Origin of the sequence: Chitinophaga vietnamensis (assembly GCF_902167635.1) — a bacterium.
GTDB lineage: Bacteria > Bacteroidota > Bacteroidia > Chitinophagales > Chitinophagaceae > Chitinophaga > Chitinophaga vietnamensis.
Genome location: NZ_CABHMS010000009.1, coordinates 1 through 57,671, shown reverse-complemented (window position 1 = coordinate 57,671; position 57,671 = coordinate 1). Strand labels below are relative to the sequence as shown.

Here is a 57,671-nt window from a genome sequence, read left to right as displayed (position 1 = left end):
CTGGCCCCCAGCCAGTACGGCACCAAGGGCCTTGTGGGCGACAAACTCGTGGAAATGGAAGAAAAATACGACCTGAACAAAGAAGGAATGGACGAAGACGGTTTCGGCGAAGAAGGAGAAGAAGATACCATGGGCAACGACGGTGCAGAAGAATTTGGTGCAGAGGAAGAGAGCGGATTTTAGACCATGCAGAAAACAGTGATCATCATAGCAGGGCCTACAGCCTCCGGTAAAACGGCTATGGCTATACGAATAGCGAAACTGTTCAATACCTCCGTTATATCTGCCGACTCCCGGCAATGTTATAAAGAAATCAGCATAGGCACTGCAAAGCCATCTCAGGAAGAGCTGGCGGCAGTGCCTCACTATTTTATCAACTCCCATTCCATCCGCGAAGAAGTGAACGCAGGGCTATACGAAAAACTCGCCCTGCAGTATGCGGAGGAGATCTTCCAACACAACGATATCGCCGTGATGTGCGGCGGCACCGGCCTTTACATCAAAGCCTTCGCAGAAGGCATCGACGATATGCCCGCCATCCCGCCCGGCATCCGCGAAGCGCTCAATATCAAATACGCCGCCTACGGCCTCTCCTGGCTGCAACAACAAGTGCAGCTCCTCGATCCGGCCTTCTACGCCATCGCAGAAACGCAGAACCCCGCACGCCTGCTCCGCGCACTGGAAGTGCTGGAAGCCACCGGCAGGTCCATCACGGCCTTCCGCACATCCACACAACGCCAGCGCGATTTCCGCATCATCAAAACCGCCATCACACTGCCCAAAGAGCTGCTGCATCAAAACATCCACCACCGTGTAGATCTCATGATGGAAGCCGGCCTCGTGGAAGAAGTGAAAGCCGTATTGCCCCATCGCCAACACAACGCATTACGCACCGTAGGCTACCAGGAAATATTCGATTACCTCGATGGCAAACTCTCCCTGCAACAAGCCATAGAAGATATTAAAACGCATACCCGCCAATACGCAAAACGCCAGCTCACCTGGTTCCGTAAAGACGCTTCATTCGCCTGGTTCGATTCCCGCGAAGCAAACGAAATGGAACTGTACTTACAGGATGCAGTAAGTGTAGATTGAGTTTCACGCAAAGGTGCATAAGCAGCAAAGAACGCAAAGCATATCTCTGCGTTCTTTGCTGCTTATGCACCTTTGCGTGAAAAAAAATATCACTGGTATCCCGGATTCTGCGGGAAGGTAGCAGGATTGTTCATGATATCGATCTCCTGTTGCGGAATCGGATATAACAGCCTGAATGCAGGCAGCGTCACTTTTTTATTTGCCAATATCTCCGATACAGCGCGATTGGTACGCACCAGGTCAAACCAGCGATCGCACTCAAAGGGCAATTCCAGACGGCGCTGTTTGTATACTTCCGCCCGGAAGCTGGACTGGTCGGGCAAATCGGCCGCTGTCAGTGCCGGCAGCCCCGCTCTCGTTCTTACATTGTTCAGGTACAGGAAGGCATTGCCGCCGGCGCTATAGCCTTGCTCATTCAGCGTTTCCGCCTGCAACAGCAACACTTCTGCAAAACGTAATACCGGGAAATCGTTGCCGGCATTGTTATTCACCGGCTGGTCCAGGAACTTGCGCGGCATGATGTTGGCATTGCCCGCCGGCTTCACAGGGTCCACCAACGTTTTACGCTGGTCATTGTCGCTATAGGCTTTGGTCAGCGTAGTATCAATGGTGATCACCTGCGAATTGGCATACCAGAAGCCATGATCCTGATTCGCAATGCCTTTGGCATAACGCACGGCAAATAATATTTCCGCGTGATATTTGTTGGTGGTGCTGAAAACATCCGCCACATTGGGCAGCAGGGAAAATACTTTGGAGTCGATCACATCCTGCAATACGCTTTGCGCTGCGGCATATTTTTTTTCATAGAGATATACCTTCCCCAGCAAACCCTTGGCAGCGCCGGATGTAACGCGACCCAGGTCTGAAGCGGGATAGGCGGCAGGCAGGTTGGCGGCTGCAAAAATGAGATCGTCTTCTATCTGTTTATACACGGCGGCTACATCATCGCGTTTCAGATTGACGGCGCTCACCGGGTCCACTACATTGGTGAGCAAAGGCACTGCGCCCCACAAACGCACCAGGTTGAAATAGTCCAGCGCGCGGATAAACCGTGCTTCTCCTTTGATGCGGTTTTTCAAAGCATCATCCATCTTGATCCCATCAATCGCGGTGATCACCGTATTACAACGGAAGATGCCATTGTAGATGCCGGTCCAGCTGGTATAAAAATTACTGTTGCCGGGATTGTCGGAGTAACGGTTGATCTGGTAGTTCTGTCCTGCATTGGACGAAGGATCCTGATCAGTGAAATTATCGGCACGGGCTTCCATCAGTATCTCGAAAGTAGCGCCATACTGGCTGCCCAGCGCCAATGATTCGTAACAGCCATTCACGGCGGTAATGGCATCATTGGGTGTTTTGAAAAAAGAACCCGGCGAAATCGACGAGGGTGGCGTCAGATCAAGGAACTCCTTGTTGCAGGACGCAAAAATGAGCAGCAGCACCGGAAGATATAACACATATTTTTTCATATTACTTGGATTGCTGGATTAGAAAGTAAGATTAAGTCCGAGAGAATAAGTGCGCGCCAGAGGATAAGAGCCATAGTCTTCACCGGCAGTCAGCGCATTATCAGTCCGGTTGCTGATTTCCGGGTTGAACAGCGAATACTTCGTGAAGGTGAAAGGATTCTGCACCGCGCCATACACGCGCGCAGCGCTCATATGCAGCCGCGTCATCAATGCGGACGGAAAATTATAACCGATGGCGATGTTGCGCACGCGCACAAAGGAGCCATCTTCCACATGCCAGGAAGAAGTAATACCATTGCCGCCCGTAGCCAGCCTGTTGGCCCGGTTGATATAGCCCGCACCGATATTGTCGGGAGACACAAAATGATCTTTCACAAAAGCAAGGTTGTTGAAATTGCCTTCCACATTAGCGATATAACGGCGGAAGAGGTTCAATATCTTGTTACCCTGACTACCTTGTATCGAGAAGCTCAGATCAAGCTGTTTGTATCTCACGGTATTGCTGAAACCAAAAATATACTTCGGCTGGAAACTGCCGATGATGGCCCGGTCGCTGGCATCTATCTTTCCATCTCCATTAATATCCCTGAACTTGAGATCGCCCACATAAGTAGGATTGCTGGTTTTGGCGGAAGCATCCAGGTCCGCTTTATCTTTATAAATACCATCGTTGATGTAGAGATAATAAGAACCGATGGGCTCCCCGATCCTGGTGATGAAGTAGGCATTACCGGTACCGCCGGTAGCGATGATCGGCGCACCGGAAGGACCGAGCTTTGTTACTTTGTTCTTGTTGAAAGCAATGTTGGCATTGCCTTCTATCGCCCAATCCCTGCTGATCTTCTTGTTCCACGACAAGGCCATTTCCACGCCGCGGTTATTCAAGGCGCCAACGTTCTGCAAATAGGTGCTGAAGCCGGAAGCGCCTGGCACCGGGAGGTTCAGCAGCAATTTGGTAGTGTTGGAATTATAAAAGTCAAGCGTGAGTTGCAGCACATCATCAAAGAAACCTGCTTCAAGGCCAGCGTCAAAGCTGGATGTATTTTCCCAGGTAAGGCCGGGATTGGCGGGAGATGTGATGGATACGCCATTTACCAATACCTGGTTACCAAGAATGTAATTGCTGTTGGTATTGCTCAACTGCGCCAGCGATCCGTAGTTCGGTATCTGGAAGTTGCCTGTCAAACCATAGCTGGTCCTGAGTTTCAGGGAACTGAGAAACATTTTTTTATTGAAGAAAGGCTCGTTGGATACCTGCCAGGCACCAGAGATGGCGGGGAAAGATGCCCATTTTTTGTTGATGCCAAAACGGGAAGACCCATCGCGTCTTACGGAGCCCGTCAGGAAATATTTGTCGGCATAACTATACTGCACACGCGCCAGGTATGAGTTGAGGCTCCATTGTTCTTGCGATGAAGCCCCGGCGCTGATCTGCCCTGCATTGAGCGTGGTTACAATATCGGTCGGGAAATTTGTGGCCGTTAAAGTATTGTGCTCCTGGTTTTCTTTCTGCACGGTAAAACCTGCCAGGGCATCTACTTTATGCTTGCCGAATACTTTCGCATAGCTCACTGTATGTTCTATCAGCCAGTTGGTATATTGATCGGTATTGGAGAAGCCGGTAGCCACGGAAGGCAGTGTGCCGGCGGGCAAGGGCAGGGTGGAAGGACGGTAATAATCTCTCCTGAAAGTATTAATATCTGTACCGGCTGCAATCTTGTATTTCAACCCGGGAAGAAATTCATACTCCATATAAGCGTTAGCCATCAGGCGGAAATTTTTGATCCGGTCTTTGATCAAAGTGGCTACAGCAACGGGGTTCAGCTGGTTGGTCTGGCCATAGCCCCACACATTCACCGAGTCGGCGAAAGTGCCGTCAGGATTGTATACCGGGAAGATCGGCGCATAGCCCAGCGATAAAGCGATCACGCCGGAGTTGGGCGCAAACCAGGGCCCTTCGGCATTCACCACACGGTTGTCGGTGAAGGATGGATTCATATTTACGCCAAAACGAAACTTCTTGCTGCCGCCATCGATCCGGAAACGGCTGGAATAACGCTTGTAGTTATTGTTGATCACGATACCATCCTGGTTAAGATAGTTACCGGAAAAGTAGTACGACAAACTCTCTGTCCCGCCGGAGATACTCAGCGTGTGGCTTTGCATGGGCGCTGATCTGAAAATTTCTTTCTGCCAGTCAGTATTTGTCAGTCCTGGCTTGCCTTCGAGGTAAGGTAATACCTGCGGAGGCACCCAGGTAGAGGGATTGCGCGGCCTCACGCTATTGGGGTCAGTGGGCTTGCCGGTGGGCACGGCGTCGAGATAGGCGTTGTTATGGCCATCATACACCAGTTTCGCATAGTCGTAAGCGTTAAGCACATCCACATGTTTGTTTACTTGCTGAATGCCGTAGTTCACATCATAATTCACAGTCATCCTGCCGGCGACGCCGCGCTTGGTGCGGATCAGCACTACGCCGGTAGATCCTCTGGAACCGTAGATGGCGGCGGATGCCGCATCTTTCAGCACATCAATAGAGGCGATATCATTTACATTGATGGCCGCCAGGGGGTTAAACGGTTGCTGGTAGCTGTTTACGCCGGGAGAGGCATTGCGGGTGTCATTGGTCACCGGGATGCCATCGATCACAAACAGCGGGTTGTTGCCTGCACTGATAGAGCCCACGCCACGTACGCGGATGGATACATTGCCGCCAGGTGCGCCATTGGTCTGCATCACCTGTATGCCCGCCATCTTGCCCGCCAGCGCCTGATCGAAAGAGGTAACGGCCTGCTGCCTCAGATCAGTGGAACGCACGGAAGCAACGGCGCCTGTCAGTTCCTTCTTGGTACGGGTGCCGTAACCCACTACCACCAGCTCATTCAGGCCGCGACTGGCCTCTTTCATTCTTACCAGCAAGAGGTTGCCTTCTCCTTCTTTCACCCGGAAACCATTGATGGTATTGTTCTCATAACCGATGAAGGTGAAAGTGAAATCGTATTCAGCGCCGGCTTTCAGTCCCAACAGCTGGAAAACGCCTTGTTCATTGGTGGTGGCATTATACTTTTCCTTGCCGTTATGCTGTCTAACGGTAACGGATACACCGATCAGCGGCTCGCCGCCTTCGCTCATAACGCTTCCCTTTACCAGCACGGGTTTAACGGCTTCCTGTGCTAAACTGTGCACCGCAAACAATAACAGTAAAAGAATGCGGGCGTACCCTTTTAAAAGTTTGATCATCTGATAGATATTTAAACAGTTTGGTGAATAGCCGGTCCTTCACATGTACCCGGTACATATGTGGGCCGTGACAGCGCCGGCGATGAATGATATTTATTACCTGCTAATGACGATACTGTCGCCCGCAGCCCGCATAGTGAGCTGATTCATGGCGCATATAGCCGAAAGGATATTTTTAAGTGAATCATTTTTCAGCACCGTGCCGGTGAAGTACAGTTCACTGACATCAGTAGCGTTATAATGAATGCGTTTGCCGAAATGCGCTTCCAGCTGGTGTAATACGCCGTCCATCGCTTCGTTGTTGAAGGATAGCACGACTATGTTGACAGCTGGCTTGCTGCCCGCAGCTGCGCTTACAGCAGTGCTGTTGGCGCTTCGCACGGCATAGGTATGCGTAAGTGTATTCACCGTGCATTGTTCACCGGGTTGCAGGTACACATCCCGGGCTTCGCCGGTATGCACGCGCACCTTGCCGGATGCCAGGCTGATGGCCACTTTGCCGGATTGCTGTGCATCCACAATAAAGCGGGTGCCGAGCGCAATAGTAGTGGTGGCGCCGGCAGCTACGGTGAAAGGCTGTTGCTCGTTGGCCTGCACGCTGAAATCGGCTTTGCCTGTCAGCGTCATATTGCGCGGCGTTTGCCAGGAGAGCGTACTGCCGGGGGCCAGCCGCACCACGGAGCTGTCGGAAAGGGTGATCACTTTTATTTTATCGCCCTGGTTGCTGATGCGATTCGTTGCTTGCGCTATGGTGGCCGCTTTCCGGCGATCCATACGTTGCAGGATCATCAGGGTGGTCACACCGGCGATGAGTAGCACGGCTGCTGCTACAGCAATACGTAGGAGTCCTGACCATATAGGCCGCAACTGTTGTGGCGCACCGATGCTGGCATGCAAGCGTTGGAGCATGGCAGCCGTTTGTTCCGGCGTAAGCACTTGCTCACGGGTGGCAAGGGCCTCGTCGAAGGCTGCACGCAGCTCCTGCCGCAGGGGAGCGTCTTGCTCCTGGCGTATCATCTCTTCCAGCCGTTCAATATCGGCGGCGGCGGCATTGCCAGCCCTTATCTGCGCTAATAATAAATTGATCTGTTCCATGCTTTCATCTATAAAAACTGAAAGACGAGGTAAAAGAGGGGGCAGGCGGTGTTACTAAATTATTAAGCCGCTTACTTTTGCAGGTAGATGGTGAGCAACAAGAGGCTGGAAACCGATGCAGTGGCCTGTTGAGAGGCAATGTAAGCCCTGATGAAATGAGTGGCTGCCTGCAGATATTCTTTAGCAGTATATGGAGAGATGCCTAAAACAGCCGCTGCTTCGGCAGTTGTTTTACCTTCCTGGCGGCACAGGCGGAAGATCATTTTTTTCCGGGGAGATAATTTTTCGATGGCATCATTGATGAGATGCAATTGCAACTCTTCAAGCGATGGCTGGTTTTCTTCTGTAAAGGCGGGTAGCGCTGGATGTTCCGCCAGCAGCCGCTTTTCGCGGGCGCTGTTCTTCAGGTACTGGATGGATTTATTATAGCTCACCACAAACAGCCAGCCGCCTGCATCGGCCATCAGGCCTGGTTTATGGCGGTTGTTCCATAAGGCCAGGAACACCTCTTGCAGAATATCTTCTGCCGCCTCCTGTTGTAACACCAGTTTGTATATATTCTTGAATACCGCATGATGGTACTGGTGATAGATAGCGTCAAATGCAGCAATATCAGCACTATTGAACAGCGTAACCATGTGGATCTACTTGTGTTTCGCGATAACCAAAGTTAATGAAGATAGGCAAAATTAATAAAGATAAAAACGTGACTATGTTATATAATAATTACGGATTACGAATTAATAATTACGGCCCACTGTGTACACACAGTGGGCCGTAATTATTAATTCGTAATCCGTAATTATTAAAACTTCAGTCCCATGGTCAACATGATATTGCTTCTGGTGAAGTCCATGGTAGCCGGAGGAGGCGTAAGGGCCGCCTGCTGCGTGGTGTAAGGATGGTATCTGTCTTTACCTTGCGCATAGCTGTAGGTAAGATCAACGTACAGCCCTTTGTTACGGAAGCCCAGGCCGCCGCTGTAGATCTTGCGGGAGGCATCTACGGTGCTGTTGTTGATATCGCGGTTATAGGCATCGCTGGTGTATGGGTTGCCATAGTAAGCAAAACCCGCTCTGGCAGCCAGGAAGGTGGCGAACTTGATTTCAGCGCCCACTTTCAGGTTGGAGACGCCCTGGTATAAATTGCTCACATTACTGTTGAGCGTTCTCTCAAAATTTTTATCATCGCTGATCCGGAATTTACTGGAGCCCTGGTTCACGTATTCATAATCGGCCGTGATAAAGCCTTGTACGGCTTTCGGATCTTTGATATTGCCGATGAAGTAAGAAGCGCCGCCCATGAAGCGCCAGGGCGTGGTGATGTTGAAATCATATTCCGCATTACCGCCTACATCGCTGGAGCGAACGGTGATATCCTGGTTAGGCGGGTTGAAATAATTTTCTGTATTAGCTGTCAGGTCTGCTGAATAGCTGTCGTGCAGGGAGTAATAAACTGGCGTATGTATCGCGCCGCCTACTCTGAGGCGATCCGTGAATTTATAGAGTACGCCTACTTTTGCGCCGATACCCAAACCGGTGCGTTTCAGGTAGAGGTTATAATCGAGATAGCTGAAATAGTTGTTCTTGTTGCCGGTGGCATCATCTTCCGAGATGGAAGTGGTTTCTTTATAGTTCACGCTCGGCAGGGAGATGGCTGCGCCGATGTAGAGGCGGTCGCCATAGTTGCCGCCGATAGCGAAATTATATTCATTAAGGCCGCCTTCTGTGGTCACGGTACCGCGTTGTTGTATGGTGATCGGGCCGCCGAAAGTACGGTCTGGCGTGGCCAGGCTGATGAGGTTAAGGCTGCCGGCGGTGGTCATGGTATCGATCACGCCGGTGCCGAAAGCGAGGCCGCCATCCAGCGGCATGCGGGTTTTGATATAATCTATCGTTTGTCCGCTCATCGCGTCCAGCCAGCTGTCGGTGATGGAGCTTTTGGTATTGTGACCTGCAAAGGCGAATTTATTATTGTAATTCGCCAGGCGGTTCATGCCCAGTGAAAAGGTGATATTGTTCCAGGAACTCGGCCCGCTGCCTTTGTTGGTGGCGAAGATCACGCCTACGTTAGGCAACTGGAAGTTCGTGCGGCTGCCGCTATTATCCAGGCTGCTGTTGCCGAGATAGGACGACTTGTTATTCGAAATGCCTACGCCGGCGGAGATCAGGAATTCGCCAGTCTTGAACATGGCAATACCGGCCGGGTTGGTGTATGCGGAGGAATAGTCACCTCCCAATCCTACAGATGCGCCTCCGAGAGCCTGTGTTCTCGCGGTTCCGCTGGGCTGTTGGTTAGACAGTAACAAGGCATCTGAGCTGCTCTGCGCCATCGCTGAAACGGAAAATAACAGACCTCCTAAAAGAGGATAAATTCTTTTAATCATATCAAGTATCTTAAAAAGATGAGAAGTGCCTGCAAGGTATGAAGTGCGGGCTACATGGTGTTCTCGTGGCTAAAACGTTTGCTGGTACGTAATTCGTATGAGGGTTAAAAAATAAGCGTAGTTTTTTAGGCTACGCTTATCTTGTAAAGATCTTTTATTAACGGCCACCTCTCGAAGGATGGGAGTATCCGCCGCCGCCACCGCCGCCGCTATTGATGCGGGAGCCGCCGGAGCTGGGAGGAGGAGAATAGCTCGGCGCCGGGTTGGATGGTCTGGAATATTCTACCCTGGAAGGACGGGAATAACCGCCGTTGTTGTTGCCGCCGTTCCATCCGCCGCCATTGGCAGGTCTGGAGATCATGGGCCTTTCAGAGCTGGAAGGTGCAAATATTCTGCGTGGCCTGTCGTTGCCGGATGCCGGGTTCACATAACCGCCATTGTTACCGCCGATCGGTTGTACGCCGCCGCGTGAAGGACGAACATAACCGCCGCCGCCGGTACCGCTGCCACCGCCGGTGTTGCCACTGTTGATGATTCGGTCATTATTTCTTCTCACCGGACCATACACAGTTGGACGGCTGTACCAACCGCCGCCGCCCCAGTAGCCGCCATGGCCCCAGTATCCGCCGGGATAGTAGCTGTAGTAAGGATTGTAGTAGTAGGGGTTATAGTAGCCGTAATAAGGCCAGCCCCAGCCGCCACCGTAGTAGCCCCAGGGGCTACCGTACCAGCCGCCGCCCCAGCCAAAGCCAAGACCCAGGCTGAAGGAAGAACCCCAGTAAGGGCTGTAACCCCAGCCAATGCTGCTGTACGGGCTCATGCCATAATAACTGTTGATATATACGTTGGGAGAATTATAACCATCCCAGTAATCGCCGGAATATTTGCTGGTGCTGCTGAAGCGGTCCAGTCTGCGCGCATAATCGCCCTGGTCCTCATCCTGGTACGTTACGTAAGTGCCGCCATCTTCATCAGCTGCTGCAGTACTGGTGTAGTAGGAGTTATCATCCTGGCGGGAATTGCCATTGGAGCCATCATTCCTCGCATAGGCATTTTGCTGCTGACGTGGAGAATAATACACATCATCCGGTGTGGAAGCGGTCTTATACGCACTGGAGCAGGCTCCTAATGCGAGCAGGCCGGCTAATGTGCATGTATATAGTATAGGCTTCATTTGAAATATATTTTTTGCGTGATCTGTATGGTAAATTTACTGTATTTTAACGGATTTCATTGCTACAAAGTTACAATAGTAAAGTTCAACCATTTATTTTAAACGAACTATTTGCACCTTTATGATTTTCATGTAGGTTTGTAGCATTTTCTTTTTAAATATCAGGGCAAAAATTAAGCCAATAACTAATATAAGCTGGTTAGAATACGATTAATTTTTGCTGGATAAATTAAGGGCTTAATAGCTGGAAAACAGTAATATATAAATCTGATAATTTTTTATGAGTAAAAAGATCACCGCCCGTTCGGAAGATTATGCAAAATGGTATAATGACCTGGTGCTGAAAGGCGGCCTGGCAGATTACTCTGCCGTAAGAGGATGTATGGTCATCAAACCTTATGGCTTCGCCCTCTGGGAAGCCATGCGCGACGTACTGGACCGCAAATTCAAAGACACCGGCCACCAGAACGCTTACTTCCCGCTGTTCATCCCCAAAAGCTTCCTCAGTAAAGAAGCCGCCCACGTGGAAGGCTTCGCCAAGGAATGCGCAGTAGTAACCCACTACCGCCTCAAAAATGATCCGGATGGCCATGGCGTGATCGTAGACCCCGAAGCCAAACTGGAAGAAGAACTCATCGTTCGCCCTACTTCTGAAACCATCATCTGGAATACTTATAAAGACTGGATACAATCGTACCGCGATCTTCCCGTTCTCGTGAACCAATGGGCCAACGTAGTACGCTGGGAAATGCGCACCCGCCTGTTCCTCCGCACCGCCGAATTCCTCTGGCAGGAAGGCCACACCGCCCATGCCACCGCCGAGGAAGCCATCGCCGAAACAGAACAGATGCTCGATGTATACGCCGACTTCGCCGAACAATACATGGCCGTGCCCGTGATCAAAGGCGTGAAATCGCCCAGCGAAAGATTCGCCGGCGCCGTAGAAACCTATTGCGTGGAAGCACTCATGCAGGACGGGAAAGCCCTGCAGGCCGGCACTTCCCACTTCCTCGGACAGAACTTCGCCAAAGCATTCGATGTGCAGTTCTCCAACAAGGAAAACAAACTCGATTACGTATGGGCTACCTCCTGGGGCGTATCCACCCGCCTCATCGGCGCGCTCATCATGGTGCACAGCGATGACGAGGGACTGGTACTGCCACCCCGTATCGCGCCGCTGCAAGTAGTGATCGTGCCCATCTACAAAGGCGCCGATCAGAAAACTGCCATCGATGAAAAAGTGAAAGGCATCGTAGAAGAACTGAAGCGTTTAGGCGTCAGCGTTAGATATGACGATTCCGATAATAACCGCCCGGGATGGAAATTTGCCGAATATGAAATGAAAGGCGTACCCGTTCGCATCGCTATCGGCGCAAGAGATATCGAAAACAACGTTGCCGAAGTAGCCCGCCGCGATACGAAAGAGAAAATGAGCCTCTCGCTCGATGGCCTCCCTGCCCGTATCCAGCAGCTCCTCGACGAGATCCAGCAAAACCTCTTCACCAAAGCAAAAACTTTCCGCGATGCCAACATCACGAAAGCAGACAGCTTCGACGAGTTCGTGAAAATACTGGATGAGAAAGGCGGCTTCGTATCTGCCCACTGGGATGGTACCGCCGAAACCGAAGAACAGATCAAGGAACGCACCAAAGCAACGATCCGCTGCATCCCGCTGAACAATCCGCAGGAAGCCGGCACTTGTATCCTCAGTGGTAAGCCCTCCACACAAAGAGTGCTCTTTGCCCGCGCCTACTAATATTTGTAATTGCTGTATCTCCCGCAATGGCAGGGGATACAGCAATTATTAACCATTAAATCTACCTGATGCCTTTTATCCGTCACATACTGCTATGGATGCTGGCCATCCTTTCCGTAAGTACGGCAACATTGGCCCAGGGCCTGATGATCCGCAATTACAACGTAAAGGACGGACTGGCAAATGCCACAGTATATACTGCTGTTCAGGATAAAGATGGTTTCATCTGGTTCGCCACCCCCACCGGCGTCAGCAAGTTTGATGGTAAACGCTTCCGCAACTACTCCAAAAAAGATGGTCTCACCGATAACGATGTCGTAAAACTCGCCGCCGATTCAAAAGGGCGCGTATGGTTTCTCACCCTCAGCGGCAAGCCATCTTTCTACTATCACTCCGTGATACATAATGAAGACAACGACTCCTCGCTGACCTTCAACAACCGTAGCCATTACATGCAGTATGCCTTTGAAGATTCCGCACATGCTGTGTGGTTCCTCAATTCCAACAACCGCGTGCTGTTTTACAATGGCCGCAAAATGGAATACGGCAAACTGGGCGATGCCAATACCGACCCGCTTTTCATGCTGCGCAATGCCCATATATTCCGGTCGCTCATGAACGCTTTCCAGGTGGAAAGTCTGCACGATATCAATAACCCCGATCAGAAAATATTTCCCGTATCGCCCTATCCAATAACAGACGGAGATTTTAAAGCGCATATCCGCAGTAATCCTATCGTACTGCTGCGCAACACGCTCTATTCTTTCTCCGCAAAAGAAGCGGTATGCTTTTTCAACGGTGCAGAATGGGGCATCCGGGAAGATATCAGCAATGTTTGTATCGACAATGATAACCTCTGGATCGGCACCCAGCGCGCATTGTACTACCTCAAAGGTTTTTTCAGGGGAGAGAAGAAAGTGACGCGCCTGCTGGAAAATCATTACATCACTTCTTTGTTGAAAGACCGCGATGGCAATATCTGGATCTCCACCTTCGGAGATGGCGTCTACTATATTCCGTATAAAAATTTCTATTTCAGTTATCTCGATAACACCAATGGTCTTTATTCTCACTCGATCTTCAGTATCTACAAAGATAAACGCACGGATCTCCTGCTGATCGGGCAAAACGCCGGCATCCTCAATACCATCGATGCACATGGCAGTATCCGGCAATTCATGCTAGACACTACCACCGGCCGTAACAGCCTGCTCTCCATCTTGCCGTATAAAGATAATAATGTACTGATCGGTACAGATAATGGCCTCTTTCAATTCAATACAACTTCCCAAAAGGCCACCCGCCTCAAAGCGGTGAAGATGCTGAAAGATGTGGATGTGTCGCCTTCCGGCAAGATCCGCATTGCCGCCAAGAACCAGGTGATTGCGCTGGACGATTATTCCATCAACGATCTTGATATGCTCGTTACTTCTGTGGCTTGTATCAATGATTCGTCGTACTATGTAGGCACCAACAACGGCCTGTATTTCTGTTCCGACCGAAACCGGCAACTGTTGCGGCCCGGCAACGATACACACCTGCGCCAGAGCATCAAAGACCTGAAATGGATTGATGGCTACCTCTGGATCGGTACTTCCGACCAGGGCATTTATGTGATGCATCATGATTCAGTGGTGAAGCACCTTGCCTCTGTAAATAATCTCGCCAGCGATATCTGTCAGCAATTATATTATGATGGGGCAGGGCATCTGTATGTGGCCACCAATCACGGTGTTTCCGTGATCGATGTGAAAACGCAGACCATTATCCGCAATATCACTTCCAACGATGGCCTCTCTTCAGATGATATCCGTGGCGTGTTCAATGACGACGGATTATTGTATATCGCCACTTCCAACGGGCTGTGTTATTTCAGGGGAGACAATATCCCGGTGGATTCGGTGCCGCCGGTGATCTACCTCAGTAATATCCGCTATGGCGACAGTACCTTCCTGCCAGATCAGAATTTTGTGCACCTGTTCCGCCGCAAAGCCTCGTTTGAAGCGGAGTTCGGCACAATCGTATTCGACTTGCCGGACCTGGTAGAGTACCAGTACAATTTCTCCGGCGACTCTACTACCGGTTGGGTAACTACGATGTCTAATATCATTCCATTCCCCGACCTGCAACCTGGCGCTTACAAGCTGATGGTGAGGGCCCGCAAATACAAGAGTGACTGGAGCCAGCCGCTGGGCATCAATATTAATATCCTGCCGCAATGGTACCAGCAGTGGTGGGCGAGAGGCATTGTGCTGGTATTGGGGCTGCTGCTCATCCTCGTGATCCTGCGCTATATCGTGCGTCGTATCAAACAGGCAGAGAAGCGCAAAACAGAGTACAACCGCCGCATCGCAGAGCTGGAAGCCAAAGCATTGACCAACCAGATGAACCCGCATTTCATCTTTAACTCGTTGAATTCTGTTCAGCATCTTATCCTGGAAAAAGAAGAGAAACAGGCGTTGAACTTCCTGGCCGACTTTGCCACACTGATGCGGCAGATGCTCAATAACTCCCGCAAATCATATATATCATTGGAAGAAGAGATCGCTTTCCTGACCCGTTACCTCGAACTGGAAAAGATTCGCTTCGCACATTCTTTCACGTATCATTTTATTCTGGAAGATGCGTTGAAGGACTATACGATCTATATTCCGCCCATGATCATACAGCCCATTGTAGAGAACGCGATCAAACACGGACTGGCGCCAAAGAACAGCAGCGGCTACCTGGAGATCAGGCTGGAAATGGAAGGGGACCTGTTATATTGCTCTGTGGACGACGACGGGATTGGTTGGGATAAGTCGAACAGCATCAAAAGTTCAAGGCTCATCAAGCATGAATCCACTGCACTGAGCGTGATTAAGGAGCGTTTGCAGATTATAAAATCTTTTAATGGAAATGTTGGAAAGTTAGAAATTATTGATAAATTTAAATCTGGTTTCGGCAATAAGGAAGGTACCTTAGTTGAAATTCTGATTCCCATTGTTAAGATGTTATGAGTAATATTAAAGCTGCCATTGTAGACGATGAAGTCCGCAACATTCATATTTTGCGCAATATCCTCGAAAACTATTGTAAAGATGTAACGGTAGTTGGCGAGGCGCAAAACATTCATGAAGCGGCAGAAATGATCAAGAACAACCCCATTGATGTACTGTTCCTCGATATTGAGATGCCCCCTCATAATGGGTTCCAGTTACTCGAAATGTTCCCTGTTCTGAATTTCGAAGTTATTTTTATCACTGCATTTCAGGAGTATGCGTTGCAGGCCATCAAGTTTGCTGCATTGGATTATCTGCTGAAGCCCATCAAGGTGAGCGAGGTGGAAGATGCGCTGGAGAAAGTGAAGAAAAGCAAGAAGGGCCGCCTGAACGAACTGGCCTCTATCCTGAAAGATTATGTCAAAAATAATGATAACGCTTTTTCCAAGATCGTGATCCCGGTGAACGATGGTTACAATGTGATCGATCTGAAGGATATTATCTATTGCGAAGCTTTCGACAGCTATACAAAAATCCAGCTGATCAACAATGTTTCTCACCTGATCTCCAAATCATTGAAGGAGTACGAGGAAATGCTGTCTGACAAAGGCTTTTACCGCGTGCACAAATCTTTCCTCATCAATATTCATCATATCGTCAAGATCATCAAAGGGCTGGGAACGGCTGTGGTGATGAGCGATCAGAAAAATATTCCTATTTCATCGCGAAAGAAAGATGAATTTTTCACTCAACTAAAAGGAGTAATCAACCTGTAGAAATTTTGGGATGGGAGAATTTAGGAATGGGAGAATTTATTTGAAACACTATCTCTAATAAATTCTCCCATTCACAAATCCTCCCGTCCCAAAATATTTAGAAGCTTTCGCTGGAGGTTCCGGCTACATTGATGTTGTAGTAGTATACGTTGCTGCCTCTCTCGGGATATAAGCCAATCAGTTGTACGCTTTTTTGTTTGTCGAGCACGGTGGCCAGTTCTTCGGGGCTGGTAACGCTGGTGCTGCCTGCCTTTAGGATCAGGAATCCTGGCGCCATGCCTGTTTGTTTTTTGATGATACCATTGCTGATATTGCTGACCCACACACCGCCACGCACGCCGAGGCGGCGGGCATCGTCTTTATCGAGGGAGGAGAGATCGGCGCCCAAACGGTCCAGGGTGGTCACTTTCACCACATCGGTATTACCTTGTATGTTGCGCAGCACTACGTTGTTAGCGGTCATTTCTTTGTTGTCGCGCAGGAAAGTGATGCTGATCTTGTCGCCGGGTTTGTAACGGGCTACCTGTTCAGTCATTTGTGAGGGGCCTGCGATGGCAATGCCATTGATCTTGACGATCACATCGCCGGAGCGGATGCCGGCAGCTTTGGCGGAGCCGTTGTCGGTAACTTCATTTACCTGTACGCCAACCACATCCCTTTTCACGCCGATTTCTTTGAGTTGATCATCGGAAAGAGAGGCGATCATGGCGCTGGGCACGTAGGTGATACCGAGGTAGGCGCGTTGTACGCTGCCATATTTCAGGAGATCGTTGACTACTTTTTTGATAAGGTTTACCGGGATCGCGTAGGAATAACCTGCGTAAGAGCCGGTGGGTGAGGCGATGGCGGAGTTGATGCCGATCAGTTCACCGTTGGTATTAACGAGGGCGCCGCCGCTGTTGCCCTGGTTCACGGCAGCATCGGTCTGGATAAATGATTCGATGGCGCTGTTCCTTTTGCCGCCGCTTTTGTTGATGCCGATGGAGCGGGATTTAGCGCTCACGATACCGGCGGTAACGGTGGCGTCGAGGTTCAGGGGATAGCCTACGGCGAGTACCCACTGGCCTATCTCTACATTGTCGGAATTGCCGTAAAGTAAGTAGGGAAGGCCTTTAGCGTCGATCTTGATTACGGCGAGGTCGGTGCTGGGATCGGCGCCGATGAGTTTGGCCTTGTAGGTTTTGCCGCTGTTGCTCAGGGATACGTTGATATCGTCGGCATCATCGATCACGTGGTTGTTGGTCACGATGTAGCCATCATCAGAGATCAGTACGCCGGAGCCGGAGGCCATCTGGCCGGGGATGTAGTATTTACGGCCATCTCCGCCGCCATTGAATTCGTCGCCAAAAAATTCGTCGCCGAAAAGGTCCTGCAAGATGCTGCGTTTGCGTTGCAGGTTATTGCCATTGGTGATCTGGCGTGGATTGATCTTTGTTTTGATGTGCACCACTCCGGGAACGGCCGCTTTGGCGGCATTGGTGAAATCGGAGGGCGGGGTGGCTGCGCTGTGGCCTTCAGTGCCGGGCATAAAGCGCGCATAGTTTACGGGGATGTCGTTAGAGCCGTTCTGGAAAAGTCCTGCCTGTCTTTGCTGAAAATATTTGCCGTACACAAATATGGCGGCAGCGGCAGTTACAAAACTGATGAGTACAGTTGCAACAATTTGCTTGAATTTCATATTATAGTGTGTTTAGCGTTGTGGTTCAACTAAAAATATAACGTCGGGATGTCAACAATTTACATGCCTCCGATACAAATTTAATCGCGGCGCGATATCAAACGTATAGTCTGCTGTTCACTTTAACAGATTTTTAGATCAATCGTTAATCAAAGCCAAAACAGGTGCGCATTTGCACTGACAATATAACAACAAAATAAGACAAATTGTTAGCGATAAAAAACGATCATGGCGGATTGTCAGATGCGCCATGATCATCTTTTTATTTAAGACCCAGCATGAACGCCATTGTATCTACGCCATCGGCGTAGTCGTTGAGCGATGGCTGCTGTGCATAACCAAAAGGCGTGAAATCCTGTCCTACCAGGCATTGCAGCACTTCGTTGCCGGAAAGTTCTTTTTCCAGGGCCTTGATATCGGTGTAGTAACTGTAATGCAATACGCTGAGCGGGGAGAAGAGGGAATCATCTTCATGTAACAGCACTGTGCCATTGGTGAGGTAAGGGCTGTTGTTGAGCAGCAGCAGCGCCAGGTTATAATCGTAGTTGTTCTTGTATTTGTGATGGTCCATCAGCCAGGCGTATTTATTGAGCGCATCCAGCAGGGGCTGGAACTGGTAGCCCTGTGGTACAAATACTTTGGTGACGTTGCGGCATCCGAGGCCGAAGTACAGCATCACATCATCGGCAAGCGCTTCGAGCTGCTGCGGCGTTTCGGCGCCGGTGAGCACAGCGGCGGAGGTGCGGTTATGCCGGATGATATGCGGATATTTTGAAAAATAGTACTGGAAATAACGGGAAGAGTTATTGCTGCCCGTAGCGATATAGGCTTCGCAATCCTTCAGCATATCCTGTACGGTGGTTTGCGCTGCTGTAGCGGGATACCACTCGTTCATCTTTTCAAGGATATGTTTCATCAGGATCTCATCCTTACCGGAGAGTTTCAGCTTCACCTCGTGGCCGCTGATAAAGCCGCAGAGCCAGTCGTGGAAGCCTACCAGGGGAATATTACCTGCCGCTACGATGCCTACTTTGCGGGGCGTGACGGCATCCGCAGCTGCGGGATATTGTTGCAGCCAGGCCTCCAGGGCAGCGGGTTCCAGGAAATATTGGCAGATGTTATCCAGCGCCTTGTCAACAAATTCAGGAATAAACCATCCATTGGCGGTATATGCCCGCTGTTTCGCTGCTTCCAGTTCCGGACTCTTACTGGCCAGGTACTGGCCCAGGCGCACCAGCGCTGCTCTTTTTTCTGCTATGTTCATGAAACTATATAAATAATGACTAATTAAACCGGGAATATTTTATTTTTGTCCACAAAATTAATGGCTTACTACTTAAACAAAAAGTTTACTCTATGGCAATTAAGATAACAGACGAATGTATTAATTGTGGTGCCTGCGAACCCGAATGCCCTAATAATGCTATTTATGAAGGCGGCGTGGAATGGGCCATAGCGGATGGCACTACCGTAAAAGGTACTTATTCCCTGATGGATGGCTCTACGATCGATGCTGACCAGCGCAACGCGCCTATCAGCGTTGACACTTACTATATCGTTCCCAACAAATGCACCGAATGCCAGGGATTCCACGAGGAGCCGCAGTGTGCAGCCGTTTGCCCGGTTGATTGCTGCGTACCGGACGAAATGTACCAGGAAACAGTAGACGAGTTGCTCGGCAAAAAAGCCAAACTCCACATCTAATTAATATATTCTACAGGAAGCTTATGAACCGTTCCGGCCACCATACCGGAGCGGTTTTTTATACCGGCAACGCCGGTTGACAATTGACAAATAACCTTTAACTTTACCCGCTTATTACGAAAATATCTTATGAAGAAGAATATAGCTTTGGTGGCCGGCGGATATTCCGGAGAATATGTAATATCCGTGCAAAGTGCCGTTACGATTGAGAAAAATCTCGATAGCAGCAAATACGATGTTTACAAGATCATCGTCACAAAAGAAGGATGGCACTACACTGCTGCTGATGGCCAGGTGTATTCGATCGATAAGAATGATTTCTCCCTGCTGGTGGCGGGCAAGAAGATCACTTTTGATGCGGTATTCATCGGCATCCACGGCACGCCCGGTGAAGATGGCCGCCTGCAGGGCTATTTCGAGATGCTCGGCATCCCCTTCACCAGCTGTGGCATGGTCACCTCCGCGCTCACCTTCAACAAGAGCTATTGCAACAAGGTAGTGGCAGCGTTCAACATCGTGAACGTATCCAAATCTGTACATATCTTCCGTCATCTGCCCTACAATACCACTGATATATTACAACAACTGCGTTTACCCGTATTCGTTAAGCCCGCAGAAGGCGGCAGCAGCATCGGCATGTCAAAGGTGAAAACCGCCGAAGAGCTGCAACCCGCTATCGACAAGGCTTTCAAAGAAGACTCACAGGTACTCATCGAAGAATTTATCAAAGGCCGCGAGCTCACCATTGGCGTGTACCGCACGGGCAGCCAGCTACAGGTATTGCCGATCACCGAAGTGGTGAGCAGTAAAGAGTTTTTCGATTACGAGGCGAAATATACGCCAGGCGTTTCCAACGAGATTACGCCGGCGCCGGTATCTGCCGATATTACGAAGCTCGTGCAGGATACCGCTTCTGCCCTGTACGACAAACTCAATTGCCGAGGTATTGTACGCATCGATTTTATTTATGAAGAAGCCAGCGGTAAACTGTTTTTCCTGGAAGCCAACACCATGCCCGGACAATCAGAAAACAGCCTGGTGCCACAACAGGTGAGGGCCGCAGGTAAAACCTTGCAGGCGTTCTACGGCGAGCTGTTGGAGGAATGCATGAAATAATAATAATTCGTAATTTCCACCATAATTTTATTCACTCTATAACTGAACAATGTTTGATTTCATCACCAAACGCTCATTCGGATTTAACCTGTTGGCAGTAATCGCTTTTTTCTTTGTGCTGGCCTTGCTGTTCTTTTCTATGTTGGGCGTGATCACCAAGCACGGGCAAACGCTGACGGTGCCTGATGTTCATGGCAAGAATGTAAAAGAGGCCATTGCCACGCTTGAAAAGATGGGTTTTGAAGCGGATGTAAGAGATTCTATCTATATAGACAGTATCCCGCCGCTGGCCGTATGGGTACAAACGCCCGAAAAAGGCGCGCAGGTGAAAGTGGGAAGGACCATCTATCTGACCATTAACAAGGTAGTGGCGCCGATGGTAAAGATGCCCGACCTCGAGGGGCTTACTTTCCGCAGCGCTGAAATGATGCTGAAAAGCATGCGCCTCAACGTAGGCGATACCATCTATAAGCCGGATTTCGCTACCAACACGGTATTGCAACAGATACTCAATGGCAAGAAAGTGAAGCCGGGCACCCTGGTGCCGGAAGGCAGCAACGTTACACTGGTGTTGAGCAGCGGTACTGGCAGCATTGAAAACCCGGTGCCTAATTTTGTAGGACTTACCTACATGGAGGCCCGTGAAGCGCTCAGTGCGAGCAGTCTCAATGCCGGCACAGTGATCATCGATCCAAGTGTAAAAGATACGGCCAATGCCTATGTGATCAAGCAGCAGCCTGCACGTAAGAACGATATTGGTGAGTTCAACCTCGTGAGGGCCGGCGAAAGCGTGGACCTGTGGCTGTCGGCCACCAAACCGGTAAAAGACAGCACCGGCGCTGCCGCGCAGCCCGAGCAGCAATAGCCGGAATTGGTGTAAATTACAATGATAATCAGCAACACAAATTTTATTAACATGGAAAATATTACCGCGCAAGAACTGAAAGAGCGCCTGGATAAAGGAGAGACCCTCCATATTGTAGATGTAAGGGAACCGCATGAGCGTGCGGAATTCAATATCGGCGGTGTATTGGTACCACTGGGCCAGGTGCAGGCCATGCAGATCGACGAGATTGAAGCGTGGAAAGATGATGAGGTGATCGTTTACTGCCGCAGTGGTAACCGCAGCGGACAGGCCTGCATGCTCCTCGAAACCATGGGCTTCACCAACGTGAAGAACCTGGCTGGCGGCATGCTCAAATGGCGCGAACTGTATTAAATATTTAGGGATTTAGGGATTTATTGATTTACGGATTTATGGATTGGGGTTTTGTGCCCGGTGTTTTGTTGTTTAATCATAAATGTAGATCGGCCCATAGGGGCCGAAGCTCGGTAGGCCCGGGTGTAAACCCGGGTAAAAAAATGCCGGGCCATCAACAACAAAAACAAACAACAAAACACCGGGCCACAAAACCCCAATCAAAAAATCCGTAAATCAATAAATCCCTAAATTTTTATGATAGCGGTAGCTTCTATTTCAACGAGGTAGCGTGGATCGATTAGTTTGCTCACTTCCACCATAGAGGTGACGGGTTTGATGCTTCTGAAAAATTCGCCATGGGCGCGGCCATATTCTTCCCAGCGGGAGATGTCGGTGACGAACATGCGGGTGCGCACCACATCGTGGAGAGTAGCGCCGGCGCGTACCAGCGCAGCTTCTATCTTGGCCAGTGCAAATTTCGTTTGTTCATAGGCGTTACCTTCTGCCACTACTTTATCATTATCTACCGCTACTGTGCCGGCAATTTCAATGATATTACCCACACGCACGGCACGGGAATAGCCTACCTTGTCTTCCCAGGTAGCGCCGGAGCCATAGTTTGTTCGTGTCATAAGATGCGAAATTAGGAGGTGAGGTGAGCACCAAAATTACTAAAACTTTGTTACTCGGCAGCGCGGGTATTGTCTGGCGCGGTGGTGCGGAACTTCACCACCCGGCCTAGCAGGTCGAACCAGAAAGGGGCGCCCAAAGACATGGCCATGGCGGTCATGAACCAGCCGCCCAGCACCAGCCAGCCATTTTGTTGCAATGGATGCACCAGTCCGTAAGGGTGCTGCGGACTGAACTCCCTATGGATGCCCAGCACATTGCGGGCATCGCCGGCATCGTGGCGCAGCATGGCATATACGCCAATAAGCGAGGTATCGGCCACGAATACACGCAGCGAGGTATCGGCGCGGCGGAAGGCGCTGTCCTTATCTTTAAAATACATATTTTTTCGTGCAAGCGTGTCCGTTATACCCGCAAAGGCAGGCGCCTGGCTGCTTGCCAGCTGTACCATCTCCTGGCGTACCGTCTTGTCTTTCATCAATATCCTCGCAATAGCGATCGTATCTACATTAAAAATACCTGCCATGAACATCCCTATCACCAGCAGCCAGGTTTGTGTATGCTTACGGTACCAGCCGGTAGCGCGGGCCATGGTTTCGTTGAACCAGGCTTCCAGGTATATGCGGAATTGTTTCACATCATGACCGGCATCTTCGAAAAGGTTGCGCAGGTGCGAAAGCGTGTCTGGCGCGATGTGCAGCGGATTGTCTGCCAGACTGGCGGCAATGATGGCGGCATCATTTTCCTGTGGCGCTGCGCTGCCCCTTAACAGGTGCACCACCGTCTGCGAAAATACTTGCGGACTGATATAAGCCGGCCTTGCTGCCGCGCTGTTCTCTCCGAGGTAGCGGATAGAAGGGGAAGCATAAAATTTCTTCAGCAGGGGCGCATTGCGGAAGGGGGAGAAAAAATGCACCACGCTCCATCCCAGCTCATAAAAAAAGTTGAAGAAAGTGAACTTGCCGAAAAAGCCGAGATCATCGCGATGGTCATCATCTTCCAGCATGCGCCGCAAGCCTTTGGTGAGGATCCGCGCCCGCAGGTTGAATGCCCGCGCGATCATCTCTTGCAGAATAGACGCGAATAAACTGTATAATAGATAGATGAAGATCAGCCCCAGGGCAACATCGATAGCCAGGTTACTAAACATAAGGATAGTAGTTAAGTTGACACATACTAGTAAATGTAGATATTATTACGAAGATAACCAGTGGCTGCGCAATGTATCTGCTTTACTCAAACTCAAAGAAGCAACAACTGCCGCCCACCCAGGTATCAGTACTATTAAAGCCTACGCCAATCATCTTGCCTTTGCTGAGGCGGGAAAGGTTGTGTACCAATACCGGCCTTGCGGCGCCATCGGGCCAGGCGTACATCATCCTGATCTCACAGATGGCAGGCCCGCCGGGCGTTTCAATGGCAGGGGCATATTTTACTTTGTGTTGCAGTATCCAGTTTTCCGGATCTTTCACCTGGTCGATATCTTCCTGCTTCACATCTATAATTACGCCTTGTCCGGCAAATGAGAACAATGGTTTGAGCACATAATTTTCGAGGTCGGCGGGTATCACCGGTAACTCGTGAAGGAACCAGCTTTTCGGTGCATACTCGCTGTGGATGAGCGGCATCATGAATTTGCTGATGCGGTAAAACCAGTTGGGATGCGTGATCCATTCTACATCCAGTTCCTGGAAAAGGTTGATATGATCTCCTAAAGTATCTGCCTGTTTTTGAAGGTCATCGAAGATGATCCTGTTGTAAATGCGGCGCACAGGCGTTTTCACGCCGTCGCGCATATAGAAAAGCTGCTTGCCTTCCTGTATCAATTCGGTCAGACAAACGGTGCGTATGCCGATATATTTTTCCGTGCAATAGAAATCGATCTTCGTCTTTTGCTCTTCCGGCTTCACTTCCAGCAGTATCACCTCTTCGGGAGCAGCGTTGCCTACGATCATATCGTGGAGCAGCTGATAATAGCTTTGCTGGTCGAGGTTATTGAAGAAGTTATTGAGATGAGAAGGGATGTCAAAATGTATTTGATACTGTCGTGCCATTACTTCCTGGAAGGCGAACATGGTCGGAAAGCCCTGTAGTTCGATGAGTTGGGGCACGAGCGTACCATCATCTGTTTTGCAAACTGCAAAATCGATCACGATAAAATGTGGGTGATCATTTTCCTGCGGTACTTTCAATGCCGGCGGAATGGCTTCCTGGGTAAGGGTTTTGAAATCGGGCCGCAGGATCACATTCACGATCTCTTCGCAGGCTTGTACCAGTTTGGTGGTGAGGCTGGCGGGTACGAACACGGGCGTTTCCGCTACCCTGAAGGCAGGCGCCACGCCTGCATCTGCGGCCATGCCTTGCAGGAACTGCTGGTAGCGATGATCGGTGAATTGCTCGTTATAGGCTGTTCTGACGGTTCGGATCATAGTGTAAACATTAAAAGAACGAATTTTCGGCATCGTTGTGCGCCACTACCTGCACGCTCCGTTCGATGGCGGCGAGACGGTCAGACAGCGCGCCATAGATGGCATAGTCCAGGAATGCCGTCACAAAGCGGTCGTGCGTAAGCATGATCTTGTCGGGATCGGTCAGCTGCTCGATCATGCTGTTATATTTCTCGATGCCGTGGTTGTCTACCACCTGCTTTTTCTTTTCTTCCTGTAGCAAGTACATGTGCATACCGGCGGCATCGGCTTCCGGATGGAACTGTGTGCCGATAAAATGTTCATTGAAACGAATGGCCATGGTAGCGCGTTCCAGCGGTACGTGCGGCCGTTCTTTTTCCAATGCCAGTACTTTAGCGCCCATGGCTTGTAACTTATCGTCGTTCAGTTCGATCACTTGCCAGTTGCGGCTATCGACGATATAGAAGGGATCGGGCAGTGCGCCGAATATTTTCTCCTGTAGGCCGGCCGCGGTTTTGTGTACCGGGAAAACCCCGAAGGCAGGGGATTTGCGCTTGCATACCTTTCCGAGTCCGTAATATCTGCACATGATCTGGTAAGAGTGGCAGATGAAAAGCATGGGCTTCTTTTGTGCTTCGCTACGGTTCCATTGCAGGAGATCTTCTACCAGTTTGAAATAGGCTTTTTCCCAGTCGCTGCCTTCACTGTCTACCGGGCTGCCGGGGCCGCCGGTAGAGAGGTAGATATCATAAGAGGTGTCGGGAACCTGTTGTTGCAGGCGTACTTCAAATTCATCGAAATGCAGCTGGAGGCGGTGCATATCGGCATACTTCGTCAAAATCTCGCGGATACAGCGCATGCCTTCGTTCGGCACACCTTCGTACATATCCAGCACGGCTATTTTAATAGAACGCATACTGCAAAATTACGCGAAGTTTCTGGCAAAGGAGCGGGAACCTAACATCCTGCGAGGAATTGTTGCTGGATATAGTCTGTAACGGCCACCAGGTCGTGGGTTGTATCGTAACAGCGGAGCTGCTTATCCGCGCCGGTACCGTTTTCCAGGATGTGAACGGTGGCGTTAATGATATCGCGGCTGCCCAGGTCATCCACTACATCATCCACAAAATCGAGGAGTTCGAAGATGAGGGAGCGGGCGTTCACTTCCATCTCCTTACCAAAATCAATGAGGTTGCCATCGATGCCATAGCGGGAGGCGCGCCATTTGTTTTCATTGATGAGCGCGCGGTTATAGATGATGAAGTTGAGATTTTGCATGCGCAGCTTGTATATCTTGGCGCATACGGCCTGGAACAGGCCTGCTAGCGTAATGGTATCGTCTACCGTCAGCGGCACATCGCAGATGCGGAATTCTACCGTGTTGAAGAAAGGATGTACACGCAGGTCCCACCATACTTTTTTGGCATTGTCGATACAATTGGTTTTCACCAGCAGTTTAATATAGTTATCGTATTCTTCTATGCTGCTGAAAAAATCGGGGATGCCGGTGCGGGGGAATTTGTCGAACACCTTGGTACGAAAGGATTTGAAGCCGGTGTTGCGCCCTTCCCAGAAAGGGGAGTTGGTGCTGAGCGCAAAGATATGCGGCAGGAAATAACGTACGGAATTAGCGATGTGCAGGGCCATTTCGCGGTTTTCCATGCCTACATGCACGTGCATACCGAAGATAAGGTTCGACCTTGCGGCATCCTGCATTTCATTGACGATCTCGAAATATCGCGGGTGGTCGGTGATGAGTTGTTTTTCCCATTTGCTAAAGGGATGCGTGCCAGAGGCGCCAACGCTGAAACCCAGCTCGCCGGCGATCTGGTGGATGGTGCGGCGCAGCAGGCCTACATCTTCGCGGGCTTCATGTATGTTAGCGCACACGCGGGTGCCTACTTCCACTACTGCCTGGTGAAATTCGGCTTTCACCTGGTCGCGGATCACTTTGTGGGCCTGCTCCACGATCTTTTGCTCATGTGATCTGAGTTCCCGCGTTGCAGGATCTATGACCATATATTCTTCTTCTATGCCCAGCGTGAACGCGTTGTACATGGTATTGCTGTTAGTTTTTTATGGATACAAATGTAGCCCGGTAAAACGGTTTCATTTTTCTTTTTGTTGTTTTTTGGCGGTATTTTTTTGGGGAGAGACGGGTTTGATAAATTTTCCCCAGGTGAGATTATCTGCACCTGGCGCCTGTGCTTTGGCGCGCTTGATGGCGTACTGGGCGCTGGTTTCCACTACCCATTCAAAATGCTCTTCTCCAATGGAATGAAGGTCGGCATCGGGTGCAGGATTGCAGAAGTCGATGGCATAGGGCACTCCTCCGCGCACCGCTATTTCTACTGTATTGAAATCATAGCCCAGGTATTGGTTGAGGGTGATCACGGCCTGTGATATTTCTTTCAACAAGGACTTGCTGCTTTTAAAATCGGCGTTGTAACGCTGCTGGTGCGGGTTTCGCGGGTCATAAGGCATGATGCGCACATGTTTGCCGCCAATGCAGTAGCAGCGGTAGTATTGCGTGAAGTTGATCTCTTCCTGTAATAACATCACCAGTTGCCCGGTTTCTTTATGTTTTTGGAAAAATTCTTCCCGGTCTTCCAGTCTGTACACATCTCTCCATCCACCGCCATCATATGGTTTCATATAGGCGGGAAAGCCCACGTAGTCGAAGATAGTGTTCCAGTCGAACGGATATACAAGATTGCGGAAAGAGTTATCGGTGGTGTTGTTGGGTAGCTTGTTGGACGGCAGCAATACGGTGCGGGGCACATGTACGCCTGTTTGCTGGGCGAGTGCGTTGTTGAAAAATTTATCGTCGGCGCTCCACCAGAAAGGGTTGTTAATGACGGCGGCGCCGCTGATGGCGGCATTTTTCAGGTAGGCGCGGTAGAAGGGAGCATCCTGGGAGATACGGTCGATGATGACCGCATAGCCGCTATCGGCGCCCTGTATCACTTTATCTATCGATACAAATTCCGCGAAGATCCCCGGTGGATTGATCTTGTTCACACGGTCTACAAATGCCTGGGGGAAAGTGTTTTCCTGTCCGAAAAGGATGCCGATCTTTTTCATGTGCTTTATTGTATGAGTGACAGATAATGCGGCAGCATCTCGCGCCATACGGGCCAGTCGTGTACGGCGCCCTGGCGGATATCGAGCCAGTGGCTGATTTTTTTGGCGGTCAGCATGCGCGACAGCATTTCATTCTGTGGTCGGGTAACGTCTTCGCTGGCTACGCCGAGTATGATGCCCATGCGCCAGAGGTCTGCCTCGTTATTGCCGGAGATAAAATCTGCCGGGTTATTGAAATAGATGTTATCGTCGTAATAGCCGTCTACCCTTGGTTTGATATCGAACACGCCGCTGAGGCTGAACAGGTAGGATACACGTTCCGGGTGCCGGAAGGCAAAGTTGGCTGCATGGTACCCGCCGAAACTGCACCCGGCCGCAGCGATGCGCTGGTAGCCGGTTTCGGCGTTGATGCGCGGCAATATCTCTTCCATCAGCAGGCGGTCATAACAGGTATGGTTATACGCTCTTTGCGCCGGCGGGATATTTTTATTGTACCAGCTGAGTGCATCGATGCTGTCGGGACAGTAAACTTTCACATGGCCTTCGTCAATGAACCAGCGGATGGCTTCGATCAGGCCGAAGTCCTTGCTTTCAAAATACCTTCCCATGGACGTAGGGAACAGCAGCAGGGGATAGCCACTGTGGCCAAACACCAGCATCTCAAATTCCCGGTCCAGACTGGGGGAATGCCATTTGTAGAAGTTTTCAGTCATTAAATAAATTTACGGATTTATTTATTTAGATATTTTGGGATTTGATGGGAGGATTAAAATGCATAAATTCATAGATTGAAAGTCTGCCAATAATAAAATACCCAGATAATTAAATATTCAAATCCCCAAAAGATGGGTTTCGTTTATTCGAAGAAGTTAGGACGGGAAGTGCAGGTAGATATTTACCTGCCGGAATTACCGCCAGAAACATTATTGCTGGTCAACGACGGGCAGGACCTGCCGTTGCTGGATATCCCGACCTTGCTGAAGGCTACGCCGGTGATGGTGGCCGGCATACATGCCGGCAGTGCCAGGAGGCAGGAATATGGCGTAGCCGGCATCCCCGATTTTCAGGGCGATGGTAGTCTGGCCGCCGAATATACCGCATTCATATTGGAAGAGCTGCTGCCATGGCTGTATCAGCAGCATCCTGCTGTAGCGGGCCTCCCGCGTGGCTTTGCCGGCTTTTCGCTCGGTGGGCTGTCGGCCCTGGATATCGTATGGCGGCATCCGGATATCTTTACTTTTGCGGGCGTATGCTCCGGCGCGCTCTGGTGGCGCGACAAGCCTCTCGACGCCCATTACAGCGACCTGACCGACCGCATCATGCACCGTGTGATCCGTAAGGGACACTTTCATCCCGGCATGCAGTTTTTCTTTGAATGTGGAACCGATGACGAAACCGCCGATCGTAACAACAATGGCGTTATCGACAGCATCGATGATACCTTGGACCTGATTGAAGAATTGCAGATGCACGGTTACCAGCTGCAACAAGATATACATTACCTGGAAATACAAGGCGGGCGGCATCATCCGGATACCTGGAAACTGGCTGTGGAAGCGATGTTGCGGCTGCCGTTTTTTTCAGAGAGAAAATAAAAAGTTCCCTGGGGAATACCGGCACTCCTATAAGGACACGGAGTGCCGGCAAAATATCCACTATCTTGTTACAATCAGTTTGTTGGTATAATGCCTGTTTCCCGCTACCAGCGTATAAAAGTAGGTACCGCTGCTCAGTTGATCAGTATAAAAGACCGTGTTGTGTGTACCTGCCGGAAGGCTTTTATCTATCAGCATTTTTATCTGACGTCCATTCAAATCACTTACATACAATAACACTTTCTCTTCTTTATCCAGTTCAAAAGAAATCGTTGTCTGATTTTTTACGGGGTTGGGGCTGTTCCATAGTTTTCTTTCCTGGGCCTCTTTCGTTCTATAATCCATTGGTTCTACCGGGCGGTATGAATCTTTCGCATTCGCCAGCATAGCTAATACTTGCGGATTATACCTGGAACGATCTCCACAGAAAGCGGCGATCTGTGAAGCATTCTGTGCAGGAGGAATACCGGTAGGACATCCGGCAGGAAAAGTTGGACTATCCTGACCTGCTATACCAGGAACCGGCATAGGGAATATAATCTGGGATGCCTGGTAATAATAAGTATTAGGGTACTCGTAAGGTGGAATATCGAATGAATTGCCATCTTTTCTGTTGGTAGGTTGCAAGGTAAAGGTCAGGTTACCCGGATCTGCTGCCGAACGCGCCTGGTCTGTTTTATAAGTGCCTATGAACAGAATGTCCTGTGTATTGGGGCCTGCATCTTGTCTGCGGAAAATGGCTTTCACTTTCAGGTATATATCTGTTGGCATGATCAGCCTGCCATTGATATTGTTACTCATGACCACCGCAATGCTGGTATTATTAATACAGTTTAGGGAAACAAACGGTGTTCTGTAGCGTATGTCATTCTCATATTCATACCCCATATTGTTTAATTGCCCATTCAGCGAGGTATAGGGAGCAACATTACCAAAGGTAGCGGGTGTGTTCCAGTGTTCATGATACATAGTATCATAGACTACCAGGGCAACTTTTAGATCTATCAGATCTACTTTTGCGGCGGGGTTAAGCACATATTTGATCGGTGCGCTCACTTTGTAAACACGGATTTTATCATCAAGCGTACCGATCGAACCATTAATGTAAGGTGTGTTACCATCACATTTATAGGGGTCGTCGGGAGTGGGTGCACAGTTTGGATCGTATGAAGGATTCGGGGCTGTATAACCGATGGAAGTAGTATATATTCGTTGATATTGTAAAAATTCCACTTTAGGGGTTTCCATCAGGGTAAATACTCCAAGGGGGTTATCATAGGTAGGTATAGCAGTGATGGTACCGGTGTTATTGGCGCCTGGTGTACAAATGGTACGATAGCCTCTTACGGTGGACAATTCCAGTTTACCATCGGCTGTACCATTGATAACGTGCTGAAGGTTGGCTTCAAAAGCCATCGGCGCAGATCGTGCAGCATTCTTACCTCCACCAATAAAGAAGTCGAGTACACCTGCCACGGCGCCCACATAAGGAATGGCTTTAGCAATGTTTAATATGCCCGACAATTCCTGCGTTATTTTCTGTGACTGACCCGGATTAGCGGTCACTATCGCATCTTTTACACCATTTATTGCTGTGCTGAAGCCCTGCCAGCTTTTGTATCCTTCTGTACCTGATTTTACAACACCATTTACCCAATCCAGCACTGAATTACTTTCCAATGATGATTGTACGCCTGCAGGAGCTGCTTTGATCACTTCTTTGATAGACCCTGTGGAAGCACCTTTGAGCTTGATGGAAAGCGAGGCATTGGTGGTTTCAATTAACTGAACGGTGAAAGTAATTTTAGAATTATATACACAGGTACATGGATCATATGCCACGGGAAAATCAGCAAACAACCAATAATCATATTCGTTGGAATATTTATTGGGCATGCGGAGCATGCTGCCCTTTACGAATTTATCTACAGAGCTGGTAATTGGATTGGCAAATGCCAGTAAGGCGCTTTCATTGCCCCCGGGGCCACTTTCAAACATCAGGCTTATAGTTGCTCCATTGTTGTTTCCGGCCAGGGGATCTATCACCATAAAGAAAGCCCTTATGGTCCCTGTGTACCGGTTATACAGGGCGAAGAAAGGATTGGTGACCGCTGTTGCAGGTAAGTTCACATTATTACCGAAATCTTTTACCAACAGCTCCCATCCGTCTTCCGGCAATAACTCTTTTACTACTGGTGATTGCAGAAAAATAAGATTAGGGTTCTGCAAAGTGGAAGTGGGGGCGTAGAATGGAGAAGCGATGGTGGTGTAGCTTCGGTTCTTTATATACACGTTATCATAAAACGCAGTGCTCCAATTCCAGGTATTGCTGGTTCCCGGGCCATCCCATTTGGTTGTAACGGTCCTGATCGGACAATTTTGTGCCGATACAACAGCGGATAGGGCGCCATAAACAAGTAGGAAAAATAATAGTAGAGGTTTTCGCATGGTAATATAGGTTAAGGTTATAAAAACAGTACAGTTATAAAAGATGACAGGGTATTCAATCACTAAATTATTAGATGATACTGCGAAAATATCGCTGTACTGTATTCATAGCCGCACAAGATATCTTCAATAGAAAAGGCGCCGCAGATCTGCGGCGCCTTTTCTATTGAAGATATCTTGTGCGGCTATTAGAAGCTGTAACGCAGGCCTAATTGACCTCTCCAGCGAGCAGTGAAGTTGTTGATGTAGTAAGGCTTTTCATCACCGAAACCATTAATCTCTCTTCTTCTGTCATATTGGAAAACAGGGTTGCCGGCGGCATCCAGTTTTCTGAATGTGAGCGGAGTGGAGGCATTGTTGGCGATGAAGTAAGTTCTGCCCCAGTCTTTGTTCAGGAGGTTACCTACGTTCAGCACATCAAATGTGATCTCGAGTTTGTGTTGTTTGAAGATTGGCAGTACTTGTGCCACTTTGAAATCGAAGATGTTTTCAAACGGCGTACGTACGGCATTTTTCTTCGCGTTCTCGCCACGGTGTTTGCTCAGGTAGCCATCATTGGTGATCAGGCGCTCGAGGTCAGCACGTTGCTGATCCTGAGAACGGGTGTAGATCACATTACCTTTAGAATCCTTCTGGCTGATAGGATCGAAGGTCATAGTGGCTACTTCTGTTGCTTTCGGGATGTAGATCAGGTCGTTGTTACCGTTGGAACCGAGGTCGTCGCCGGTAGGATCAACTGTGTTGAAGTATACCCATGAATAAGGAATGCCGGACTGACCGTTGTAGAACAAGGTAACAGTTGTACGGAATTTATTTTCCTTACCATATTTGAATGTTTTTGAAACCACCGCCAGTACACGGCTGCCCATGCTGTAGTTGGAGCGGGCCAGTTCCAGATTATTCAGACCATTAATATTGGGGCCGAAGCGCCAGTTAGAACCTGCAGTAGAAGAAGTACCGTCGTTAATGGCATATGAATCACCGTAAGAATAACCTACTTTAAAGAACAGGCCATTGCTGGTTGTTTTGGTCAACTCGGCAGATACGTTATAAGTATAACCTTCGTTGGTATTTTTCAGCAGGAGGATCTGATCGCCCCAGTTGGTAGTTTTCTTTTTCCAGGTAGGTCTTTTGATACCGCCACCCAGTGCTACGCTATCGCCGGTAGGAATAATGTTCAGGTTTTCCCAGATAGCGTTGTTCAGCGTTTTGGTGAAGTTACCTTCAATGGTACCTGTCATACCCCAAGGCAGTTGTCTTTCAACAGCCAGGTTGGTTTTGAACATCTGAGGGAATTTGAAATCCTTGTCAGACAGGTTGATGTTGGACGGTCTGGAGCCCACATTGGCGCCCATTGCAGCCAGGTTAGCAGCAGAGTATTGACCGTAGAACGGACTGTTGCCATCGTAGTTGAAACGGAAGGCAGCAGGTAAACCGGCGCCGCTCAGGTTCACGTTCGTATATACGTTACCGGTATTGCCGTACTGGTTGGAGATCCATACGAATGGCACACGGCCGGTGAAGATACCAGCACCACCACGGATGATAGTTTTACCATCGTTAGTCACATCCCAGTTGAAGCCTACGCGCGGAGCGATGAGCGGGCGGGATTTCGGAATGGTAGTGGTAGAGTAGCCAGCGAATGCAGGGTCTTTAGAGAACGCCACGTTATCAGGAGGTGTGGTCGGGAAGATCGGAATGTCTACTCTCACACCATAAGTCAGGGTGAAGTTTCTTCTGATGTTCCATTCATCCTGTGCGTAGAAGCCGATCTGCGCAGCTTTGAAACCAATACCATCTCTCATAGTAGAGTCGGCAGTGGTATAGTTGATCTGATATTGTCTTGGTTTCAGGTTGTTGATGAAACCGGCGATAGAATCGTAAACATAAGAACCGAAAGCACCCTGGATGAAGGTATTTTTGATCTTGTAGATCTCAGCGTTTGCACCAACAGTGATGGTGTGTTTGCCTTTGTACATGGTGAGGTTATCGGTGATGGTCCAGATGCTCTGATCCAGCGCGTTGGCAGTAGAAGAGAATTCACTACCCAGGTTGATAGTACGGCCGTTATCATTGATGGTAACGGTCGGGAAAGGTTGGCCAATGTAACTTCTTCTGTCTTTTACATTATTATAACCTACCCTCAGTTCGTTGCTCAGCTTATTGGAGAAGTTGGAGTTCAACTCGATTACGCTGGAGTTACTTTTTGAAGGGAAAGTATAATAATCATTGAAGAAAGCGGCGGAGCTGGAACCTCTGCTATAAATGAGATCACTGGCATTCAGGTAGTTGTGGCGAATGGTCAGTTTGTGCACTGCGTTGATGTTCCAGTCGATACGGCCAAACAATGTGGTAGCGGTTTTGTCGCGTTGCTGGTCGGTATAGCCGCCCAGGTCAACGTTGTATTTGGTTTTCACGAAATTGTAGATGCTTTTCAGCTCGTCTACAGTAACGTTGGAACCGCCGGCAGCAGGGTTGAAGTCGATCGGATTATTCCTTACACTTCTTTCTGCGTTTACAAAAAAGAACAGTTTGTTTTTGATGATCGGACCGCCCAGTGAAGCACCGAATACTTTACTGGTAAAGTCGCCATACTTCTGACGGGTGGAATCCGGAGCTTTACCTACCAGGCCCTGGGTCTGGTAATAAAGGTAAGCTGCGCCGTGGAAGTTATTGGTACCACTCTTGGTGATAGCATTGATACCGCCGCCGGTGAAGCCGCTCTGTTTTACGTCATAAGGGTTTAATACGATTTGTAACTGGTCGATTGTTTCAATAGAGATGGGGTTGGCGCCAGCCTGGCCACCGTTAGTACCGGAGGCAGACAAGCCGAATACGTCGTTGGTAACAGCACCATCCACAGCGAATTGGTTGTACTTGTTACTCTGACCGCCGAAAGAGATCCCCATTGGCGAACCGTCTTTACCATTGGTAGAAACAGCAGCCTGAGGGCTCAGTCTTACGAAATCCTGTACGCTCCTGTTTACAGTCGGCAACACATCGAGCTGCGCGCGGGAAACGTTCATGGCAGTACCGCCATTGCCTTGTGCGATCGCTTTGGAGGCAGTGATGTTCACTTCTTTCAGTGATTGGGCGCCTTCATTCAGCTTTATGCTGAGTTTCAGCGGTGTACCCAGTTTCAGATACAGCTCGTTCAAAGTTTCAGTGCTGTAGCTGATAAAGGAAATTTCTACCTTGTACGGGCCGCCAACACGCATGTTGGGGATGGTAAACTCACCACTTTCGCGGGTAGTAGTACCATATACAGTACCGGTAGGAGTGTGGGTTGCCTTAACGGTGGCGCCGATCAGGGCCTGGCCCTTTGCGTCTGTAACAACGCCAGTCATGCTACTTGTCGTTACCTGAGCATAGGTAAAAAGGACTGTGAGTAATAAAGAAAATGTAAGAAGTAATTTTCTAAATCCCATGATTAGAGAAGTTTGATTCATGGCGCAAAGATGATAAATAATCGTGGTTAAAATTTAACTCCGAATTAACAAATTGTTAAGCCCTCTGTGGATAACTTGGCCCCTTTTCGATTGTTTGAAAGCCCTATATCTGAAGGGTATATTCGCAGGATATTTTCACAGTTATTTATCAAAAAATTATAAACTATCAAATGGAAGTTAATGTTAATGCGTAAAAGCGCCAGACCGCTTAAACTTTTCTTGATCTCCATTGTATAAGCGCCGCCGCAGGGCTTTCCGGCGCCCTCGTTTTTTCACAGGTTTAAGTCGTAACTTTGCGCCATTCTATATTAATTGACCAGAGGATAATTTATATGTTAGATACAATAGAAGCAGCAATAGAAGATATAAAAAATGGTAAGCTGGTAATTGTGGTGGATGATGAAGACCGTGAGAACGAGGGGGATTTTGTAACTGCCGCCCGCAACGTAACACCCGAGATCATCAACTTTATGAGCATGCATGGCCGCGGCCTGATCTGCGCACCGCTGGTAGAAGAGCGTTGCGAAGAGCTGGGACTGGACCTCATGGTTCGTGATAATACCGCCCTGCACCAGACCCCCTTCACCGTATCCGTGGACCTGCTCGGACATGGCTGCACCACGGGCATCTCCGCACACGACAGGGCCAAAACCGTTCAGGCGCTCATCGATCCGGCCACCAAACCGGAAGAACTGGGTAAACCCGGCCACATCTTCCCGCTGAAAGCCAAAACAGGCGGCGTTCTTCGCCGATCCGGCCACACCGAAGCCACCATCGACCTCGCCCGCCTCGCCGGATTTGAGCCAGCAGGCGTACTCGTAGAAATCATGAATGAAGACGGCTCCATGGCCCGGCTCCCGCAACTCCGCGAGATCGCCACCAAATTCGGGCTGAAACTTATCTCCATCAAAGACCTCATCACCTATCAACTCGAAAAGGAAACGCTGATAGAAGAAGGCGTAAGGGTACAGATGCCCACCAAATACGGCAACTTTGAACTCATCGCATTCAAACAACTCAACTCCAACGATATCCACATGGCGCTGAAGAAAGGCGACTGGGAACCGGGCGAGCCAGTACTCGTAAGGGTACACTCCTCCTGCGTTACCGGCGACATCCTCCATTCCCTGCGCTGCGACTGTGGCGAACAACTGCATGCCGCCATGCAGATGGTGGAAAAAGAAGGGAAAGGACTCATATTATATATGAACCAGGAAGGCCGCGGCATTGGCCTCATGAATAAACTGAAAGCCTACAAACTTCAGGAAGAAGGCCGCGACACCGTAGAAGCCAACCTGGAACTGGGTTTCAAAATGGATGAACGCGATTATGGCGTTGGCGCCCAGATACTCCGCCACCTCAACATCTCCAAACTTCGCCTCATCACCAACAACCCGCGCAAACGCGCAGGCCTCGCCGGCTACGGACTGGAAGTAGTGGAAAACGTTCCCATCGAAATACATCCCAACCCGCATAACGAAAACTATCTCAGAACCAAGCGCGATAAGCTCGGACATGAGATACTGAAAGGATAATTTTTGCCTTCGGCAATTACGAATTACGAATTAATAATTACGGCCCACCGTGTATGTATACGCTGTGGGCCGTAATTATTAATTCGTAATCCGTAATTATTTATTTTGTGTGCTATCTTGCCGGGCTGCCCTCAGCGAATCGAGGAGGGGCGTGCGTTTGCGGCGGGCAAATAATTCAGAGAAGCGGTTGTACTCCCTTACATAGGAAATACCCAGACCTGATTTCGTACGGTTGTTAAGGTTATAGATATCATAGTCTGATTTACTGAAGGCATTGATACGGAAACGGCCATCCGGCGTAAGCAGGTATTCCAGGCGGAAGTCGCCCGCGAAACGGTTGCTGCTGGCCGCCGTAGCGGTTTTGCCCCAGTCGTAGTCGCCGCCGGCATACAAACGGAAACGGTTATTAAATAAAGTACTGGTAACACCGGCGCTCACCTGGTTACGATCTACTGATGAATTATCGACCCCGCCCACATTGTACGCGCGGTAGTTGACGTTGATACCGATGCCACTGCCTTTGAGCAGGGCGCCGGTGATATTGTTGAGGATAGCAGAAGCCTGTGCAGAGAGAGCCTGGCCCACGCTATTCTTACCAGTGATGCCCACATTGGCGCCACCGCCGGCATCATCCGGCAGGAACTGGTTGGCGATCAGCAGCCCGTAGATCTGCAACAGCGCCTTGTTCTGGTCGTTGTTGATCTCTTTCAGTTTAGCGGCTACACCACTCTCGTAAGACATGGTGCCCACATCGGGCAACTCGATAGAGTAAGTAATGTCCGGCTTCATGAGCGCGCCGCGCAGTGAGATGAGCACATCCACTTTCTCCTGGCGGGTAGCCAGCTTGTCGTTGGTAGCCAGCGTGGCGGCCTGCCCCAGCAGGTTGTAGAGGCTCACCTTCGGCAGGGAGTACTTGGCCGTGATATTCATCTTGGCCTCGCGGGGATCGCCATTCCAGCTGATGCTGCTGTTTTTCTCGATATCAAATTTCCAGCTGGTAACACGCTGGAACGTGAAGTTGTAGGAACCATTGTTGATCTCATAGTTGCCATACATATTGAAATCGCCTTCGGTGTTAGCGATGATCTGCAGGTTGCCGGTGCCATTGGCAGAGATCACGTCGCCCGTAGTGGCGTCGAGGATCACATCGATCTGTGCGTCAGGATTAGCGGCGATGTCCAGCTTCACGGTGAGTTTGGTATTGTCTTTCTTCTTCTTCGTCTCTTTTATCTCTTTACCATAAGTCTTGAAAGTGATGTAATCATATTTACCGATATCCTTGCTGTCGGATATGGGCAGATAAAAATGCGTGCCCTGGAGGGGACGCGCCAGCACATGCAATTGCAGGTCGTTCAGCGGTCCGGAGAAATATACTTTTCCATCGGCGATCACATCTCCATAAAACAAATCGTTGTCAGTAGCGGAGGTATTGAGGAAGAGGAAATGGCGCCCGGTTACATCAAAATCGAAGTTCAGCTTGTCGAAGTGATCATGGCTGATATACCCGCTGGCCGTGCCTCTGGTGTTATACTTGTCGATGAGGGTGAAGCTGCCGAACTCGATGAGGTTATCATCCACATTCACATTCAGTTTGGGAATGCGGTACCTCGTACCGAGATAGTTGACCGTGACGGCCACCGTATCCAGTTGCAGCGCCCCTTTGAAGGAGGGCTGGTCGGTAGTGCCGCTCACATTGATCTTACCGCTTACGCTGCCGCTCAGGTCTGAAACATAACCCACCAGGTATTTATTGAGCAGACTGATAGACATGCCGCCGAGATCCACGGTAGCGTCGAGACCTTTATCCGCGGAAGATAGCCCCACGCGGCCCTGCGCGAGGAAGCTCCTGCCTTCATTATCGGATTTCACGGCGAAGGTGGCCACCCCGGTTGCCTGATGATAGGAGCCATCGATCGACAGCACACCGATAGAATCATTGTCGATGCGCAGCTGACGGGTGCGCAGCGCTGTATTGATATCAAGGTTCTGCGTAGGATCGGAGATGTTGATAGTACCATCGGTCACCCCTTCGATGCGGGTCGTGATGAGCTGCGAGGGGATGACATCTGCGAGGCTCAGGTTTTTGAGCGTAACGATAAACTTGGATTCATCGGGATTGAATTCATTGGTTTCAACGGTTACGCTCTGATCATTGCGGGTGATGCGCAGGTTCTTGACAGTCAGGAAATGTTTGCTCCAATATATTTCATTACCCGGCGCAACGTTCCACTGGCGCTCGTTGACGGTGAAGGCACTGTTCAGGAAATTGATCTTGAGGCCTTCGGGCACCGTCACCACGCGGGCATAGAAACCATCCAGCGAGGTAGTATCGAGCGATTGCAGATCCAGTTTGATGAAGGAGGTATCATGGCTGGAACTGGCTATCAGCAAGGTATTTTGCAGTACCTGGTTGTTGCCGTTGAACACTTTCCCGAGGTTGGTACTGAGATTGATCTTGTTGAAATTACCTTCGCCACGTACCTGTAAGTCCTGCACCCGGTAACCGAGATAGGCTGCTTCGGGTACGTTCACATTCAGGGACAGTGCGCCGGTATTGGTATTGAGCGCGCCTTCCACCTTGGTTTGGTCGAAGCCGGAAAGCTTGGTGGTAAAGCCTTTCAGCAGTTTGGCCACCTGGCCGAACTGGAATGCGAAGCTGAAATCTTCGTGGATATTCCTGTCGTTCGGCGCTTTAAAGAAGCTGGGATAATATTTATTCAGCAGCAGCTGGAAAGCATTGGGCAGTTCGAGGAAGCTGTAGGTCCCTTTCACATAGCCGGACACCTCGCTGCCGGCGAGTTCCAGTATCTTCATATTGTCCTGCACGTGCGTGGAGATGGCGAGGGAGTCGAACTCCAGGCGTTTTTTGTCTTTGAAAACAGACACTTCGTACATGCGTGCGCTGCCATCGAAGTTATCGATGTTGTTACCGGCGAAATTGAGGTCCAGCTTGGCTTGCAGCGTAACGGAATCTTCGGTGATATGTAATGCTTTCAAGTCGCTTTTGCGGATCTCGGAATTGAACTTGAATACCGGCAATGCCTGGTTGAAGTCGATCGTACCGGCGAAGTCCATATCGAGGTTGGGATCATTGGCGGTGAGGGAGCCATTGAAGAATTTGCGGCTCATTTCCCCTTTGGTTTTGATGTTCTGATAGTTGTAGCCGTAGAGGGAGATGTTTTTTACATCCGCATCCACGCTGGATTTGAGCGTTTTGAAGTTGAAGCCTTCGCCATTGATTTTTGCATCAAGACTTACTTCGCCGATGTTGCTGTTATCCAGCAGGGCGCCGAGGTCGAAATTGCTGGTAGTAAGACTACCGGAATATACCGGGATATCGCGGTTGGTTTTGAAGTTGATATCGGAATTGACTTTCCCGAGGTTGGTCTGGAACTGGCCATAGGCCACGAAGTCGTTCACAAAGCCGGTATAGCTTCCTGCGAAGCGGATAGACGAGAGGCGGTCGATGCGGACGGTCTTCACCTCTTTTACGATGGGCATGATTTGCATTACGTCGTTGCCGGTGGTCACGAGTTCTTCGGCGCGGAAGTCGATGAATGTTTCGTAGATGTCCGGCAGGCCGCGCATTTCAAGGGTACCTTTGAGGTGTGTGGTGTTACCGGCATCGAGGTCGATATCGGATGCTTTCAGGTTGCTGACAGGGCCGCGGGCTTTTCCGTTGAGTTTGATCTCCTTTTTCCAGGAGGAGAGCGGTGGCGCGAAGAAGGCGATATCATCAGACGAGAGTTTGCAGTCCTTGAAGCGGGCTTGCATGAATACGCTGTTGATATAGTCGTTCATATCATTGATATCGGCATACTGCATAGTGTAGTAGTCGCCGATATGACTGCGGTTGGTTTCGAGGTCGAGGTGGTTGAACTCCATTTCCACCGGCGACATTTTAAAGCGGCAGTTGAGTTTTTTCACTTCAAAGCCGCAGCGTTCTTTGGTGGTGAGGCTGAGATCGCCGATCACGCTGTCTTTCACCAGGCTGGTATTGGTAAGGGCGAGGTTGATGCTGCCAAACCGGATATGATTGGGCGCGAAGTAGCCGTTTGTTATTTTCGTAGAGTCGTCGGGGTTATCCACGCCAAGGAGGCCGTCCCTGATATAGAGTTCTTTGATGATCAGTTTCCAGTTATCGTTGTTCCATCGCAGGGCCGGTACTTTGGAGGTATCGGCTACGAGGGGGGCTGCTTCGGGATGGACGCGTTTTTTGCGCAGGGGAGAGGAGGCATAGCTGCTGATGATGAAGCTGGGCTTGTCGAGCAGCAGTTCCTGTATATCGATATTATGTTTTTGCAGGTCGAGGTTTTTGGCGTCGAGATAGATACGTTTGGCGGTGGCCCGCATATCTTCTCCCACCCAGGCATCTACCTGGTTGATCTTGATGTTGTGCAGATCAATTTTTTTGAGATCGAGGGAGATGCCTTTTGACGGCGTATGGCTGGTATCGGGGTGAGCGGGGGCGAAGGCATCGGAGATGAAGGCATAGTTCCAGACGGAATCGTTGCGATGGCGGATCAGGTTCAGCTGTGCATCGTCGAGACCAATGAATTTGATCACGGGCTTGTCCTGGAAAAAGAACCAGTCGGTAATGCGCAGCCGGAGGCGGCCCGCGTACAGGAGCGTGTCTTTATGCTGATCTTCGATCAGCGCCCCTTCCAGGTCCATGCTATTGAACAGCCGCAGGTTCACATGTTGTATCTCTACACGTGTATTCAGTTGTTCCGACAGGCGGGCGGTGGCCACATGCACAAGATAGTTCTGTACAGCCGGGATGTTTACCAGTATCCCGATCAAAATGATGAGGCCCAACAAACACAATAAAACTACTGATAATATTTTCCGTACTTTTCTCAGGCGCTAAATTTTATCTCGCAAAAATAATCAATTACGAATTACGAATTAAGAATTACGGATTTGTGGGGAGATCACATGATCTCCCCACAAATCCGTAATTCTTAATTCGTAATTCGTAATTCGTAATTGTTTGTTCTATTTTTATAGCAAAAAGGTGATATGCTTACCAGAATCTTTATTGCGGTGATGACCATCCTGATGGCAGGGCGGCTGAATGCCGCTGCTGTAGCGCGTTATGAAGGTGATTCCCTCTTACAAAAGAATAAATATATGTTAGTGATCCATGGAGGCGCGGGTACTATCCTGAAATCGCAGATGACGCCGGAGCGTGAAAAGGCTTATCGTGCAGGGCTGATGCAGGCCTTGCAGGCGGGTTATGATATCCTCAGGAAAGGCGGCAGCAGCCTGGATGCTGTGGAGGCGGCCGTGCGGGTCATGGAAGATAATCCCCTGTTCAATGCCGGCAAGGGCGCTGTATTTACCAATGAAGGCAAGAATGAAATGGATGCCGCCATCATGAATGGCAAAACCCTGCAAGCGGGAGCCGTAGCCAGCGTTACCACTATCCGCAATCCCATCAGCGCTGCCCGCGCTGTGATGGAAAAATCGCAGCATGTGATGATGATCGGCGCAGGCGCAGAAAAGTTCGCGAAGCAGGCCGGCCTTGAGATCGTAGACCCTTCCTATTTTTATACGGAAGATCGCTGGAAAGGCCTGCAGCGGGTGAAAGCACAAGACTCCAGCCAGGTGCAGCTCGATCATGATTCCACTGTTCATAAACCCAATGCATTGCTGGGCATCGAAAACAAGGATCACAAGTTTGGCACCGTAGGTGCGGTAGCGTTAGACCGTGCCGGTAACCTGGCCGCCGCTACATCTACCGGCGGCATGACCAACAAAAAATTCGGAAGGGTGGGTGATTCACCGATCATCGGCGCCGGTACTTATGCCAATAATAATACCTGCGCCATTTCCTGCACCGGTTGGGGAGAATATTTTATCCGCCTTGTGGTAGCTAAAACAACCAGTGATCTGATGGAGTATAAAGGATGGAGCATTCAACAGGCTGCCGATGAGCTGATCATGCAACAAGTGCCGAAACTCGGTGGCGACGGTGGTTTGATCGCCATTGATAAAGATGGTAACATAGCAATGCCTTTTAATACCGCTGGTATGTATCGCGGGAGCGTGAGCGCGGATGGTAAAATGGAGGTGCGTATTTATAAAGAAGACTAGAAAAGTATTGATCCATTATTGGTGAGGAGACAATATTTGCATACTCCTCACCAATAACGGTAAAAAAAATGGAACGTTTGTCAATAATCTGTCAGAAAGTAATCCAGTATTATATAATCGCTGATTTTAACTTTACCTTACATGAGCATTTAAATAACTGTCGCAACGAATTAGGTGTATGATCTAGCCGTAGAAAAAAGAACATTGAAAAAATTCGAGTTGTTACTTTAATCCTTGTATTGTTAGTCGCGGGCCTGTGCAGTTAGCTTCTCAATTAAAGTATTTATTATCTCAACCAAAGTTTGAATTGCTAAATCAATTCTTCTCACATCAATGCCAGTACCTTTTTTGTCCAATGATCTTTTCCGTATAAGAACCAAGCTAAATCGATTTTTTACTAAAATGAAAAGGAGGTAAATGTTTTGATCGGTTCCCCCGGCGCACGGGAGGTATACTATGAATAATGAAAAAAAACAAGTTGCGCTGCCATTTAGCAGGAATGCCCTGCTCATCAACCAAAAATCAGTAACATGTCAACACTTGCTTTCCCTGCCCACATTCATAGTGGTTAAAGTGTATCTGCACGGCGTGCAGATGTAAATTTTGTGAACTATAGTTTGCTGTACTGTTGTCCTGCTGTAGCAGGATACGGCCGGCTATTGCACTGTAGTTTCATCAGATTCCATCCGAACCGGTTCCGCCGGGCTTGGGCTCTACTGGAGCCCCTGGCCGTGCTATGCGTATTATCAACCACATCAACCAAAAACTAGTGCTATGTTTAGAAAACTTTTACACTTTTTAAGTCTGCTGTGCCTGGGACTATCCGTACAGGCGCAGGACCTGAAAGTAACGGGTATCGTCAAAGACGAAACCGGTTCGCCGCTTCCCGGTGTTACCATCGTTGAGAAGGGGCTTTTATCTAATGGTACCACCACTAATGCCGCTGGTATTTTTACCATCACCCTCAAAGGAAACACCCATGTATTGCAGTTATCCTTTGTGGGCTATCTGTCACGTGAGATCAATGTGAATGGCAAGAATAATGTCACTATCAGCCTTTCGCCGGATGCTAAGTCGCTCAAAGACGTGGTGGTGATCGGCTACCAGGAAGTTTCCCGTAAGAAGAACACCGCTGCTATCGCGAGTGTGAAAGGAGATGTGATCAAAGACATTCCTGCACCGAGCTTCGACATGCTTTTGCAGGGCCGTGTAGCTGGTGTGAACGTACAGAACTTTTCCGGTGAGCCGGGCGTACGTAACAGTCTTGTAGTTAGAGGTAATACCTCCGTGCTCAGAGGTTTCGATGCCGCCAGGGCGGTGAGCTCGCCGCTCTTCGTGATCGACGGTATCCCCACCACTACCGATGATATCAGTTCACTCACCTACGGACAAGGCACCAACACCAATATGCTGGCGGGTTTGAACCCGAACGATATTGAGTCCATCGACGTATTGAAAGATGCCTCCGCTGCTGCCATCTATGGCTCCAGAGGTTCTAATGGTGTGATCATCATCAAAACAAGAAAGGCACGCGCAGGAAAAGCACAGTTCAATTTCAGCACCTATCACGGTATGTCTGAACAGCGCAAACTTACAGAACTCGTAACCGGCGCAGAAGAACGCCGCATGAAACTGAATGTGCTGCAACAATACAATCATTGGGAAGATAATTATCAATTGCCGCAGATGCTGACAGATAGCCTCAATCCGGCATTCAATAATAATACCGACTGGCAAGGTCTCTTCTACCAGAAGGGTATGATCCACAACTATGACCTCTCTATTGCGGGGGGTACGGAACTGGTGAACTATCGCGTGAGCCTCGGGCATTACAATGAAGAAGGTATTCTTAAAAATACCGGTTTCAAAAGGTATAGCATGATCTCCAATGTGAGCATTCAGATCACGCCGAAACTCAATAACCGCACCATCTTCCGCCTGTACAGGACCGATCGCCCGCGTTCCCTGAACGAGCGTACCGGCGGTAACTTCTCATTCAGCAGTGATCAGCTGCCATCGTCGTTCTATCATCTCACGCAGGCCGGCGAAGATTACCTGGTGGGCAACAGCCGCAAGTTCGACAAGAACATCAATAACAGCATGCAGCTGAGCACCGTGTTCAACTACGCCATCCTGCCATCGCTGATGTTCAATACCACTTTTTCTTACGAGTCCGCAAGCTCCAACCGCGATTACTATTCGCCGTCGGTGGTGAGGGATAACGGCTTTGGCTTTGCTTCTTCCTTTGCAGATAAATCCGAGCACCTCACCGTGTATAACACCCTCGAATACACGAAAAAATTCGGACGCCATACCCTCAACCTGATCGGCGGTCAGAACCTGGAATACAACTCCTATCGCAACACATATGCTGATGCGGATTTCATCGCCAACGATTATGTGAATGTGGTGAACCCGGCTAATAAAAACTTCAGTACCGCTACTTCCGCTTTCCAGGAATATGGCCTCCAGAGCCTGTTTGCGAGGATGAACTACGACTTTAAAGAGAAATACCTGCTGTCGGCCGTATTCAATGCTGACGCTTCTTCCAAATTTGGTAAGAACAACCGCTGGGGCTTTTTCCCATCTGTATCGGCCGGCTGGATCATCAGCGACGAAGAATTCATGAAAGGCGTCAACAACTGGCTCAGTTACCTGAAGATCCGTGGTAGCTATGGTATTACGGGCAGTCAGCCGGAAAGCAACTACCTCGGCTACAACACCTACACCGTGAACGCCGCCAAGTTTGCCGACAAGAGCAATTCCGTAGCCACTACCTACAATGGCGGTTCTGTGATCATTCCTAACTATTCCAGCGGTATCGCGCAACGTGATCTGTCGTGGGAACAGTCGATCCAGAGCAACATCGGACTGGAAGCCACTTTCTTCAAAGACCGTATCCGCCTGACGGTGGATGCCTATTCCCGTGGTACCAGCCGCGGCTTCTTTGATTACAGGTTGCCCATCTACAGCGGTTACGATCTGGCGAAAACCAATGCTATCGGTATCCGCAACTCCGGGGTGGAATTGATGATCAACAGCAAGAACCTGCCTGATAAAAGCCCGGTACAGTGGTTTACCGATTTCAATATCTCTTATAACAAAAATATCATCACCAGCCTGCCCAATGGTGGCAGAAGCCTGATCGTTTCGTACAACGGCGGCGCCTACGGCTTCGATTACCTGCTGGATGTAGGCCGCCCTGCCAACCAGATGTTCGTGTTTGAGCAGCGGGGCGTTTATTCCAAAGACTCTGATGTGCCCTTCAACTACCTCACCGGGCAGCCGCTGAAAAACTTTGTGGGTACGCCTTACAAGGCCGGCGATCCCGTCCTGGTTGACCAGGTAGGTAACTACTATATCAAAGAGCCGATGGATCAGATCGTAGGAGGAGACCCGAATCCGAAGTATACCGGTGGTATCAACAACACCATTTCTTATAAAGGTTTCTCCTTCTCTTTCTTCTTCACATTCACCATGGGCCGGCAGATACTTAACTCTTACAAGATCCGTCGTTTTGTGAGCTTGTTTGATGGTAGCGGTGATGGTGGAGAGATCAATCTTGCCAAGGGCGCCTTGTTCGATCTCACCAAGATCAACTATTGGAAAAAGCCGGGTGATATCGCCGATATTCCGTCCTTATCACTGCGCTCTGCGGACCGTGACTATCACTATGCCTGGCTGGATAAAAGCACGATGTACATCGAAAGTGGAGCCTATGCCCGTTTGAAGAACATCTCGCTCAACTATGCCTTCACTCCGCGTGTGCTGAAGGCGCTGCACCTCAGCCGCCTGCGTGTATATGGCATTATGGACAATGTGTTCACACTACAGAAATCGCATATCCCTGATGCAGAAGCGGTGAATGCCTACGGCGTTTACGATGGCGATGGTTACCCCATCCCCACGAAGTTCACACTGGGAATTGATCTCGGCTTTTAACGTTTAAATGAAAATGATATGAAACGAATCCATATAATTGCTTGCCTGTTGTGCGTGATCAGCCTGATGGGGCTATCCTGCAAGAAAGTGCTGGAGCTGAATCCGCGTGAAACGCCGTCCAGCGGGGTGTACTGGCAGAATGAGAACGATGCGTTTGCGGGCCTGCTCGGCGGTTATTCCCTGCTGCGCGATGCCCTCACCGATCAAAACCGCTACTATGTATATGGGGATGTGCCTTGTAATACTTTCCTCATCACCTACGGCAGCGACTACGCCATACATCAGTTGCGGGATGGTTCCTTTGACGGCGTGTATTATGGTTATCTCGATAATCTTCAGGACTGGACCATATTCTACAAAGCGATCGCACAGGCCAACCTCTTGATCAAGAAGATACCCACGATCCCGGTGAGTGCATTCAAAGTGCCTGAAAGGAAGAATTATTTTCTCGGCGAAGCCTACTATCTCCGCGCTTTCAACTATTTCTTCATCTCAAAAGTATGGGGAGATGTGCCATTGGTAACAGATGCCGTGGAAGATGTGGCAGATGCTAAGAACTATGGTCGCGAAGCGCAGCAGAAAGTGCTCACACAAGCGATCGCTGATCTCGAACAAGCCAAACAGCTGTTGCCTGTGAATACCGAAAGCACTGACGACCGCGGCATCCGCGCCAGCCTCGCCACCGCACTGGCACTGGAAGCACACATCTATGCATGGATGGGCAACTACGCTAAATGCGAAGAGAATACCCGCGATATCGTCAACAATCCCGGCAAGTTCAATCTCGCCCTCATCACCGACTCCGCACAGTATGTGAAGATGAGTATCGGGCATTCCACCGAAAGCATTTTCGAGATCAATATCAACTATGATCAGAACGAAGGCTCCAAACAGGGTATCGGTGAAAGGACGCTGTACGACCCCTTCCTGGCCACCCGCAAGCCGGCGAACACCGACGATGTGCCCTGGCTCGTGAACCTGGAAACCATTAACAAGATATATGACCGCTCCAAATCTGATACTACAGATCTCCGTTACAAAATATGGTACTATTCCCTTGATGGCAAATGGCCCATGCTCAGGAAATACGCGAATGTGTTCTATAAAGATGGTGATGTCAAACGTGATCCCTGGTTCTCCAATAATATCCTCATCTACCGTTTATCCGACATCATCCTGCTCCGCGCGGAAGCGCTCTACAAACTCGGTGATGAAGCCGGCGCACGTGGCCTGGTAGACAAAATCCGCCAGCGTGCAGGTGTAGCGCCGACCAGTCCCTCCCTCACCGGTGATAAACTCTTCACGTTTATCGTGAATGAAAGAGTAAGGGAACTGTTTGCCGAAGGACAAACCTATTGGGATCTCTGCCGCACACAAAAGCTGGACAAATTCAATAGCGTATTCGAAGGTGCCTTCACTATAGGCCATGCCAACTACGGCAGAACATATTGGCCCATCAACAGGAATATCTTCAAGGATAACCCACTGATGAAACAAACACCTTACTGGAACGGAAGACTGTAACCATCTAAAAAGAAGATCATGAAAAAGATCAGTAGTTATATCCTTTTCTGTTGCATGGCACTGGTGGCATTCCAGGCATGCAAGAAGGACTACATCATCGGCGGCAGCCTGCACACCGCCAAGTTCAACGGTACCACTTACGAATACCTGCATACCAACCCGCTCTTCGATACGCTCATCCTGCTGATCGATAAAACTGGATTGAAGGACGAAGTGAACGCCAATAACACCACTTTTTTTGCACCTACTAATTATTGCATCTTCAACTATGTGAAGAAGGTAGTGCAAGCAAGGCTGCAATTGCAGACAGGCGACGAAAACCTGGTGTTCAACTTCGACCAGCTGGATTTTCCGAGCCTGAAAGATTCGCTGCGGGCCTACATCTTCCCCGGTCATATCATCCGCGATTCGCTCAATAAAGATGGTGCGATGTATACCGCGAAAGATGGCGAACAACGTTTGATCTCGCTGGAAGAAGATCAGAGCAATACCTATGTAAATGCCGGTTTTACCGACCGTCCCAAATACATATACATAACGAAGATATTCGGCGCCCGCGACCCGGTAGATCCCGATTCCCTGGCTGCTTTGCCGGAATCGCAGCGGGATGTGAAAGATATCATCCAATCGTCCGGAATTATCACAAACAATGGTGTGGTGCATGTGATGAGCAACTCCCACACTTTCACTTTTGCCAAGCAACCTAAATAAGTCAGGCTATGAAACTACTCCAACGCATATACGAAAAAGGACTGCTGGCGCTGTTGGTCATCATGGCGTTCCTCTCCTGTAAGAAGGTTATCCCAGGTTATATCAGCGACCAGATCAGGTATGTAGATGATACCTTCCGGGTGCCTAAAGGCACTTATTTTACGGCGGATTCCCGCTCCTTCCAGGGCGATGGCACCAGCTACCCGCTCAGCGTGAAACTGGTGGATATCCGCGACCTCGCCACCGGTAAATCGGTGAAGGCTTTTACTGATTCGCAAGAGATTCTGGTGTTCACCAGACTCTTCAATCCTGATACTGATACCACCGTAGCGCAATTGAACGCTATCCGTACCAAACAACGCGTACCACCTTTGCAGATCGTGGAAAAATCAGGACAGCTGATCGTCAACAACGGATCAATCAACATTCCCGATGGTAATTATACGTTTGATATCAGCGTATCGAATGAAAGAGGTACGAAGATATTCAAGAACATTTCCGTGCTGCAGCTGTACCTGCTGGAATTCCAGGACAATGGTAAGGGCTGCGCATGGTTCAAGAACAATACCACCACCAGCGGCGATATCGGCGCGCCTACCATGACTTACAAAAAACTGTCTAACGATGGCTACCGGGTAGTGCTGAAGGTAACGGACAAGAACGGTACGCCGTTCAATCCCAATGCAGGGGAGTTGATGAAACGTGGCGACAGGCCGCTGTTTGAAAGCTATTCCCGTTTTCATCCGGTACAATATACCGATACCACGATGATCTGTGATTTTGAGGTAACGCCGTTCCCGCTGAAGGAAGTACCCGGCTATGGCTATCTGATGTACTACAGGATTCCCAGCAGCGTTGTACAGATCGACCCGGGCGTAACACCTACGCCAGACCGCATCTACAGCGTAAACCCCCGGTTTGCCTTCCGGCTGCTGGTACCAGGCACTTACGAAGTAACGATCAAAGTTCCGAAGGTTACGAGGAAAGTTGGTTGATGTGAGAATTTTTTGATTTACGGATTTCTTGATTTATGGATTTATGAATTTGTAGCGAGCCTGAAGGCTACCACAAATTCACAAATCCGTAAATCAAAAAATCCGTAAATTATTTTACGGGTTCTACTTTATATCCTTTCTTTCTCAATAGTTCTATCACTCCATTGGTTCCGCCAAGATGCCCTGCCCCACAGGCGATGAAGGTAGACTCGCTTTGTATTTGTTTTTCTATGATGGGGATCCAGTTACGGTTGCGGTCATCGATCATGATGTTCCGGTAGGGAGCCATTTCCGGCTCGTCGGCAATGAGCCTGGTTAGTTCACTAATATCTTGTTTCAGGTAGGCTTGCTTCATGATGGCAAACTGTTGTTTGCTTTTTTGTTGGCCGTGTATAACGTTCATGAGCATACGAACTTCGGCGGTATCGGGGATATCGTCGAATATTTTCATTTGCGCTTCGAGGGTTTCGAGGCCGGCCATTGGTTTGTGCATGGCGCTGGCTTTGGCCATCAGTATGCGTTCGGGGCTTTCAATCTCGTCGCAGCCGCCCAGCTTCATAGTGAGCAGCGTGGTGAACAGGAATGGCTTGGCATGATCGAGTGCCGCGGATTCCATATGGAGGCTGTCGAGCAGGTATTGATGCAATTCGTTGTAGCTGGCAGTATCAAAAAGTTGCCGAAAGGAATAGGGATCGGGCATCATCATGAGGGCCTGCATTTTAGCTGTGGTTTGAGGATCGGAAAGGTCTACTTCCATGTACAAGGTTTTGGCATTGTTGAAGGCGGTGGCCGCAGCAGGAGGGAAGATCATCTCTCCTTTGCATAGCAGGTGCATGGTGCCATAGAGCCATGATGGCTGCTGCAGGCCTTTGCCCGATATTTTCCAGAGTAATGACGACTGCTGCGCGAACAAGGATATGCTGATCGCACAGGCTAAGCATAACAGGGTTGTTTTTTTCATGGCGTGTTTATTTTACAGATAGATAATATTCCCGGAGAAAATGATGTAAGGTAGCGAGATCTTTATGCAGATGCAGGGCAGATACTACCGCACGTTGGATAGGCGGATCGGTGGGTTTCGGATAGGAGAAACTGGAGATGACCACGTCTCTGTCGGCCAGATAATCCGCCAGTGGCGGCGCTCCGTCGTGTTGCGGCAGGATGAACATGGGCAATCCGGGGCTGTGTTGTGCGGGTATGTCCGAAAACAATTGCTCCAGGTGTTCCACATTTTGTTTGAGTTGCTGCCTTTGCTTTTTGATCAGTTCTGTTGCATGCAGCCATGCATAAGCATTGGCGGGCATCATGGGTGTGCTGCCGGTAAAGAAGGGCGTTTTCTTGAGCGCTGCGATATCGGCGGCATGGCCGGCCACTACGCCGCCTTCCACGCTATAGGCTTTGGCCAGCGAGGCGGTGATGAGGTAACGTACCTGGCTGGCGCCGGGAAGGGCATGTATGCTGCCTTTGCCGCCGGGGCCGGTGATGCCGATGCCATGCGAATCATCCAGTACTACCAACACTTTGCGTTGCAGCTGCTGTAGCCAGTCGAAAGAATAGATGATGCCGCTGAGCGGGCTTACGGTATCCGAGGCGATCACGTAGGTGTGATCGGGCTGGCTGTTCACTTTTTCAATGGTGGCTTGTATCCATGCCTCGCGGGAGCCGGCGGGCAATGCAGGCAGGTGGTGCCATATGGCAGGATGTGCGCCGGGCGCATATAATATCTCGCCGCAGGTGGTAGCGTAATGCGCAGCTGCTTGTCCGGAGAGATAGCCGGAAGAAAATACGACGGCCGACTGCTGCACCAGGAGCGAGGCGAGGGCATGTTCTATTTCTTCGTACAGGCTTAACCGTAGGTTGCCTGCCCGTGAAGAAGGGAACAAGGCGCCATAGTGGCCGATACCTTCTGCCAGCAAGGCTTTGAATGTTGCGTGCTGATGTAGCCCGAGATAGGAGAAGCCCGAAAAAAAGAGGCAGCTCCTGTCATCTATCATCACCGTTCTGCCCGGTGTTACGGCGGTTTGGAGCATAGGCGTGGAATTGTTTAATTTTATTCTTTCTTTGTACACAAGATAAAGTGAAAATCTCCCGACAACACCTTCATGTCAAAATGATCCTCATCCAGGCGTTCTACCGTAACGAGGTTCTCCGCGCTGCGTGAGCCATTGGACGCTGTTACAGAAATCATCTTGCCATTGCTCAGCAACTGGTATTTGCCGGAATCAGGCTTGCCGGAAATGGTGGCTACAAATACGTTGTTATCCAGGAACTGGTAATATACATCGCTGTAGTAGCCATTCTTCAGGTCTTTGGCCTGCGTGATCTGCGTGATGTTATAAGGATCGCCGGCCGGCACCTGTACGTCATACACCTTCCATTTCTTGTGTACCAGCAAATCATTGGTATGGCCCGTATTGCAGGCGGCGAGCAGGAAAGCGGTAATAACGGGAACGGATATACGTATTTTTCTGATTGACATAAATCTATTTATTACCAAATTTCATTTTGTTGAACGCCTCCGATTGTCCTTTCGGGATGGAGAGGCTTTGCCACTGGTCTTTCAGCAGCAGCTTGCCGATGTATACGATCTGTCCTACGTGATAGGGAATATGCGCCAGCTGCCGGTTGATCGCATCTATCACGATATGTGGCTCATTGCGGATGAGCACCGTCTTTTCGAGGTCTGCTTCCTGCAGGCTGTGAATGGCATCCAGCATGCATTTCCAGCCTTCTTCCCATCGGCGGATGATCTCTTCTTTAGCAGCATTGTCTTCCTCAAATTCACGATCGCGGTGGCGATCGGGTTTCTCGCCATCTGAGGTGAGGAAGTCGGTCCATCGGGAGAGCATGTTGCCATGCAGGTGTTTCACGATGAGCGCAATGCTATTGGGCTCGCCTTCCGGCTCCCAGTGCAGCTGTTCGGTGCTGAGCCTTTCCAGCGTTTTGCCACCGAGTTGTTTGTAAGTGAGGAAACGTTGTTCCACACTGTTTAAGTAAATAGACATTGTAAAAATTTTTTGATTTTTTGATTTGAGGATTGCTTGATTTGATCAAATCAAGCAATCCTCAAATCCTCAAATTCGTAAATCCTCAAATTCGTAAATTCTCAAATCGTCAATATCCCGCGGCGCTATCATCGCCGCGCGTATCTCCTGCCGCCTCCAGCACGCGTGTGGCGGGTGTTCTTTTGATCAGTTCTGTTCTGCCGATGGGGCCTCGTTTCACGATCTTGTAGCCCATTTTTTCCAGTTCGGTGATATTACTTTCCGGAAATCCGGGTTCCACGTATACCACGTCGGGCAGCCACTGGTGGTGGAACTTGGGCCTGTTCACAGCTTCAGCGGGAGAGAGGCCAAATTCGAGTACGTTCATCAGCGTCTGGAAAACGGAGGTGATGATGGTGGAGCCGCCGGGCGTGCCCAGCGAAAACAGTGGCTGTTGTTGTTGCAGCACGATGGTGGGCGTCATGGAGCTGAGCATGCGTTTACCTGGCGCGATGGCATTGGCTTCTGTGCCCACGAGGCCGTACATGTTGGGTACGCCGGGTTTCACGCTGAAGTCGTCCATTTCGTTGTTGAGCAGGAAGCCTGCCTCGCCGGCTACTGTTCTGCTGCCGAAGTGGCCATTGAGGGTGGTGGTAACGGCTACTGCGTTGCCCTCAGCGTCGATCACGCTGAGGTGGGTGGTTTCTTCACTTTCTTTGATGGCGCCGGCGCGGGTGCTGTCGCTGTTGCCGGCTTTCATCGGCACATATTGCTGCATGCGGCTGGCGAGGTATTTCGGGTTGGTGAGTTGTGCGGCCGGCACTTTTACGAAGTCGGGATCGCCGAGGTACTGTGCGCGGTCGGCATAGGCGCGGCGTTCCACTTCTATCATGAGCTGCATGGCTTGCGGCGATTGAAAGCCCCATTGTGCAATCGGGTATTTGGCGATCATGCCCATCATCTGTTGCAGGCAGATGCCGCCGCTGGAGGGCAGGGGCATGGTGAGTATGGTATAGCCTTTATAGGGAAAGGTGAGCGCTTGTCTTTCTTTGGCTTTATAATTTTTCAAGTCGGCGAGGGTGATGATGCCTTTGCCGCGTTGCATTTCGGCAACGATGCTGCGGGCGGTTTCGCCTTCATAGAAACCGGCGGCGCCCTTGCTGCGGATGAGTTTCAGCGTTTTGGCCAGTTGTGGTTGTATAAGGGTGTCGCCGGCTTTCCAGGGTTGTTCTTTGACGAAAGCTGTTTTTACAGTGTTGAGACGGAGGAAGTCTTCGCGGCTGGCATTGAGGCCTTTGGCTTCCTGTTCTGTGATCACGAAGCCTTTCTCTGCAAGGCGTATGGCGGGATCTATCAGTTTGGAGAAGGGCAGCCTGGCGTACTTCATAGAGGCGAAGAGGCCTGCTACGGTGCCGGGGATGCCGGCGGCGAGGTGGCCGTCGAGGCTGAGGCGGGTGATAGCGTTGCCGGCGCTATCGAGGTACATATCCCTGGAAGCCTTGGCAGGAGCGGATTCGCGGTAGTCGATGGCAATGTTGCGGCCATTTTTAAGATGGGCTACCAGAAAGCCTCCGCCGCCGATGTTGCCGGCGCCGGGATATACTACGGCCAGTGCCAGCTGTGTAGCGATGGCGGCATCCACCGCATTGCCGCCCTGCTGCAATATCAGCGCACCTGCACGGCTGGCCAGCGGATGGGCCGACACCACAGCGCCGTGTTGCACGGTAATATCTTTCTCAATAGTATAGTCGAACGGATGCAGCGGGTCCGTAGATTGCTGCGCACAGGCCACCAGCACATTGCAAATGGCTACTCCTGTCAATATCAGAGATCGCATGAAAAGGATTTTAACTAAATTAAGACAAGCAGCGAATTTCCAGAAATTTAAATCTATCTCAAATTATCTCTATACAATCATCTTCGTATAATGATCAACGTTATACCGGCTTTGTAAAACAATGCCTATATTCGACCCTAAAATCAATCGCTCCTATGCGCCGATATTTGCTGCTGTCACTGATGCTCCTGGGCTTTTCCATGGCCTATGCGCAGGTGCCTACGCCCGAACAGTTCCTTGGTTATCCCCTGGGGACACAGTTCACCCCACATTACCGGGTGGTGGATTATTTCAAACTGGTAGCCGCCACCGTCAAAAATGTAAAGGTAGAACAATATGGTTCCACCTATGAAGGCCGTCCGCTCATCACCGCTGTGGTGGCCTCTCCCGACAATTTCGCCCGCCTCGATCAGATCCGGCAGAACAGCGTGGAAATGGCCAATGCCAACGGCGTCAAAGGTACGAGCCAGCCCGTGATCGTATGGCTCAGTTATAATGTGCATGGCAACGAGGCCGTATCTACCGAAGCGGCCATGGCCACGCTTTATGAACTGGTGAATAACGGTAACGCACAAACGCAGCAGTGGCTGCAAAATACAGTCGTGATCATTGACCCCTGCCTCAACCCCGACGGCCACGAAAGATATGTGAACTACTACAACATGACCCGCACCCGCGTACCCAGCGTAGACCGCTACGCACGCGAACACAATGAACCCTGGCCCGGCGGAAGGCCCAATCACTACTACTTCGATCTTAACCGCGACTGGGCCTGGCAAACGCAGCAGGAATCCCAGCAACGCGTTGCAAAATACCGCCAGTGGATGCCACAGCTGCATGTTGATTTCCACGAACAGGAGATCGACAACCCCTATTATTTTGCGCCGGCAGCAGAACCCTTCCATGACGTGATAACGCCCTGGCAGCGCCAGTTACAGGTGATGATCGGCAAGAATAACGCAAAATATTTTGACCAACAGGGATGGCTGTACTTTACCAAAGAACGCTTTGATCTGTTCTACCCCAGCTACGGCGATACCTATCCCATGTACAATGGCGCCCTGGGCATGACCTACGAACAAGGCGGCAGTGGCCGCGCCGGCGTTGCCGTGCTCAAAAATGATGGCGATACCCTCACCCTCTCTGACCGCATCGCACATCACTTTACCACGGGCATGTCTACCATCGAAATAGCCTCGCAACATGCCGGCAAGATATTACAAGAGTATGCACAGTATTTCCAGAACGCCAGGCGCGATCCGCAAGGCGGCTTCAAATCCTATGTGGTAAAGGCGGGCGGCAACACGGAAAAACTCAATACCCTGGCCGATCTGCTCAGGAAGAATGATATCGCCTTCGGCTATGGCGCCAACACTGGCAATGCCAATGGTTTCAACTACTTCAGCGGCAAAACGGAGAACTTCAGCATCAACAAGGAAGATATTGTCATCAATGCCTACCAGCCGCATTCCAATATGCTGCGGGTATTGTTTGAACCGGTATCGCGCCTCACGGATTCTGTTACTTACGATATCACTGCATGGGCATTGCCTTATGCATACGGACTTACCACCTACGGTCTGAAGCAGCCGCTCACACCGGCCAACGATTCACCTGCGGTGCGCAACAACAAGGCATTGATTGCACAACAGCCTTATGCCTACCTTTCGCGGTGGAACAGCGTACGTGATGTGAAGTTCCTTTCCGCCTTACTGAAGAATGGCGTGAAAGTCCGTTTCTCTGAAACGGCGTTTACCGCCGCTGGTAAAGAGTTTCCGGCAGGCACGCTCATCATCGCGCGCAATGGTAATAACCATTCCAGCTTCGATTTCGATAACTTCGTTACCACACAGGCCAATCGCTTCAGGATATCGCTGGATGCTGTCAGCACCGGCTTCGTGGAGAAAGGCACCGACTTCGGCTCCGACAAGATCCGTTTCATCAAACCTCCGAAAGTATTACTGGTGGCGGGCGACGAGGTATCTTCGCTCGGCATGGGAGAGATATGGCATTTCTTCGAGCAGCAGATCAACTACCCTATAACGGTGGTGAATGAACGAAATATAGGCGAAGTAACCCTGCAAGATGTGGATGTATTGATCCTTGCCAATGGCGAATACCGTTTCTTGGGTGATAAGTTGTTTACCGAGCGCCTGAAAGATTGGGTGGGCAATGGTGGCCGTCTTATTGCGCTGGAAGGCGCTGCCGCGCAACTCGCCACCGGCGAATGGGGCATACGCCTGAAGAAAGAAGATGAGAAAGAAGCCAAGGAGCGCGCTGAAAAAGCCCGTCCCTACGATGTGCTGAAACCTTACGCCAACCGTGAAAGGGAGAGCGTTAAACAATTCATCCCCGGCGCTATTTTCAAAGTAGAAATGGATACCACCCATCCTTTGGCTTTTGGTTACCCTTCACACTATTATACCCTCAAACAGGATGCACGCCTATACGAATTTTTCGATAACGGCGGCTGGAACGTGGGCATACTGAAAAAAGATAACTACCTCAGTGGTTTTGTAGGCACTGAAACCCGCCGCCTACTCAAAGATGGCCTCCTTTTCGGCGTCAGGGAAATAGGCAGCGGCTCCATCGTGATCCTCGCAGATAACCCGCTATTCAGGAGCTTCTGGGAAAACGGCAAACTGATGTTTAGTAATGCAGTGTTCCTCGTGGGGCAGTAACGCGAAGGTTGTCTTTGCTCAGGATTATACTGATTGAAAGGATTACCAGGATTTTTTTATAAGGATTAATAA

General features: G+C 49.9%; 40 protein-coding genes (1 of these 40 running past the window's edge). 17 read left to right on the top strand and 23 right to left on the bottom strand.

Going from position 1 to position 57,671, the window contains the following annotated elements:
- Nucleotides 1-183, top strand: the final stretch of a protein-coding gene (locus FPG75_RS22000) for an IS1096 element passenger TnpR family protein (protein WP_143310007.1). 393 nt of this gene lie to the left of the window's left edge; only the last 183 of its 576 coding nucleotides appear in the window; its start codon lies off the left edge, out of view; it ends in the stop codon at nt 181-183.
- A gap of 3 nt (nt 184-186) precedes the next feature.
- Complete coding sequence (gene miaA / locus FPG75_RS21995; RefSeq protein ID WP_143310006.1) at nt 187-1,095, top strand: tRNA (adenosine(37)-N6)-dimethylallyltransferase MiaA; 909 nt, start codon at nt 187-189, stop codon at nt 1,093-1,095.
- A gap of 89 nt (nt 1,096-1,184) precedes the next feature.
- Here the strand turns inward: miaA and FPG75_RS21990 are convergent, their stop codons facing one another.
- From FPG75_RS21990 to FPG75_RS21965, 6 genes are all read right to left on the bottom strand, one after another.
- Nucleotides 1,185-2,570 carry a RagB/SusD family nutrient uptake outer membrane protein gene (locus FPG75_RS21990; protein WP_143310004.1) on the bottom strand — a complete coding sequence of 462 codons (1,386 nt, stop codon included), beginning with the start codon at nt 2,568-2,570 and terminating at the stop codon, nt 1,185-1,187.
- An 18-nt stretch (nt 2,571-2,588) separates the two neighbouring features.
- Complete coding sequence (locus FPG75_RS21985) at nt 2,589-5,810, bottom strand: SusC/RagA family TonB-linked outer membrane protein (RefSeq protein ID WP_143310002.1); 3,222 nt, start codon at nt 5,808-5,810, stop codon at nt 2,589-2,591.
- A 96-nt stretch (nt 5,811-5,906) separates the two neighbouring features.
- Nucleotides 5,907-6,905, bottom strand: coding sequence for a FecR family protein (locus FPG75_RS21980; RefSeq protein ID WP_143310000.1), 999 nt, complete (start codon nt 6,903-6,905; stop codon nt 5,907-5,909).
- Between the two features lie 71 nt (nt 6,906-6,976).
- Nucleotides 6,977-7,543: an RNA polymerase sigma factor gene (locus tag FPG75_RS21975; protein ID WP_143309997.1), complete on the bottom strand. Its 567-nt coding sequence runs from the start codon at nt 7,541-7,543 to the stop codon at nt 6,977-6,979.
- A 167-nt stretch (nt 7,544-7,710) separates the two neighbouring features.
- The gene (locus FPG75_RS21970; protein WP_143309995.1) at nt 7,711-9,291 is read right to left on the bottom strand and encodes an OmpP1/FadL family transporter; all 1,581 of its coding nucleotides are present in this window, start codon (nt 9,289-9,291) and stop codon (nt 7,711-7,713) included.
- Nucleotides 9,292-9,448: 157 nt separating this feature from the next.
- On the bottom strand, nt 9,449-10,465 hold the full coding sequence (locus tag FPG75_RS21965; RefSeq protein ID WP_143309993.1) for a hypothetical protein: 1,017 nt from the start codon (nt 10,463-10,465) through the stop codon (nt 9,449-9,451).
- 280 nt (nt 10,466-10,745) lie between these two features.
- Here FPG75_RS21965 and proS point away from each other — a divergent pair, with 280 nt between their 5' ends.
- From proS to FPG75_RS21950, 3 genes are all read left to right on the top strand, one after another.
- Complete coding sequence (proS, locus tag FPG75_RS21960; RefSeq protein ID WP_143309991.1) at nt 10,746-12,221, top strand: proline--tRNA ligase; 1,476 nt, start codon at nt 10,746-10,748, stop codon at nt 12,219-12,221.
- Between the two features lie 68 nt (nt 12,222-12,289).
- On the top strand, nt 12,290-15,220 hold the full coding sequence (locus FPG75_RS21955; RefSeq protein WP_143309989.1) for a sensor histidine kinase: 2,931 nt from the start codon (nt 12,290-12,292) through the stop codon (nt 15,218-15,220).
- A complete protein-coding gene (locus FPG75_RS21950; protein ID WP_143309987.1) occupies nt 15,217-15,978 on the top strand; it encodes a LytR/AlgR family response regulator transcription factor in 762 nt (253 codons plus the stop codon). Before FPG75_RS21955 ends, FPG75_RS21950 begins: the two co-directional genes overlap by 4 nt.
- Nucleotides 15,979-16,075: 97 nt before the next feature.
- Here the strand turns inward: FPG75_RS21950 and FPG75_RS21945 are convergent, their stop codons facing one another.
- Together FPG75_RS21945 and FPG75_RS21940 are read right to left on the bottom strand one after the other, a co-directional pair.
- On the bottom strand, nt 16,076-17,656 hold the full coding sequence (locus FPG75_RS21945) for a trypsin-like peptidase domain-containing protein (RefSeq protein WP_143309985.1): 1,581 nt from the start codon (nt 17,654-17,656) through the stop codon (nt 16,076-16,078).
- A 262-nt stretch (nt 17,657-17,918) separates the two neighbouring features.
- Nucleotides 17,919-18,920, bottom strand: a complete 1,002-nt coding sequence (locus FPG75_RS21940) for an acyl-CoA reductase (protein WP_143309983.1) — start codon at nt 18,918-18,920, stop codon at nt 17,919-17,921.
- 92 nt (nt 18,921-19,012) lie between these two features.
- On the opposite strand from FPG75_RS21940, the gene FPG75_RS21935 reads away from it, so the two are divergent.
- The 4 genes from FPG75_RS21935 (at nt 19,013) to FPG75_RS21920 (ending at nt 21,695) form a co-directional block, all read left to right on the top strand.
- Nucleotides 19,013-19,360, top strand: coding sequence for a 4Fe-4S dicluster domain-containing protein (locus FPG75_RS21935; RefSeq protein WP_143309981.1), 348 nt, complete (start codon nt 19,013-19,015; stop codon nt 19,358-19,360).
- 129 nt (nt 19,361-19,489) lie between these two features.
- A complete protein-coding gene (locus FPG75_RS21930) occupies nt 19,490-20,476 on the top strand; it encodes a D-alanine--D-alanine ligase (protein ID WP_143309979.1) in 987 nt (328 codons plus the stop codon).
- Between the two features lie 49 nt (nt 20,477-20,525).
- Entirely contained in the window at nt 20,526-21,341 is an 816-nt protein-coding gene (locus FPG75_RS21925; protein ID WP_143309977.1) for a PASTA domain-containing protein, read from the top strand.
- A gap of 51 nt (nt 21,342-21,392) precedes the next feature.
- The gene (locus tag FPG75_RS21920; protein WP_143309975.1) at nt 21,393-21,695 is read left to right on the top strand and encodes a rhodanese-like domain-containing protein; all 303 of its coding nucleotides are present in this window, start codon (nt 21,393-21,395) and stop codon (nt 21,693-21,695) included.
- A gap of 227 nt (nt 21,696-21,922) precedes the next feature.
- Here the strand turns inward: FPG75_RS21920 and FPG75_RS21915 are convergent, their stop codons facing one another.
- From FPG75_RS21915 to FPG75_RS21885, 7 genes are all read right to left on the bottom strand, one after another.
- Nucleotides 21,923-22,309 (bottom strand): RidA family protein, encoded by a 387-nt coding sequence (locus tag FPG75_RS21915; protein WP_143309973.1) that lies wholly within the window; start codon nt 22,307-22,309, stop codon nt 21,923-21,925.
- 50 nt (nt 22,310-22,359) lie between these two features.
- Nucleotides 22,360-23,457 carry a hypothetical protein gene (locus FPG75_RS21910; RefSeq protein WP_143309971.1) on the bottom strand — a complete coding sequence of 366 codons (1,098 nt, stop codon included), beginning with the start codon at nt 23,455-23,457 and terminating at the stop codon, nt 22,360-22,362.
- A gap of 82 nt (nt 23,458-23,539) precedes the next feature.
- Nucleotides 23,540-24,736: a hypothetical protein gene (locus tag FPG75_RS21905; protein WP_143309969.1), complete on the bottom strand. Its 1,197-nt coding sequence runs from the start codon at nt 24,734-24,736 to the stop codon at nt 23,540-23,542.
- Between the two features lie 10 nt (nt 24,737-24,746).
- Nucleotides 24,747-25,631 carry a type 1 glutamine amidotransferase gene (locus FPG75_RS21900; protein ID WP_143309967.1) on the bottom strand — a complete coding sequence of 295 codons (885 nt, stop codon included), beginning with the start codon at nt 25,629-25,631 and terminating at the stop codon, nt 24,747-24,749.
- A 41-nt stretch (nt 25,632-25,672) separates the two neighbouring features.
- A complete protein-coding gene (locus FPG75_RS21895) occupies nt 25,673-26,773 on the bottom strand; it encodes a carboxylate-amine ligase (protein ID WP_143309965.1) in 1,101 nt (366 codons plus the stop codon).
- Between the two features lie 51 nt (nt 26,774-26,824).
- On the bottom strand, nt 26,825-27,799 hold the full coding sequence (locus tag FPG75_RS21890) for an ATP-grasp domain-containing protein (protein ID WP_143309963.1): 975 nt from the start codon (nt 27,797-27,799) through the stop codon (nt 26,825-26,827).
- A 5-nt stretch (nt 27,800-27,804) separates the two neighbouring features.
- The gene (locus FPG75_RS21885; RefSeq protein ID WP_143309961.1) at nt 27,805-28,512 is read right to left on the bottom strand and encodes an esterase family protein; all 708 of its coding nucleotides are present in this window, start codon (nt 28,510-28,512) and stop codon (nt 27,805-27,807) included.
- Nucleotides 28,513-28,644: 132 nt separating this feature from the next.
- Between FPG75_RS21885 and FPG75_RS21880 the strand changes: the two genes are divergently transcribed.
- On the top strand, nt 28,645-29,394 hold the full coding sequence (locus FPG75_RS21880) for an alpha/beta hydrolase (protein WP_143309959.1): 750 nt from the start codon (nt 28,645-28,647) through the stop codon (nt 29,392-29,394).
- Nucleotides 29,395-29,454: 60 nt separating this feature from the next.
- On the opposite strand, the gene FPG75_RS21875 is transcribed toward FPG75_RS21880, so the two are convergent.
- Both FPG75_RS21875 and FPG75_RS21870 read right to left on the bottom strand, forming a co-directional pair.
- Nucleotides 29,455-31,842 (bottom strand): T9SS type A sorting domain-containing protein, encoded by a 2,388-nt coding sequence (locus FPG75_RS21875; RefSeq protein WP_143309957.1) that lies wholly within the window; start codon nt 31,840-31,842, stop codon nt 29,455-29,457.
- A gap of 188 nt (nt 31,843-32,030) precedes the next feature.
- Nucleotides 32,031-35,189: a TonB-dependent receptor gene (locus FPG75_RS21870; protein ID WP_161596880.1), complete on the bottom strand. Its 3,159-nt coding sequence runs from the start codon at nt 35,187-35,189 to the stop codon at nt 32,031-32,033.
- 434 nt (nt 35,190-35,623) lie between these two features.
- Here FPG75_RS21870 and FPG75_RS21865 point away from each other — a divergent pair, with 434 nt between their 5' ends.
- On the top strand, nt 35,624-36,826 hold the full coding sequence (locus FPG75_RS21865) for a bifunctional 3,4-dihydroxy-2-butanone-4-phosphate synthase/GTP cyclohydrolase II (protein WP_143309952.1): 1,203 nt from the start codon (nt 35,624-35,626) through the stop codon (nt 36,824-36,826).
- 96 nt (nt 36,827-36,922) lie between these two features.
- On the opposite strand, the gene FPG75_RS21860 is transcribed toward FPG75_RS21865, so the two are convergent.
- A complete protein-coding gene (locus FPG75_RS21860) occupies nt 36,923-41,644 on the bottom strand; it encodes a translocation/assembly module TamB domain-containing protein (RefSeq protein ID WP_143309950.1) in 4,722 nt (1,573 codons plus the stop codon).
- Between the two features lie 204 nt (nt 41,645-41,848).
- Here FPG75_RS21860 and FPG75_RS21855 point away from each other — a divergent pair, with 204 nt between their 5' ends.
- The 5 genes from FPG75_RS21855 to FPG75_RS21835 all read left to right on the top strand — a co-directional run bounded on the left by FPG75_RS21855 (nt 41,849) and on the right by FPG75_RS21835 (nt 50,097).
- Nucleotides 41,849-42,925: an isoaspartyl peptidase/L-asparaginase family protein gene (locus FPG75_RS21855; RefSeq protein ID WP_143309948.1), complete on the top strand. Its 1,077-nt coding sequence runs from the start codon at nt 41,849-41,851 to the stop codon at nt 42,923-42,925.
- 774 nt (nt 42,926-43,699) lie between these two features.
- Nucleotides 43,700-46,867, top strand: a complete 3,168-nt coding sequence (locus FPG75_RS21850) for a SusC/RagA family TonB-linked outer membrane protein (RefSeq protein ID WP_143309946.1) — start codon at nt 43,700-43,702, stop codon at nt 46,865-46,867.
- Nucleotides 46,868-46,885: 18 nt separating this feature from the next.
- Entirely contained in the window at nt 46,886-48,391 is a 1,506-nt protein-coding gene (locus tag FPG75_RS21845) for a RagB/SusD family nutrient uptake outer membrane protein (protein WP_143309944.1), read from the top strand.
- 18 nt (nt 48,392-48,409) lie between these two features.
- Nucleotides 48,410-49,102, top strand: a complete 693-nt coding sequence (locus FPG75_RS21840) for a fasciclin domain-containing protein (protein ID WP_143309942.1) — start codon at nt 48,410-48,412, stop codon at nt 49,100-49,102.
- Nucleotides 49,103-49,110: 8 nt separating this feature from the next.
- Complete coding sequence (locus tag FPG75_RS21835) at nt 49,111-50,097, top strand: DUF5007 domain-containing protein (RefSeq protein WP_143309940.1); 987 nt, start codon at nt 49,111-49,113, stop codon at nt 50,095-50,097.
- A gap of 109 nt (nt 50,098-50,206) precedes the next feature.
- Here FPG75_RS21835 and FPG75_RS21830 read toward each other — a convergent pair whose 3' ends face one another.
- The 5 genes from FPG75_RS21830 to ggt form a co-directional block, all read right to left on the bottom strand.
- Entirely contained in the window at nt 50,207-51,058 is an 852-nt protein-coding gene (locus tag FPG75_RS21830; RefSeq protein WP_143309938.1) for a TraB/GumN family protein, read from the bottom strand.
- Between the two features lie 7 nt (nt 51,059-51,065).
- Nucleotides 51,066-52,127 carry an aminotransferase class I/II-fold pyridoxal phosphate-dependent enzyme gene (locus FPG75_RS21825; protein WP_143309936.1) on the bottom strand — a complete coding sequence of 354 codons (1,062 nt, stop codon included), beginning with the start codon at nt 52,125-52,127 and terminating at the stop codon, nt 51,066-51,068.
- A 20-nt stretch (nt 52,128-52,147) separates the two neighbouring features.
- Nucleotides 52,148-52,576 carry a hypothetical protein gene (locus tag FPG75_RS21820; RefSeq protein WP_143309935.1) on the bottom strand — a complete coding sequence of 143 codons (429 nt, stop codon included), beginning with the start codon at nt 52,574-52,576 and terminating at the stop codon, nt 52,148-52,150.
- Nucleotides 52,577-52,580: 4 nt separating this feature from the next.
- Nucleotides 52,581-53,102 carry a DUF1572 family protein gene (locus FPG75_RS21815; protein WP_143309933.1) on the bottom strand — a complete coding sequence of 174 codons (522 nt, stop codon included), beginning with the start codon at nt 53,100-53,102 and terminating at the stop codon, nt 52,581-52,583.
- A gap of 109 nt (nt 53,103-53,211) precedes the next feature.
- Entirely contained in the window at nt 53,212-54,918 is a 1,707-nt protein-coding gene (gene ggt, locus FPG75_RS21810) for a gamma-glutamyltransferase (RefSeq protein WP_143309931.1), read from the bottom strand.
- Between the two features lie 155 nt (nt 54,919-55,073).
- Here ggt and FPG75_RS21805 point away from each other — a divergent pair, with 155 nt between their 5' ends.
- Nucleotides 55,074-57,599: a M14 family metallopeptidase gene (locus tag FPG75_RS21805; RefSeq protein ID WP_143309929.1), complete on the top strand. Its 2,526-nt coding sequence runs from the start codon at nt 55,074-55,076 to the stop codon at nt 57,597-57,599.
- The last annotated feature ends 72 nt before the right edge of the window (nt 57,600-57,671 follow it).

Excerpts from the sequence above, each read along its gene's own strand:
- miaA (WP_143310006.1), top strand. The coding sequence starts at position 187 with ATGCAGAAAACAGTGATCATCATAGCAGGGCCTACAGCCTCCGGTAAA.
- FPG75_RS21990 (WP_143310004.1), bottom strand. The coding sequence starts at position 2,570 with ATGAAAAAATATGTGTTATATCTTCCGGTGCTGCTGCTCATTTTTGCG.
- FPG75_RS21985 (WP_143310002.1), bottom strand. The coding sequence starts at position 5,810 with ATGATCAAACTTTTAAAAGGGTACGCCCGCATTCTTTTACTGTTATTG.
- FPG75_RS21980 (WP_143310000.1), bottom strand. The coding sequence starts at position 6,905 with ATGGAACAGATCAATTTATTATTAGCGCAGATAAGGGCTGGCAATGCC.
- FPG75_RS21975 (WP_143309997.1), bottom strand. The coding sequence starts at position 7,543 with ATGGTTACGCTGTTCAATAGTGCTGATATTGCTGCATTTGACGCTATC.
- FPG75_RS21970 (WP_143309995.1), bottom strand. The coding sequence starts at position 9,291 with ATGATTAAAAGAATTTATCCTCTTTTAGGAGGTCTGTTATTTTCCGTT.
- FPG75_RS21965 (WP_143309993.1), bottom strand. The coding sequence starts at position 10,465 with ATGAAGCCTATACTATATACATGCACATTAGCCGGCCTGCTCGCATTA.
- proS (WP_143309991.1), top strand. The coding sequence starts at position 10,746 with ATGAGTAAAAAGATCACCGCCCGTTCGGAAGATTATGCAAAATGGTAT.
- FPG75_RS21955 (WP_143309989.1), top strand. The coding sequence starts at position 12,290 with ATGCCTTTTATCCGTCACATACTGCTATGGATGCTGGCCATCCTTTCC.
- FPG75_RS21950 (WP_143309987.1), top strand. The coding sequence starts at position 15,217 with ATGAGTAATATTAAAGCTGCCATTGTAGACGATGAAGTCCGCAACATT.
- FPG75_RS21945 (WP_143309985.1), bottom strand. The coding sequence starts at position 17,656 with ATGAAATTCAAGCAAATTGTTGCAACTGTACTCATCAGTTTTGTAACT.
- FPG75_RS21940 (WP_143309983.1), bottom strand. The coding sequence starts at position 18,920 with ATGAACATAGCAGAAAAAAGAGCAGCGCTGGTGCGCCTGGGCCAGTAC.
- FPG75_RS21935 (WP_143309981.1), top strand. The coding sequence starts at position 19,013 with ATGGCAATTAAGATAACAGACGAATGTATTAATTGTGGTGCCTGCGAA.
- FPG75_RS21930 (WP_143309979.1), top strand. The coding sequence starts at position 19,490 with ATGAAGAAGAATATAGCTTTGGTGGCCGGCGGATATTCCGGAGAATAT.
- FPG75_RS21925 (WP_143309977.1), top strand. The coding sequence starts at position 20,526 with ATGTTTGATTTCATCACCAAACGCTCATTCGGATTTAACCTGTTGGCA.
- FPG75_RS21920 (WP_143309975.1), top strand. The coding sequence starts at position 21,393 with ATGGAAAATATTACCGCGCAAGAACTGAAAGAGCGCCTGGATAAAGGA.
- FPG75_RS21915 (WP_143309973.1), bottom strand. The coding sequence starts at position 22,309 with ATGACACGAACAAACTATGGCTCCGGCGCTACCTGGGAAGACAAGGTA.
- FPG75_RS21910 (WP_143309971.1), bottom strand. The coding sequence starts at position 23,457 with ATGTTTAGTAACCTGGCTATCGATGTTGCCCTGGGGCTGATCTTCATC.
- FPG75_RS21905 (WP_143309969.1), bottom strand. The coding sequence starts at position 24,736 with ATGATCCGAACCGTCAGAACAGCCTATAACGAGCAATTCACCGATCAT.
- FPG75_RS21900 (WP_143309967.1), bottom strand. The coding sequence starts at position 25,631 with ATGCGTTCTATTAAAATAGCCGTGCTGGATATGTACGAAGGTGTGCCG.
- FPG75_RS21895 (WP_143309965.1), bottom strand. The coding sequence starts at position 26,773 with ATGTACAACGCGTTCACGCTGGGCATAGAAGAAGAATATATGGTCATA.
- FPG75_RS21890 (WP_143309963.1), bottom strand. The coding sequence starts at position 27,799 with ATGAAAAAGATCGGCATCCTTTTCGGACAGGAAAACACTTTCCCCCAG.
- FPG75_RS21885 (WP_143309961.1), bottom strand. The coding sequence starts at position 28,512 with ATGACTGAAAACTTCTACAAATGGCATTCCCCCAGTCTGGACCGGGAA.
- FPG75_RS21880 (WP_143309959.1), top strand. The coding sequence starts at position 28,645 with ATGGGTTTCGTTTATTCGAAGAAGTTAGGACGGGAAGTGCAGGTAGAT.
- FPG75_RS21875 (WP_143309957.1), bottom strand. The coding sequence starts at position 31,842 with ATGCGAAAACCTCTACTATTATTTTTCCTACTTGTTTATGGCGCCCTA.
- FPG75_RS21870 (WP_161596880.1), bottom strand. The coding sequence starts at position 35,189 with ATGACTGGCGTTGTTACAGACGCAAAGGGCCAGGCCCTGATCGGCGCC.
- FPG75_RS21865 (WP_143309952.1), top strand. The coding sequence starts at position 35,624 with ATGTTAGATACAATAGAAGCAGCAATAGAAGATATAAAAAATGGTAAG.
- FPG75_RS21855 (WP_143309948.1), top strand. The coding sequence starts at position 41,849 with ATGCTTACCAGAATCTTTATTGCGGTGATGACCATCCTGATGGCAGGG.
- FPG75_RS21850 (WP_143309946.1), top strand. The coding sequence starts at position 43,700 with ATGTTTAGAAAACTTTTACACTTTTTAAGTCTGCTGTGCCTGGGACTA.
- FPG75_RS21845 (WP_143309944.1), top strand. The coding sequence starts at position 46,886 with ATGAAACGAATCCATATAATTGCTTGCCTGTTGTGCGTGATCAGCCTG.
- FPG75_RS21840 (WP_143309942.1), top strand. The coding sequence starts at position 48,410 with ATGAAAAAGATCAGTAGTTATATCCTTTTCTGTTGCATGGCACTGGTG.
- FPG75_RS21835 (WP_143309940.1), top strand. The coding sequence starts at position 49,111 with ATGAAACTACTCCAACGCATATACGAAAAAGGACTGCTGGCGCTGTTG.
- FPG75_RS21830 (WP_143309938.1), bottom strand. The coding sequence starts at position 51,058 with ATGAAAAAAACAACCCTGTTATGCTTAGCCTGTGCGATCAGCATATCC.
- FPG75_RS21825 (WP_143309936.1), bottom strand. The coding sequence starts at position 52,127 with ATGCTCCAAACCGCCGTAACACCGGGCAGAACGGTGATGATAGATGAC.
- FPG75_RS21820 (WP_143309935.1), bottom strand. The coding sequence starts at position 52,576 with ATGTCAATCAGAAAAATACGTATATCCGTTCCCGTTATTACCGCTTTC.
- FPG75_RS21815 (WP_143309933.1), bottom strand. The coding sequence starts at position 53,102 with ATGTCTATTTACTTAAACAGTGTGGAACAACGTTTCCTCACTTACAAA.
- ggt (WP_143309931.1), bottom strand. The coding sequence starts at position 54,918 with ATGCGATCTCTGATATTGACAGGAGTAGCCATTTGCAATGTGCTGGTG.
- FPG75_RS21805 (WP_143309929.1), top strand. The coding sequence starts at position 55,074 with ATGCGCCGATATTTGCTGCTGTCACTGATGCTCCTGGGCTTTTCCATG.